We start from the raw sequence: 57,269 nt of genomic DNA, 5'->3' as shown, positions 1-57,269 counted from the left end.
TCGATCAAACGGGACGACCTGATGCGCTTTCTTGCTGCGACAGGACATGAAGTGCGCATTCTTGCTGTTTCAGAGGATGCGAAGGCGTCTTCATAGGTATAGACTGGCAAGTGACGCTTGCCGTGCGATGGCGGCTTGAAATTGGTTGCTGCAGATACAAGCTGAGATATCGAAACCGGCCTGCCGCTGCCCTATATGCAAGCTGGAAGACATAAGGAATATCCGATGACGAGCCAGAACAATCCCTATTCGAACTCAGGTGCGCAAATGACCGGCAATGTGTCTTTTGGCACATCGGCTCCGACTGCCGGTGGCGCGTCTCTGGGCGGCAATGATCTTATCAAGGACACAACGACTGCAGCCTTTCAGGCGGACGTTATTGCAGAATCGCGAAATCAGCCGGTCCTCGTTGATTTCTGGGCGCCATGGTGCGGCCCTTGCAAACAGCTCACGCCAATTATCGAAAACGCAGTTCGTGAAGCAGGCGGTGCAGTCAAGCTCGTTAAGATGAATATTGATGACCATCCGTCGATCGCGGGCCAGCTCGGCATCCAGTCCATCCCGGCTGTCATTGCCTTTGTGAACGGCCAGCCTGCCGATGGCTTTATGGGTGCGCTGCCTGAATCCAAGGTGAAGGAATTCATCGCGAAAATAGGTGGCCCAAGCGATCAGGAAGCGGCAATTGCCGAAGCCGTGACCGCGGGCAAGGAACTGGTTGAAGCTGGTGACTTTGTGCAATCGGCGCAGATTTTCTCGTCAATCCTGCAGGTTGCGCCTGATAATGTCGATGCTGTTGTCGGTCTGGCGACTTGCCTGCTTGAATCAGGTGATGCCGATAAGGCGCGTGAAATTCTGGCAAGCCTGCCTGCTGACAAGCAGGATGCAGCGCCGGTTCGTGCGCTTGAAGCGCGGCTTGCACTTGCTGATCAGGTGAAGCTGATCGGTGATCCGGTAGAGCTGGAGCGTCGTGTTCAGGCTGATCCGAACGATTTTCAGGCGCGTTACGATCTTGCGCAGGTGCGCAATGCGCAGGGACGACGTGTTGAAGCGGCTGATGAGTTGCTGGCTGTCATGAAGGCTGATCGCAGCTGGAACGATGATGGTGCGCGCAAGCAACTTCTTCAATTCTTTGAGGCATGGGGCAACGCAGATCCGGCGACACTGGGTGCGCGCCGCAAGCTTTCATCGCTCCTGTTTTCTTAAGCGGCTTCATAATACGGAACCATTGAAGCCACTTTATCACTTTATTTTTATGCATTTCCACATGGAAAGCTGCTTCGCACTTTGGCTGGAAATGCTCAGAAGGAGAAAGTCATGCAAGTGGGCAATGCCCGATATCGGACAGCTTCGGATATTCCGGAGCTTATTCCGGTGTTTCCGCTCAAGGGAGCCCTTCTTTTGCCGGGTGGCCAGCTGCCACTGAACATTTTTGAGCCACGCTATCTCGAAATGGTCGAAGACGCGCTCGCTGGTAAGCGGATTATCGCGATGATCCAGCCTCGCATTGAAGATGCAGATGACGACGACGACGAGGGCGAGACGTTCGACGAGACTGCTCGACCGCAATTGAGTCAGGTTGGATGCCTTGGACGGATCACTACCTATTCGGAGACTGGCGACGGGCGTGTGCTTATTACATTGCAGGGTATCTGCCGGTTCCGGGTTCTGGAGGAAGTGAACTGCCGCAGACCTTATCGCCAATGCAGGATTGCACCGTTCCTGACCGATCTTGAAGCGGCTCGCGATGTCGGTGAGATTGACCGCGAAGCGCTGTTGCGTGCTTTCAAGGACTATCTCGAAGTGCATAATCTGGAAGCGGACTGGGATAGTATTTCGCGGGCTGCCAACGACACACTGGTCAATGCGCTTTCGATGATGTCTCCCTTCGGTCCTGCTGAAAAGCAGGCGCTTCTGGAAGCTGCAGATTTAAAAACACGGGCCGCGACCCTCATCGCGATTACCGAAATGGTTCTGGCGAAGGCCAAAGACGATTATGGTTCGCGTCTGCAATGACTGCTGGGGAAACAATAATGGCAATAGATGAAAATACCGGCAACCTTGACGTGAAACTGCTTGAGCTGCTTGTTTGTCCGCTAACCAAAGGACCGCTTCAATATGATGCGGACAATAATGAGTTGATCTCGCAAAAGGCGAGACTTGCCTATCCGGTTCGCGGCGGTATTCCGATCATGCTGCCATCGGAAGCACGTCCTCTGGAATAGAGGGTATCCAGCTTCGGGCAGATTTGAAGTTTGAACGGATCTGCCCGATAAAGCCGTTATATAATTTCTGCATCTCCTCTGTTCTTTTTCATAAATTTCGCATCGCGGGTTGTTGCTTGCCGCGCGAGGGGGTTCTATAACCCTCGCGGAACTTGAAAGCACGATATCGGAAATTGATTTCCCTGCCGCTATTGTGTGAGAAAAAACAGAGGCTTGGCATTATGGCATCCAGAAAACTCCTTCTCCTGCCCGGCGATGGCATCGGTCCCGAAGCAATGGCTGAGGTCCGCAAAATTATCGCTTTCCTCAATTCGGGTCTGAATCTCGGTTTTGAAACCGACGAAGGCCTGGTTGGCGGATCGGCATATGATGCGCACGGTCAGGCGATTTCCGATGCGGATATGGAAAAGGCGCTTGCTGCTGATGCTGTGCTTTTCGGTGCGGTTGGCGGTCCTAAGTGGGATAGCGTTCCTTATGAAGTCCGCCCCGAAGCAGGTCTCTTGCGTCTGCGCAAGGATCTGGCACTTTATGCCAACCTGCGTCCGGCAATCTGCTATCCGGCCCTCGCACATTCATCGTCGCTGAAGCCGGAAGTGATCGAAGGCCTCGACATTCTGATCCTGCGCGAGCTTACCGGTGGTGTTTACTTCGGTGAGCCTAAGGAAATCATTGACCTGGGCAACGGCCAGAAGCGCGGTATCGATACGCAGATTTACGACACCTACGAAATCGAACGCATTGCCGATGTGGCTTTTGAACTTGCGCGCACCCGCGGCAACAAAGTTACGTCGATGGAAAAGCGCAATGTGATGAAGTCGGGCGTCCTGTGGAATCAGGTCGTTACCGCTCGTCACAAGGAAAAGCATTCGGATGTTGAACTTGAGCATATGCTGGCTGATGCCGGCGGTATGCAACTCGTTCGCTGGCCGAAGCAGTTCGACGTGATCGTGACCGATAATCTGTTTGGCGATATGCTTTCCGACGTTGCTGCTATGCTGACCGGTTCGCTCGGCATGTTGCCGTCGGCTTCGCTCGGTGCTGCTGACGGTGTGACCGGCAAGCGCAAGGCCCTTTACGAGCCAGTACATGGTTCGGCACCAGACATTGCTGGCCAGGGCGTTGCCAATCCGATTGCCATGATCGCTTCGCTTGCCATGTGCCTGCGCTACTCGTTCAACCTGATCGATGAAGCTGATCGTCTGGAAGCTGCGATTGCCGGTGTTCTCGATGATGGTCTGCGCACTGCCGACATCTGGTCGGAAGGCACCAACAAGGTTGGCACAACCGAAATGGGCGATGCAATTCTTGCAAAGTTCAAGGCGCTTTCGGCTTAATCGCTGATAATACCTTTTAGAAATGGCCGCTGTGCAGAGATCGCGCAGCGGCTTTTTTATTGTTTTCAGTCGAGCTGTATTGTGAAGTTTGCGAACACCGCAGCTATCAGCAAGGCGATGAAGAAATATTGAAATCCCTTCCTTTTGATCCGCATTGCAAACAATATCACGGCAGTTTCGATCGCAAAGAAAATGAAATCGCCGAGCGGAGATTCTTCATTATTGATTGAAATGCTGGGGCCAGCACTGCGCACAAGTTCCATCAGATTGAGCAATATCAATAGTGACAGCAGCCATGTTTTTCGCGACATAAAATAGCGTTCGTAATCGCCATATTCCTTGATATCGTCCGGCGTTAAAGTAACGCACATGAAAAACAGGCCGAAAACATAAAGAAGGTCTGAGACGTAGGTGTAGACATTGTATGTCTTTGTGCCGCTTTCAAAAAGATAGTCCCACCAGAACTGAATGATCCAGAGGAAAACAACAATAACCCATCCGATATGCATATAAGATATTTTATGCTTGTTCGGATGCTGGACGAAGCGCGAAGCAAAGATGAGCAGCCGCGATATGCACAGACTGATACCCATGCCATTGATAATTCTCATATGAGAGAAAGCATCAGCAGCACTGATTGCTGTGTCGACTCCTGAAGGCAATTCTTCACCTGCTTGTTCGGTTTGTTACGGATACACGGCTGTCTTACAGCGGGCCCAGTTCAGAATGAATCGTTGGAACCGCTGTAACTGTTTGTTCTTACGCAATATCCGACGCAAAACCGCTTCGCACTTTTGCTGGAAATGCTATGATATTCAGAATAAATAGCGTGTGTTTGACTAAGAATGAATAGAATTGTTTTGTTATAGTAAAGTTGTTTCACCGCTCTGCAGAAAGTGGATAACTGGAAAATAAACGCCCGATTTCCGGCTGCAATTTATCGCCAGGACGCTAAGAATAGTGGTCATGTTGAACACACTTCCCGATATGAACACCTTGTATGACGCCTTGCTTGCCCGCGACACCGCGTATGAAGGCAAAGCCTATGTTGGCGTGCTTTCGACGGGCATTTTCTGCCGGTTGACCTGTCCCGCACGAAAGCCGTTGAAAGAGAATTGCCGGTTCTTTGCTTCAATACCTGAATGCATTGCCGAGGGTTTCCGCGCTTGCAAAAGATGCCACCCGTTGCAGCCCGCAGCGGAAGCGGATGTTTCTGTCGATCGTCTGCTAAAAGCGTTGGAAGCACAGCCGCAACGGCGCTGGAGCGAGGGTGATGTCGCTGGCATAGGCTTTGATCCATCGACCGTGCGGCGTAGTTTCAGGCGGCATTTCGGCATTACCTTCCTTGAAATGGCTCGGCAGGAACGGTTGCGACAGGGTTTCCAGACGCTTGCGCAGGGTGAGCGTGTCATCGATGCGCAAGTCGATGCGGGTTTTGAATCACCCGATGCGTTCCGCAATGCTTTCGCCCGAATTTTAGGTCTGCCCCCAGCGCAGTTGCAAAAAGGTGGTTTGCTCCGCGCAGATTGGATTAAGACGCCGCTCGGTACAATGATTGCCGTATGTGATCAGTCATCCCTGCATTTGCTGGAATTTGCGGATCGCAAGGCGTTGCCGCAAGAGCTGAAAAAGCTGCACAAGGCCTGTCATGGTGCAATCGGTATCGGACGATATCCGTCGCATGATGTGCTGGAACGGGAGCTTGATGCATTTTTTGCAGGACGATCCGCCAATTTCAGTATTCCGCTGGTGCTGCATGGGAGCGCATTTACACGCGATGTCTGGCGTGAGTTACAGAATATCGGAGCGGGTCAGACGCGAAGCTATAGCGAGATTGCGAGGGCAGTAGAAAAGCCGCTTGCGGTTCGTGCTGTGGCGCGGGCGAACGGTGCCAATCAGATTGCCATCATCATTCCGTGTCATCGGGTGATTGGTGCGGATGGATCACTGACCGGTTATGGCGGAGGCCTTTGGCGAAAGCAGAAGCTTATCGAGATCGAGGCACAATATCGTTGAGTGGGCCCAATAAAAAACGCCGCCCGATGAGGCGGCGTTTTCATTTTATTTGAGCTCAATTAGTCAATCTTATTGAGATCGACATTCTTGGTTTCCTTGACGAACAGGAGGCCGATAACGAGCGTGATTGTTGCAAGCACGATCGGATACCAAAGTCCGTAGTAGATATCGCCCTTAGCAGCACTCATCGCGAAGACGGTTGCTGGCAGCAGGCCACCGAACCAGCCGTTACCAATGTGATATGGCAGCGACATACCGGTGTAACGAATGCGGGTCGGGAACATTTCAACCAGAATAGCGGCGATTGGGCCATAAACCATCGTGACGTAAATCACGAGAATGGTGAGAATGGCGATCGTCATAACCCAGTTGATCTGCGAAGGATCGGCGACCATCTTGAATGCGCCTGCATTCGGGATGGTATAGACAGCCTGTTCAGGCTGTGCGGCAGCATCGGCTTCCGCCTGCGTGATGATCTTGTTCTTGACCAGATCAGCGCTCGACATGGTTGCCTTTTCACCGGCACGTACGGCTTCCGCATTCAGTTCCAGTTCCGGATTGGCTGCGATGAAGGCATCGAGCTTGGAATCTGCAACTTTGGCAGGGCTGCGTACGAGCGGCCAACCAGCCTTTTGCAGGGCGAGGTTGATGTCATGGGTCAACGCAGCCTGCTTTGCAGTTGCTTCTGCACCAGCTGCATTCGCATCAAACGAAGTTACAGTGGATTCGCCGATCTTGACCGTTGCAGGCTGTCCGGCAGGGCCGATCACAACATCATAAGGCACAGCACTGCGCGACAGGAAGCTCGTTGCGATATCGCAGGAGCTGGTGAATTTTGAAGTGCCTGTTGCATTGAACTGGAAGTTACAGTCGCCAGGAGCAGCCGTAACGGTTGCACGGATTGTCTGTTCGGCCTGTGCCAGCGCCGGGTTTGCAGCCTGCGTGAGAGCTTTGAACAGCGGGAAGTAGGTTACTGCTGCAAGCAGCAGGCCTGCCATGATGATTGGCTTACGGCCGATTTTATCGGACAGCCAGCCAAAGATGACGAAGAAGCTGGTGCCGAGCAGAAGGGCTGCAGCCACCATGATGTTTGCGGTCTGGTTTTCAACCTTCAGCACGTTCTGCAAGAAGAACAGAGCGTAGAACTGACCGCAATACCAGACGACAGCCTGACCCATGGTAAGGCCGAACAGCGCGATGAGGGCGATCTTTGCATTTTTCCACTGACCGAATGCTTCAGAAAGCGGTGCCTTGGATGTTTTTCCTTCTTCCTTCATTTTCTTGAAGGCTGGGGATTCACTCATCTGCATCCGAATCCAGACCGAGATACCCAGAAGAATGATCGAAACCAGGAACGGAATACGCCAGCCCCAGGCAGCAAAGGACTCGGTCGTCATCACGTTCTGAATGCTCAGGATAACCATCAGCGAAAGGAACAGGCCCAGCGTTGCGGTTGTCTGAATCCAGGACGTGTAGAAGCCGCGACGACCGTTCGGGGCGTGTTCAGCAACATAGGTAGCAGCGCCACCATATTCGCCGCCAAGCGCCAGACCCTGCAACATGCGCAGAATGATCAGGATCGCAGGTGCAACAATACCGAGCGTTGCCGATCCGGGCAGTATACCGACGAGGAACGTCGATGCGCCCATGATGACGATGGTAACGAGGAACGTATATTTACGACCAACGAGATCGCCGATACGTCCGAAGACGAGTGCGCCAAACGGGCGTACGAGAAAGCCTGCTGCGAAAGCGAGCAGTACGAAAATATTACGGGTTGTTTCAGGATATTCATTGAAGAACGCAGCGCCGATAAAGGCAGCAAGTGTTCCGTAGAGATAAAAATCGTACCATTCAAATACAGTGCCGAGCGAAGAAGCGAAGATCACCTTCTTTTCTTCACGCGTCATTTTAGGTGCGCCGGCCTTGGCGCTCGATTGAACTGACATTAATTCCTCCCAACAGCAATTTTGCTGATGTGCGCGGACGTTCTCCTCCAACTTCCACACACTTTTTCCACGCAAGCATGATGAACTGAATCGTTTAATCCGTTTATTATCTTTTAGTATGAGAACCGCCCGGCTTGTTGCCCCGTGAAAGTTGACAGGCTGTGCGCTGAAGACGAGCGTGGTCGCAATATTATCAGAACTGAAAATCTGGCAGCTCTTTTCTTGAGGAGATCAGACATGAAGCGTTTTGAAGGGGGCTGCCTTTGCGGCAATGTGCGGTTTGTTGCTTCCGGTTCACCCTACCGCGTAGGAATTTGCCATTGTCTTGAATGCCGTAAGCATCACGGCGCTTTGTTTCACGCGTCGGCAATTTTTCCAGAAAGCGCGGTAACAATTGACGGCGAAACAAAGGATTATGCGGGACGATATTTCTGTCCGCTTTGTGGTTCCTCGGTCTTTTCAAGATCGGAAGATGAGGTTGAAATCAATCTGGGGTCTCTTGATGCCCCAGATCAGTTCAAGCCAACCTATGAGCTCTGGACTATCCGGCGTGAATCCTGGTTGCCGCCATTTCCACTCAAAAGACACTATGAACGTGACCGCGATGGCGCGACTCGCAACGAAGGCTAGATCAGGCAATCCGGATAGATGGTAATGCTCGCGCTATTGTTGTCCGTTAGGCGTTGGAATGCCTTTATTTTAGGCGTGACCGCGTATGCTGTGATGATGAAATAGGAATGATTATCCAAATACGACCTCTAACAGCCATTTTTCGTCGAATTTGGTTTTTTTCTCACGCATTGGGTGTTAAGTCGCTCTCGCGATAAATGCCGACAAATTCCCAGAGTTCAATTCATCCGCATGCCCCAAAATATCGCAGTGACGACATTTGCAGATTGATTTATGTCGCTGAGCGAACATCGAGCCCAGAGCCTGAAAGCCCCAAACATGACTGCACGTCTTTCATTCGCGCGCGAGCGTATCAACGTTCTTCTTCTCGAAGGCATTAACCAGTCTGCTGTCGATTATTTCAAATCGTCCGGTTACACCAACGTCGTTCATCTGCCCAAGGCACTCGACAAGGCTGAGCTGATCGAGGCGATTTCATCCGCGCATATCGTTGGAATTCGCTCGCGCACGCAGCTCACCGACGAAGTGTTTGAAGCGGCGCAGCGTCTGATCGCAGTCGGTTGTTTCTCGGTCGGCACCAATCAGGTTGATCTGAAAGCCGCCCGCAAGCGTGGTATTCCGGTATTCAACGCACCTTTCTCCAACACTCGCTCGGTTGCTGAACTGGTGATTGGCGAAATCATCATGCTGATGCGTCGTATTTTCCCACGCTCCAATGCAGCCCATGTCGGCGGCTGGGATAAGAGCGCGACCGGCAGCCGCGAAGTCCGTGGCAAGACGCTGGGTATCGTTGGCTACGGCAATATCGGTTCGCAGGTCGGCAATCTCGCTGAAAGCCTCGGCATGACGGTCCGCTATTTCGACATGACCGACAAGCTGCAATATGGCAACGTGATCCCGACGGACACGCTTGATGAATTGCTCGAAATTTCGGACGTAATCAGCCTCCATGTGCCATCGAACAAGTCGACGGCCAAGATGATCACCGAAGCGAAGCTGCGCAAGATGAAGAAGGGTGCCTTCCTCATCAACAATGCGCGCGGAACTGTGGTCGATCTGGAAGCATTGGCTACAGTGCTTAAAGAAGGTCATCTTGCTGGTGCGGCAATTGACGTCTTCCCGGTTGAACCGGCTTCGAACAAGGACCCGTTTGTTTCGCCATTGCAGGGACTTGAAAACGTTATCCTGACCCCGCATATCGGCGGTTCCACCGAAGAAGCGCAGGAGCGCATCGGTATGGAAGTCAGCCGCAAGCTGGTTGAGTATTCCGATGTCGGTTCGACGCTGGGCGCGGTTAACTTTCCGCAGGTTCAGCTGCCTGCACGTCCAAGCGGCACGCGCTTCATGCATGTGCATGAGAACCGTCCGGGCATTCTCAACAGCCTCGTCAACATCTTCTCATCTCACAACATCAACATCGTCAGTCAGTTCCTGCAGACAGATGGTGAAGTTGGCTATGTGGTGATCGAAGGCGATGCGATGGAAGAACATGCCGAAGATGTGCTTCAGGCAATGCGCGAAATTCCGGGTACGGTTCGCACGCGTCTGCTTTACTAATTAGAGCACCATTTTTGAAAGGCCCGCGCAGCATTCGCCGCGTGGGCCTTTATCATTTCGTGGTCTCTGCGTAATAAGCGGGATCGTTCCTGCATATTTGAGCAGTTTTGTTGCGCTCATCGCTGCAAACACATTGACTCTTTTTTCAAAGGGCTTAAAAGCGCAATCGGAAAAGGAGACAATCCCGTGAACGCTTCTCGCGCATCACATAGCCTGTGTGGACTGAATGGCCTCATCGCCATTGACAGCCCTATGGCGTCCGTTTCCAAAACTACCACGGCCACTTGCATTAAAACGACCACCAAAACGGTCTGACCCCTTGGCCTGCTCGCCCTCTCTCCCCGGGTCCGGCCCAGGGATAAGGCCCGCTGGTCGCGGGTTTTTATGGAAGCGGAGAGGACAGGAGAAGGTAAATGGGTTTCAAGATTGCAGTCGTCGGCGCCACCGGTAATGTCGGGCGCGAAATGCTCAATATCCTCGAAGAACGTGGCTTTCCGGCTGATGAAGTCGTGGCTCTCGCTTCGCGTCGCAGCCAGGGTACGGAAGTATCCTATGGCGACAAGACGCTGAAGGTTAAGCCGCTCGATCAGTATGATTTCTCAGATACCGACATCTGCCTCATGTCCGCTGGCGGCAACATTTCCAAGGAATGGTCGCCAAAGATCGGTGCGCAGGGCTGCGTTGTTATCGATAACTCGTCCGCATGGCGCTATGACGCCAATGTGCCGCTCATTGTTCCTGAAGTGAACCCTGATGCGATTGAAGGTTTTCGCAAGAAGAACATCATTGCTAACCCGAACTGCTCGACTGCGCAGCTCGTCGTGGCTCTGAAGCCTCTGCACGATGCAGCCAAGATCAAGCGCGTTGTTGTTTCGACCTACCAGTCCGTTTCGGGTGCTGGCAAGGAAGGCATGGACGAATTATTCCAGCAGTCGCGTGCAGTTTTTGTTGCTGATCCTGTCACCGCTCAGAAGTTCACCAAGCGCATTGCGTTCAACGTGATTCCGCATATCGATGTTTTCATGGAAGACGGCTACACCAAGGAAGAATGGAAGATGGTGGCCGAAACCAAGAAGATGCTCGATCCAAAGATCAAGCTCACGGCAACCGCTGTTCGTGTACCTGTGTTCATCGGTCACTCGGAAGCAGTCAACATCGAGTTTGAAAATCCGATTTCGGCTGAAGAAGCGCGCGAAATTCTGCGCGAAGCGCCTGGCTGTCAGGTTGTCGATAAGCACGAAGACGGCGGCTATATCACGCCGTATGAATCGGCTGGCGAAGATGCAACCTACATCAGCCGTATCCGTGAAGACATCACGGTTGAAAACGGTCTGGCACTTTGGGTTGTTTCCGACAATCTGCGCAAGGGCGCCGCTCTCAACACGATCCAGATCGCAGAACTGCTTGTTGCTCGTGGCCTGATTACGCCAAAGGCACTTGCTGCTTAATCAAGATTGCAGTTTGAAAAAACAAAAGCGCCGGGAAACCGGCGCTTTTTTAATAGTGCATCCTGAAAAGTGTGGAACTGTTTTCGGGATGTGCGTTCGGGATCTAACCCGAGATACTGTCTTTGAGATTGTTGCGGACATCAAGCAGCTGTGCTCGAAGATCCTGCAAGTCACTGATGGGCTGACCGAGTGCGCAGAAGACCTGCTCAGGAATGCTTTCGGCCTCTAGGCGCAAAGCCCTGCCTCCATCGGTCAGCGTAATGCGGACCTGTCGCTCATCCTGGCTGTCTCTGCGACGTGCGATATGTCCTGCTGCTTCCAGCCTTTTCAAAAGCGGGGTGAGGGTGCCGGAATCGAGATTGAGTTTCGCGCCGATTTCAGAAACCGTGCGGTTATCCTGTTGCCACAAAACAATCATGACCAGAAACTGCGGATAGGTGAGTTCCAGTTTGCTGAGGATCGGCTGATAAGCGCGGGTTAGCGCATTCGCGGTCGAATAGATCGCGAAACATACCATATCCGATAGATTGAGATGGGATTCTTTTGGGTCGTCTTTCATAGCGCAAGCTCCATGGCAGAACTTTACATGAGGTGCAATTGAATTGCGCGTCACATATTTGTGATAATATATTTTGCAAAAATAGATTGTGCGCAATTCAATATTTTGCAATTTTGGTTGCGGAGATAAACGAACACCCATCAATGGAGATTTTCAAATGGCTATTCTTTACACGACCCAGTCAACAGCCACTGGCGGCCGCACAGGCAGCGCCAAGACCGCTGATGGTCGTTTAAGTGTTGTTCTCGACACCCCGAAGGAACTCGGCGGTTCGGGTGGCGAAGGCACCAATCCTGAGCAGCTGTTTGCATCCGGCTATGCTGCTTGTTTCCTCGGCGCATTGAAATTTGTCGCAGCGAAAGAAAAGGTTTCCATTTCCGCTGAAAGCACAGTGACTGCCACCGTTGGTATCGGTCCGCGTGAAGATGGTACAGGGTTTGGTCTGGATGTGGCTCTGGCAGTTGCTCTGCCGGGTGTTGAAAAAGCCAAGGCAGAAGAGCTGGTCAATGCCGCGCACATCGTCTGCCCTTATTCACATGCAACACGCGGTAATATCGATGTCCGCCTGAGCGTGGCATAAAGCGCATCCCGAAAAGTGGGTACCGGTTTTCAGAATAAGATGCGCGGTCAAACGAGTTAAGCAAAACGCGCCCAAACGGGCGCCTTTGTTTCATTTATTGAGGCAGGTCATCCAACGCTTTCAATGCCGCCTCAACCTGTGCACGCGCTTCTTCGCCCAATGGCAGAATGGGCCGCGGCGGTTCGATCTTTGCAAGACCAAGCAGATCGGCGATCAGATACATGACGCGGAAACTGCCATGGACTTTGAAGAGGTTCCAGAGTGGTTCAAATGCAGCGTTGATGCGCTCGGCTTCTTGCTGTTTGCCACTTTGTGCAGCGCGCACCAGTGCTGCAAACTGCTTCGGTAGAAGACCCGCAGCCACGCTGTAGAAAGCATCAGCCCCTGCAAGCAGAGCGTCTTTTGCACCCCAATCGCCGCTATAGCCGATGGCAAAATCATCTGGCGTTGTAGCGCGCAACTTCACGACCTCTGCCGCGTAGTCATTATCGGCAGGCAGTGGCATTTTGATTGCCTTGATGTTTTTGAGATCCGCCAAGCGCGTAATCAGTTCAACGGTGAAAATGAAACGGGTGGTGCCGGGATTGTTGTAGATACACAAAGGCAGATCGGTCGTCTCGGCAACAGCTTTGAAATGCTGAAAGCCTTCTTCCTGTGTGAGCGGCGTATAGGACACGGGTGCGAGCAAAAGCGCATCAGCCCCGGCATCTGCCGCATCGCGGGCAAGCGCTTGCGCTTCATCGGTGCGCAATGCGCCAACGCCCACGATCAGCGGTGTCTTGCCGCCGATGTATTTCACCGCGGTCCTGACCGTATGACGACGTTGTTCTCGTGTGAGAAAGGCGTAGCCGCCAGTGCTTCCCAGCAGGCCAATCGAGTCCGCGCCTGAGTCATGGATGCGGGTGAGAAATGCGTTGAGCGCGTCCTCGATAAGATTGCCTGCTGCATCGATTGGGGTGAGGGGGAAAGCGGAGAGGCCTTTGAAAATCTTCATTGCGATACTCATTTCTCAGACAGGTTCAGCGTGACAGAAGCAGGCGAATGCCAGCGACAGCAAACACGGCTGCAAGAACGCCTTCGATCCAGCGGCGAGCGCGCCGATACATGCGCACCATGGGCGCGGTAGAGAATACAATGGCGTAGCCGCAGAAAATGGTGATGCTCAGCATTATACAGCCGCCGAGGAATGCCGTCAGCTGCGGCCAAGACGAGTTTGTGCCAAGGCCAAGCGTTACCAGTGCGATCCATGACAGGATAGACTTGGGATTGGAGAGATGCAGCAGCAAGCCGCGTCGATAAAGCTCGCCACCTGATAGGAAAGCATCACCGCTCGTTGCGCCGGCAGCGTTTTTCTCATCCGATGTCATGGCAGCGCGTGCCGCTTTGAAGGCCAGATACAGGAGGTAAAGTCCGCCGAAAATCTTGAGAACAATCAGTGCCTCGGCAAAACGTGTGAGGATCGCTGAAACTCCGGTCGCAGCCATCAAACCCCAGAAGATGGAGCCTGTCACGACGCCCGCGGCAAACATCAGTCCTGCTTTTCGGCCTTGGTTCATGGCAACGCTCATGATGCGCATATTGCTGGGGCCGGGACTTCCGGCAGCAATAACATAGGTCGTGTAAACGAGGAGAAGCTGATAGGCCGCCGGAGAAAGGCTCATGATCGTCACTCGGTTTGAACTGAGGCAATCAATAGCATTCTCCGCATGCAATATCTGTATGCGATTGTATCGAAATCTACCGGAAAAATGCCGAAATTGTCACGGTTTTGGTCGGAAATGGCAAAACTGTGCCGTTCATCGCAAATCCGTAATTCTATTCCGCCTGAGCTTCCAGCGCTTCCATATCGTCATCCGACAGGCCAAAATGGTGGCCGATTTCATGGATGAGAACATGAGTGATGATATCGCCAAGCGTTTCTTCGTGTTCCGACCAGTAATCCAGAATTGCACGGCGGAAGAGCGTGATGCGATTGGGGCCTTCGCCGGTTTGCAGGCTGAAGCGTTCACCAATACCGGTGCCCTCGAACAGTCCTAACAGGTCGAAAGGCGTTTCCAATCCCATGTCTTCGACAATCTGTTCTTCAGGAAAGTCAGAGATTTGGATAATGATATCGCCGCACAGCGTCCTGAACTCTTGCGGCAGATGCGCAAGAGCTTCGATCGCGATGGATTCGATTTCGTCTAGCGAGGGCGACAAACGTGCCGCCCAGTCACCGCTTTGATCTTCTCGGGCCATTTCAGCCAATCGTGTCCTATTCACTTGTTCAGGCCACCACGCATCGACCAGAGGCGTTTAATGCAATGACCATTATGCCCAAGGACGCTGTTGGGCGTTCTTTGCTTCAAATGTATCAATGTTCGTTACTTTTTCCATGGTCAGGCCGATGTCATCGAGACCATTGAGCAGGCAGTGACGCTTGAAATCATCGAGGTCGAAGGAAATCGAACCGCCATCCGGGCCATGGATTTCCTTGGCTTCCAGATCAATGGTCAGCGTAGCATTCGCACCGCGCGATGCATCGTCCATCAGCTTGTCGAGTTCTTCCTGGCTAACCTTGATCGGCAGAATGCCGTTCTTGAAGCAGTTATTGTAGAAGATGTCGGCGAACGAGGTCGAGATTACGCAACGAATGCCGAAATCGAGCAGAGCCCAAGGCGCATGTTCACGCGAGGAGCCGCAACCGAAATTATCGCCGGCAACCAGAATCTGGGCGTTGCGATAGCCTGGCTTGTTGAGTACGAAATCCGCATTTTCGGTTCCGTCTTCGTTAAAGCGCATTTCGGCAAAAAGCCCCTTGCTCAGACCCGTGCGCTTGATCGTCTTCAAATAATCCTTCGGGATAATCATGTCCGTATCGATATTGACGATCGGCAGGGGGGCCGCGACGCCCGTGAGCTTGGTGAACTTATCCATGTTCCTGACCTGTCGGTTGGGTATTTTAAATTTGCAGTCTGATTTACATCAGCACCGCACAGAGTCAATGTTCCAGGCCGCAACTGCCCAATAGGTCGCAACCCTGGGGCAGATTAGCAGCGTTTCCGGCCTGTTTTGAGGCAAGCCGGAAACGGTTAGCGTGCTCGGCGCATGAATATGTCTGAAAATCACATTAAAAATTCAGAATCATGCGCTAAGGCGAAGTCAGACGAAATTATTGCACGTTAAGTGCAATGCCGCCGGTCTCGCTGCCGGTCAACCTGCGAGATTTCCCGTCTGCACCGACAACAACCGTAAAGCGTCTGCGCAGCATCGAGAGGTTTGGCGAAACTGCGACATCAATCGCAGGATCGAACTGCAGGGTTATCCGCCATAGATCAGGCTTGATCGTTTCTTCAACACCGATAATGCGGGCTTCAAAGGCGGTTGAATGGAACATGCCTGAAACGCGTTGGCTGACACGATAAGGGGCAGTACTGTCTTCGATGAGAGCTGCTTCAGCTTTCACACCATGGGCTGCAAGGGTGTTCCAATCACGCGTGCCGGACTGGCGGGCAACGAGGTCCAGTGCCTTTCCGTGGCTGATATGAATGCCTTCTTCACCCAGAGCCTGCCGCAAACGGCGAGCCTGATGTTTGAAATCAGTTGTCTTGTGCCCAGCAAGGATAGCTGTGGTCATGGTTTCGCTCCTGAATGTGAGCAGCATTTTCGTAAACGGGTGCTCGCATTGCCGTTTCTGCCGTCACCGGAACAGGAACGTGAATTCAGAATGCTTTACCAAGGCCGTGAGGCTGCGAGCGGCGGGTGCATTCCAACCGAAGGCTGGAAAATAAGCAGCCATAACGCGGATTTCAAGTCTTATGAATGGGAGGTGTTGCAACAGTTCACTTCTAGCAATATCCGCTTTCAAAAGATCAATTATGCTGACAGCACGGAAATATTATATGTGCTTGACCGGATGGTTTAAATAATCAAAGTCTTATCTACGTTTTGATGTCTTATGATTAGCAGCGATGGGTGGAACATGCTTCGAATTTTTCTCTTGGGATTGACGGTTGCAGTAATGAGTTTGCCAGCTTCTGCGGAAAACAAGCCTGGCTTCAATCCGCATGAAGGACTTTTTACAAGCAATGAAGGCATGGAACTTAAGGCTGATGTGACGCACAAAAGTGGCGATCAATATGCCGTATCTCTGTCTACAAACGTCCCAATGGTCGATAATCAGCCCGGCTGCGGTGGTGGCGTGGCCGGTGATGTCACCATTAAAGACAAAAAGGCGGTATTCAAAATCCAAAGCGAAGGTTTTGATCCGAAAGAAGCCGAGTCCGCCCGGAACCCGCGCTATTGCGAGATCAAGATGAATTTCGTTGGTGACTATAAGCTTGAGATCGAAGAGGTCGGTGGATGCACCTATTACCATGGCGCATCATGTGAGTTCACCGGAACGCTCGAACACGAAGCGAGCGGAATTTAAAAAACTTTGTCGGGCGAGCGCTTGTCTGCTGATGCAGATCAGTGCACAAATTGCGCATGAAAACAATTGCTCGCCCACGCCGTTCCGTCTTGTTCGTACCGGCATCCAATAGTCGTGCGCTTGAAAAGTCGCTGACGCTTGCAGCCGATTGCGTGATCTACGATCTGGAAGATTCCGTAGCGCCCGAAACCAAAATTGCGGCGCGAGACGCGCTGTCCGTACATTTTTCCGAGCATCCAAAGGTTGGATTTGAGCGGGTCGTGCGGGTGAATACTGCCGATACGCAATGGGGCAAAGGCGATGTTGCTGCCGCAGCCAATATGGGTGCAGACGCTGTGTTGCTGCCCAAGGTTGAGCGTCCGCAGGATGTGATTGACGCCGCCAATCGGCTAGACCGCCACGATGCGGACCCTGATATGCGTGTCTGGGCGATGATTGAAACGCCGCGCGGCATCCTCAATGCTGATGAAATTGCCGTACTTGGCCATCGTTCGGCGGCAAGGCTTGGCTGCTTTGTGGTGGGCCCAAATGATATTGCGCGCGCCACCGGCGTTCGTCCGCAAGCTGGGCGGCCTTATCTGATCCCATGGCTGATGCAGATCATACTGACTGCGCGCGCTGGCGGCATTGATGTGCTGGACGGCGTTTTCAATGATTTTCGGGATAGTGTGGGCTTTGAAGCGGAATGCCTGCAGGCAGCTCTGATGGGCTTTGATGGCAAGACGCTCATTCACCCCTCACAAATTGAGGTGGCCAATCGCGCCTTCTCCCCGTCGGATGAAGATATGGCCCATGCCCGCGCGGTGATTTCAGTGTTTGCGCAGCCCGAAAATGCTGAGAAGGGCGTCGTGTCGCTCGATGGACAGATGGTTGAGCGTCTGCATCTCGAAATGGCCGAGCGCATTCTCGCAAAATCAAATTCGTCATCATAACCAAGGAAGAATGACTATGAAGCTCTATCGTTTCATCACCGGCCCAGACGATTCCGCGTTCTGTCACCGCGTAACCGCAGCGCTTAACAAGGGTTGGCAGCTTTATGGTTCGCCGACCTATGCGTTCAACGCAGCAACCGGCGTTCTGCATTGTGGTCAGCCTGTGGTGAAGGAAGTCGACGGCGTCGATTACACACCAGACATCAAGCTCGGCGAATATTGATGGCTGTCCGCCGCATCGTATCCAACATAGCGGCCGATGATCTCGCGGCAGCGAAACGTTTCTACGGAGACGTATTGGAACTTGATGTGGTGATGGACCATGGCTGGATTGTCACTTATGCCGCAGATGCGGACGCAAGGGTGCAGATCAGTTTTGCCACCGAAGGAGGTTCTGGCACCCCGGTGCCCGATCTCTCCATAGAAGTCGATGATACCGATGCGGTGCTTGGGCGGATGATTGCCGCTGGCTTTAAAGTTGAATATGGGCCGAGCGACGAGGAATGGGGTGTGCGGCGCTTCTTTGTGCGTGATCCCTACGGACGGCTTGTGAATATTCTCAGTCATAAGCAATGAAAAAAGGCCGGTTTCCCGGCCTTTTCATTTTTTAGTTCAACCCACGCTTTTCAATCATCGCATCCGGCGTTGGCATCTTGCCGCGGAAGGCTTTGTAAAGCTCTTCCGGATCACGGCTGCCACCGGCTGAATAGATATATTGCTTGAGCTTTGCCGCCAGTTCAGGGTTAAACGCATCGCCCGTCTCCTCAAATGCCGAGAATGCATCGGCATCCAGCACTTCCGACCACATGTAGGAATAGTACCCGGCGGAGTAGCCGTCGCCGGAGAAGACATGGGTGAAATGTGGCGTACGGTGACGCATGATAATTGCATCCGGCATCGACAATTTTTTCAGCGTTGCCGCCTCAAAGGCCAGCGGATCGCTGATCTTTTCAGTACCTGTATGGAAAGCCATATCGACAAGCGCGGATGAGGTGAATTCCACCGTATTGAAGCCTGCATTGAAAGAGCGCGCTGCAAGCACCTTATCGAGCAGTGCCTTTGGCATTGCTTCTCCAGTGCGATAGTGCACTGCATATTTTTCAAGCACAGCAGGGACCGTCAGCCAGTGCTCGTAGAGCTGGGATGGCAGTTCGACAAAGTCACGCGAAACAGCAGTGCCGGAAACGGCGGGCCATGTCACATCCGACAAAAGCCCATGCAACGCATGACCAAATTCGTGGAACAGTGTGCGGGCATCGTCAAGCGAAAGAAGCGCGGGCTCACCGGCCTTCGGCTTTGCAAAATTCATCACGTTGTAGATGAAAGGCTTCTGCCCGGCATTGAGCTTGTGGCTCGATTGCAGCGAACTCATCCATGCGCCAGAGCGCTTGGAGGTGCGGGCAAAATAGTCGCCTAAAAACAGGCCGCGTTCGCTGCCGTCAACGTTCAATACCTGGAACACCCTTACATCCGGATGCCAGGCGGTGATGCCCTTCTTTTCCTCGAAACGGATACCGAACAAGCGGGTTGCAACATCAAAGCTTGCTTCGATGATCTTTTCGAGTTGCAGATATGGCTTGAGTTCCGCCTCATCAAAGGCAAAGCGTTCGGCACGGAGCTTTTCGGCGTAAAAACGCCAGTCCCAGGGCGCTACTTTGTGGTTATGGCCGTCGGCCGCGATCAGACGTTCAAGTTCGGTTTCTTCTTCATGCGCCTTGGCACGCGCCTTGTCCCAGACTGGTTCCAGCAGGTCCATGACGGCCTTTGGCGTCTTGGCCATGGTGTCATCGAGCTTGTATGCGGCAAAGTTGGCATAGCCGAGCAGGTGGGCCTTGCGTTCGCGCAGTTCCACCATTTCGCGCACGATCTCACGGTTGTCGGTCTCGCCGCCATTTTCGCCGCGCTTGCCCCAGGCGTTGAAAGCCTGCTCGCGCAGTTCACGATTTTCCGAGAAGGTCAGGAATGGTTCAACAATCGAGCGTGATAGCGTGACTGCCCATGCGTCCGGCTGACCACGCTCGGCTGCGGCACTTTGCATGGCGTTTTTGAGGAAATCAGGAAGCCCCGCGAGATCGGCCTCATTGGTGATGAACAAAGCCCAGCTTGATTCATCCTTCAGAACATTCTGGCCGAAGCGAGCGCCGAGGCCCGCCAGCTTTTCATTGATGCCTGCAAGCTCTTTTTTGCCGACTTCATCAAGCTTGGCGCCGGAGCGAACAAAGCCTTTCCAGGTCTTTTCCAAAACGCGTTTGGTTTCGACATCCAGGTCGAGATGATCGCGATTCTCATACAGTGCATCGATGCGTGCAAACAGCTTCGGGTCCATCATGATGCGCGAATAATGGCGCGACATTTTGGGTGCGATTTCGCGCTCCAGCGTCTGAATGGTCTCGTTGGTGTGAGCACCGGCACGAAGCCAGAAAATGGAGGAAACGCGATCAAGGGACTTGCCCGTCAGCTGTAAAGCTTTCAGCGTGTTTTCAATCGTGGCTTCAGCGGTCTCATGAGTGATTGCTTCCACTTCCGCAACGTCATCAGCCAGAGCTGCATCAAACGTGGCGGCGAAATCGTTATCCTTGAATGCGTTGAAATCCGGCAGGCCAAGCGGTCCGTTCCATTCGATAAGCGCGTGATTGTAAGCTGGCTTTTCGGACATCAGAAAACTCCACATCAATTGAATTCTATATGCACCAGATTTAGGAGTTCATCTCCTTTCGGGCAAGGGCATTTGCTGTTGTTTCGCATTCCCGGATAGCGTGGCTTGACCCTGTCTCCCACAGATAATAGGGATGAAAGACGGTCTTGCTCCCATACAAATGGGAGTGCTTACAGGTTCCTCCAATTTAGGCTTTCTGATTGCGGGTTTTCTTTTTCGTGGTCACGCCGAGAGCGATTGTTGCAGTCTATGAATGTCGCGCCCGACCATCGTAATGCCCAGGATGCGCAACCCGTAATGAGCGAATTGCGGGTCGGCGTTATCGGCGGTCTTCTCGCAGCGCTGGGTCTCATGTCGATGGCGCTTTATACACCGGCTATGACCGAGATCGTTCATGCCTTTGGCACGACCGAAGCGATGGTGAAGCTCACCATATCAGTCTATCTCGCTGGCTTCTGCGTCTCACAGCTTATCTGCGGGCCGTTGTCGGACGGCTTCGGGCGAAGACCCATCACAATCGCCTTCATGGTGATTTATCTCGCTGCCAGCATCCTCGCGTTGTTCGCAACGACCATCGACACGCTTTTGGTTGCGCGGTTCCTGCAAGGCGTTGGTGCGGCTGTCGGCGTCACGATTTCACGCGCAATCGTTCGCGATCTTTTCACCCATGACGCATCCGCGCGGGTGATGAACCTTATCGGCATCGTTATTGCAGTGGGCCCTGCTGTCGCGCCCACACTTGGCGGGGTGACGATGGAGCTGTTTGGCTGGCAGGCGATTTTTGTCGTCATGGTCTGTCTGGGAATTCTGGTGGTCCTGATGGCAATCTTCATCATCAGGGAAACCGTCAGTCGCGATCTCAGTCGTATTCGACCAAAGGAATTGCGGCGTTCCTACTGCACGTTGCTGACAAGTCGCCAGTTTGTCTACGCAAGTCTGGGCGTCGGCGGTACGACCGGTGGGCTTTATACGGCAGCTACCATTTTGCCGTTTGTGCTGATGGGGCGGGTGGGTATGACGGCAACGCAATTCGGGATTGGTCTGCTTTTACAGACGAGTTGCTATTTTGTCGGGAGCCTGTTGTTCAGGCGGCTGATGACGATCTATCGCCCGCGACAGCTGGCCGCTGCCGGTTATGTTGCAATGGTTGCGGCAAGCATACTGATTGCGACGCTGCTCCGGGTGTTCGAGCCGGTCTATCTGCTGGTGATGCTGCCCATGGGGCTCTTTGCATTTGGTGTTGCGCTGGTCATGCCGGTGATGACATCTGCTGGCATGGCACCCTTTCCCAAGATGGCCGGTGCGGCTTCGGCCATGATGGGTTTCTTTCAGATGGGTGGCGGGCTTATTGGTGGCGCAATTGCGGCGCTGATGGGTGATCCGGTGATTGCCCTTGCAACGCTTATCCCGGCGCTCGGTTTCATTGCTGCGGTTGCTTTCCTACTCTGGCTGCGTCTGCCGCAGACGGCCTGAAAATCACAATTTCAAACTCGTATGAAAAAGCTTTCATGATTATCCGCCGGGGCTTGACTTTGATTGCCGCCGGGCGCACATGACCCACGCGGCCGCATTTTCTTTGGCTGCATTTCAACCGGAGTCTTATTCTCTTATGCCAAGCGACAGTCACAGTCGATTGTTTCAGCCGTCAAGGCAGTTCGTGATCTGATCGCTTTCGGTCGGCTTGCACGGTCTGCCTCTGACGGCGGATCGACAGAAAGGCAAGCCCATGACCGACAACAACTTCGCCCCAGAAGTGCTCAATGTTGCCGACCTCCCTGCTGCAGCAATTGCCAGCCGCATCGCCGATATTCGTACGGGCGACGCGGTAGAGATCGTCAATGAACTTGATGCAGATGACGCAGTCGCCGTTATCGCCCAGCTTTCGCACGAAGATGCCATCCGCCTGCTCGACCAGCCGGAACTGGAACGTGCCACAGAAATTCTGGCTATTCTTCCGCCAAACATTGCCAGCCAATTGTTGGATGGCATGTCTGCTGACCGTGCAACCGACGTCTTTCAGGAACTGGAAGATGCCGATCGTGCGCGTTTATTCCCAATTCTGGCACCAGAAACAAAGGCCGCGCTGAAGAAGCTGATGGGCTATCCGCCAAACACGGCTGGTAGTCTGATGACCATTGAGTTCATTGCGGTGCCTTCCGATTGGAATGTCGGGCAAACACTTGACCATATTCGTAAGGTTGAGCGCACGCGCGAAACGGTTTACGCAATCTATGTGGTTGATCCGCAGACCCGCGTTCTTCTGGGTGTGGTCAGCCTGCGTCGTCTCATTATTCGTGAACTTGATGAGCCGATTCTCTCGCTTGCGCGCGACGATGATCCAATTACGATTTCGCCGCATGAAGATCGTGAAGACGTAGCCCGTCTGTTCCGTAAGCACGATCTTCTGGCCGTTCCTGTCGTCGATGACAGCCGCCACATCATCGGCATTGTAACTGTCGATGATGTGCTGGATGCCATGACAGAAGAGGCGAGCGAAGACGCCTATCGTTTCGGTGGTATGGAGGCACTCGACAAGCCTTACATGCGTATCGGTTTTGGCGAGATGCTGAAGAAGCGCGCTGGCTGGCTGGGCATTCTGTTCCTGGGCGAAATGCTGACTGCAAGTGCGATGCAGCATTTCGAGTTGGAGCTTGAAAAAGCACTCGTTCTGACGCTGTTTATTCCACTCATCATGTCTTCCGGCGGCAATTCTGGCTCGCAGGCAACATCTTTGATTATTCGTGCGCTTGCGCTGCAGGAAGTCAAACTGAAAGATTGGTGGCGCGTTGCCGTCCGCGAAGTGCCAACCGGGTTGGCGCTCGGCAGTTTCCTTGGCCTCATCGGCATGGTTCGTATCGCCCTGTGGCAGAAGCTCGGCATTTACGACTATGGCGAGCATTGGATTCTGGTCGGTGCTACCGTCGGCATGGCGCTCGTCTGTATCGTGACTTTTGGCTCGGTAACGGGATCAATGCTGCCGTTTATTCTCAAACGGCTGGGCTTTGATCCGGCCAGTGCATCAGCACCTTTTGTTGCCACATTGGTCGATGTGACGGGGCTTGTGATCTATTTTAGTGTGGCGCTGGTTATTTTGTCGGGAACGCTTTTATAGGCTCTGGCGACAAAAAACTGTTAGAAATACAGTGTAAAAACGCAATTAAATCCGGGCTTTTCGGGTTAATTAAGGGGCAGTTTCGCGCTGCCCCTTTCTAAAACGCAAAAAAACCTGTAAGAGCGCCCCATTGATTTTCCGTGCATCCATCTTGGCGCGGCTCCCAACTCATATAGAAGTGATCTCCATATGGAATTGCGTAATATCGCTATTATCGCACACGTCGATCATGGCAAAACCACATTGGTCGATGAACTGCTGAAGCAGTCGGGCTCGTTCCGCGACAATCAGCGCGTTGCAGAACGCATGATGGATTCGAACGACATCGAAAAGGAACGTGGGATCACCATTCTCGCGAAAGCCACTTCGGTTGTCTGGAAGAACACCCGCATCAACATCGTCGATACGCCAGGCCACGCCGACTTCGGCGGCGAAGTTGAGCGTATTCTTTCGATGGTGGACGGCGCTATCGTTCTCGTCGATGCTGCTGAAGGCCCAATGCCACAGACGAAGTTCGTTGTTGGCAAGGCACTGAAGGTTGGCCTGCGTCCGATCGTTGCGATCAACAAGATCGACCGTCCGGATGGCCGTCATGAAGAAGTCATCAACGAAGTTTTCGACCTCTTCGCCAATCTCGACGCAACTGACGAACAGCTCGACTTCCCGGTTCTTTACGGTTCAGGCCGTAACGGCTGGATGGCGCTGAACCCAGAAGGCCCGCAGGACGAAGGTCTGGCACCACTGTTCGATCTGGTTCTCAAGCACGTTCCAGCGCCAAAGGTTGCCGAAGGCCCGTTCCGCATGATCGGTACGATCCTTGAAGCTGATCCGTTCCTTGGCCGCATCATCACTGGTCGCATCCATTCGGGTTCGATCAAGTCCAACCAGGCCGTCAAGGTTCTTGGTCAGGACGGTTCACTGCTCGAAAATGGGCGTATCTCGAAGATCCTTGCATTCCGCGGCATCGAGCGTCAGCCGATTGAAGAAGCACAGGCAGGCGACATCGTTGCTATCGCCGGTCTCTCCAAGGGCACCGTTGCTGACACATTCTGCGATCCTTCGGTCAGCGAACCTCTCGCAGCTCAGCCAATCGATCCGCCAACCGTGACCATGTCCTTCATCGTCAATGACAGCCCTTATGCTGGCACTGAAGGCGACAAGGTTACGAGCCGCGTTATTCGTGACCGTCTGCTGAAAGAAGCGGAAGGAAACGTTGCGCTCAAGATCGAAGAATCCAACGAAAAGGATTCGTTTTTCGTTTCCGGTCGTGGCGAATTGCAGCTCGCAGTTCTCATTGAAAACATGCGCCGTGAAGGTTTTGAGCTTGGCGTTTCTCGTCCACGCGTCGTCATGAAAGACGGCGAAAACGGCGAGAAGCTTGAGCCTGTTGAAGAAGTCGTCATCGACGTCGATGAAGAATATTCGGGCACTGTTGTTCAAAAGATGTCTGAACGTAAGGCCGAAATGGTCGAGCTGCGTCCTTCGGGCGGTAACCGCGTTCGTATGGTGTTCTACGCACCGACTCGTGGTCTGATCGGCTATCAGTCGGAACTTCTGACCGATACACGCGGTACGGCGATCATGAACCGTCTGTTCCATGATTATCAGCCATACAAGGGCGAAATCTCGGGCCGTAACAACGGCGTTCTGATTTCCAACGATCAGGGTGAAGCTGTTGCTTACGCTCTCTTCAACCTCGAAGATCGCGGTCCGATGATAATCGACGCTGGCGTCAAAGTTTATCAGGGCATGTTGATCGGCATTCACAGCCGCGACAACGATCTTGAAGTTAACGTGCTCAAGGGCAAGAAGCTCACCAACATCCGCGCCGCTGGTAAGGATGAAGCCGTGAAGCTCACGCCTCCGATCCGTATGACGCTGGAGCGCGCTCTGTCCTGGATTCAGGACGATGAGCTGGTTGAAGTGACACCTAAGTCGATCCGTCTGCGCAAGCTCTACCTCGATCCAAACGAGCGCAAGCGTTTTGAAAAGAGCGGCAAGGGCGCTGCCTGATTGCTTCTGACGATCTGATAAGAGAAACGGCGCCATTCGGCGCCGTTTTTGTTTTATCATTCAAGTAAAAGTTGGTATTTTCACAAAGGCTTTTAATTAGTAAAGTGTAATATAATAAGGATTTTCTATTTTTAATTGATTGTTATCAGTTTTTGTTTTTTCCTTCTATGAGTAAGGCAAAGTATTTCCGGTTTATAGGAACTGCGAACAATGTGTTTAGCCTGCAATCCCGGACTGATAGCTGTATTCAAACACGCAACGTCAAGGCGTGATTTCCTCAAGTACATGGGCGGTGCGGCGGTATCTGCTTTTGCGGCAACGGCGGTCGAGCCAGCTGCAGCGATGGGCAACCGCGCGTCTGCCAATGCGCCAGCCGATGTCATTTTCCGCCGTGGAACCGTTCTGACAATGAATGCTGAAACGCAGCGAGCCGAGGCAATGGCTATTCGTGGCAACCGTATCCTGGCCGTCGGCACCGCAGAACATGTCGATAAGTTTCGTGGTAGCACCACGCGTACGATCGACTTGGACGGCAGGACATTGATGCCGGGCTTGATCGATCCGCATATGCATTCGGTCTTCGTTGTGATGGACGACTGGATCGATGGGAGTCCGATCACGACACCGACTTTCGAACAAGTCTGGAGCATGCTGCGCAACGGCATCAGCAAGGCCCGTGAAGGAGAATGGGGTCGGGCAAGGCAATTCGATCCGAGCATCACCAAGGGTTCGCACATCCCGACCGTTGCGGAACTGGATGAACTGGCGCCGAACAATCCGTTTTTCATGATGGAGAGCAACGGCCATATTGCTTATGCCAACAGCAAGGCCTTTGCGCTGGTCGGGATCGCAGATACGACTCCTAACCCGGCGGAAGCGCGCTATGCAAAACACCCGATGGTAAACTGAGCGGACGTTTGGAGGAGCCGCCGGCATTCAACGCATTTCTCGAAAAGATGCCTCTGCCGACAGCAGTAGAAGTTTCAACCAGTATTCGCCGTATGCTGGATAAGGCGGCCTCGGTTGGCTGCACGTCATTGCATGATTGTGGCGTTGGAATGATGGCACCAGCAGAACATCTGGCCTTGCTCGATCAGGTCATGTCGCAGAACCCGCCGATCCGCTATCGCGGCATGCTGGTTTCGACGGCCATGGATCAGTGGGAAAAAAATGAACAGTAAGCCGGGTCGCGGCACGGATCTCTATCGCTATGATGGCATAAAATCCTGGCCGGATGGTTCCAATCAGGCCCGGGGTTATCAGCGCGAAAACTATCTTGGCACGAATGACCGTGGTGCGATGAACTATACGCCGGAGCAGCTCACCGCTGCGATCCGTCGTGCGCATCAGGGCGGCTGGCAGGTTGGTGTTCACGCCAATGGCGATGCGACCATTGATGCCTACGAAACCGTGTTGAAGCAAACCCCGCGCGACGATCATCGCCATCGTATTGAGCATTACAGCATTTTCCATGAGGAGCAGATGCAAAAAGCCAAAACGCTGGGCTGCAGCCCTCATTCCTTATTGGGCATGTGCGCTGGTGGGGCAAGGCATTCCGTGATGAGATTCTCGGACCAGACCGCGCGAAGTTCTACGATCCATGCGCGACGGCACTGGCACAAGGCCTGCGTATTTCTTTCCACTCCGATTGGAACGTCACGCCGATTGAGCCGCTGCGCTATGTCAAAGATGCTGTTGCTCGTGTCATGAATGACGGCGGTGAAGTGTTTTTCCCGGATGAGCGTATTCCGGCCGAGGCGGCACTTCGTGCCGTTACCATCGATGCTGCCTATCACTGCAAGATGGATGATATCGTCGGTAGCCTGGATGAAGGTAAATGCGCGGATTTTGCAATTCTGGAAGAAGATCCGACAAAAGTTGAGCCGACCAAGATCAGCAAGATTAAGGTCAGCGAAACCTGGATGGATGGTCAGAAGCGTTACAGCGCCTGAGCCTGGCGTCTGAAACAAAAAAGGCGGCTGCACATTGCAGCCGCCTTTTTTGTTTAACGCTCGCCGCGGCGATAGGGCTGCATCAGGGCCTGTGGAACGCGTGCGCGGCGTGCCATGACGATCAGCGCTACAATCGACATGATATAGGGGATCATCAGGAAAAGCTGATACGGAACGATCTTGCCGTAAACCGTCTGTAGGCGTAGCTGGAACGCGTCAAACAGCGCGAAGAGCAGAGCACCTAAAAGCGCGCGTGCGGGCTTCCACGAGGCAAATACGACGAGTGCAATACACACCCAGCCGCGTCCCTGCATCATGGTTGGGAAAAACGAGTTGAATGCGGAGAGCGTGAGGAACGCACCGCCAACGGCCATCAATGCGCTGCCGAACATGATCGTGAATATACGAACGCGGATCGGGTTAATGCCTTGCGCTTCGGCGGCATGTGGATTTTCGCCCGTCATGCGAATGGCAAGACCAAGGGGTGTGCGGAAGAGCACATATCCGAGCAGAAGCGCCAGTGGAATAGCAAGCCATGTGAGTGCGGTCTGGCTGCCAAGCACTTGTCCGATAAACGGAATATCTGCGAGCCATGACGGATTGACCGGCTGGAATGGCGCGATCGTAGGCGGGGTCGAAGACAATGGCACCAGTAGACGGAACAGGAAATAGCTGAGGCTCGAAGCAAACAGCGTGATGCCCAGGCCCACCACATGCTGCGACAGGCCGAGCGGCACGGTGAGGGCTGCGTGCAGCAGACCGAACACCGCACCCGATGCTGCGGCTGCAAGTACGCCTACCCAGAGGTCAGCCCCGTTAAAGACCGTCAGCCAGCCGATCATCGCGCCAAAGGTCATGATACCTTCGATGCCCAGATTAAGAACGCCCGCGCGTTCGCAATAAAGCGCGCCGAGCGTGCCGAAAATCAGTGGTGTTGCGATGCGCAGGACCGAGACCCAAAGGCCGGCGGAAAGCAGGATATCCATCAACTCGTTCATCGGGCGATCCTGTATTGGGTGAAGAAGAGTGCAACCAGCATGGCGAGCAGCGAAAGTGCGACGGTCACATCGGCGATGAAGCTTGGAATGCCAATGGCGCGGCTCATGCCATCCGCTCCTACGAACATCGCGGCAGCAAACAGTGCTGAGAAAATTGCACCGATAGGGTTCAGATTGGCCAGCATGGCAACGATGATGCCGGAATAACCAAAGCCCGGCGACAGGTCGGTCGTGACATAGCCTTTAACACCCATGACCTGTATTGCACCGGCAAGACCAGCCAGCCCACCGGAAATGCAAGCAACTTTGACCAGCGTTTTACCGAGCGGCACACCGGCAAACCGAGCGGCCTGTGGATTAAGTCCGGCAGCTTTGGTTTCAAGGCCAAAGACAGTGCGCTTCTGTGCATAGGCGATGACGAGAGCAAGAGCGATGGCAATCAGAATGCCGATATGGAGCCGCATACCTGACATGATTTTTGGCAGTACGGCTGCATCCGGTACAGGTTCTGACTGCGGCCAGCCGAAAGCCAGAGGGTCTTTCATTGGCCCTTCAATCATCATCGACACAAAGAGCACGGCGACGAAGTTTAGAAGCAGAGTTGTCACGACTTCATCGACGCCAAACCGCAGGCGCAGACCGAGCGGGATCAGCAAAAATATCATGCCTGCGATTGCGCCAACAATCAGCAGCAGCGGAATAAGTAAGGGCGCGGGGAGCGCTAATTGCGTACCGCAAGCAACAACTGCAAGGGCACCCATATAGAACTGACCTTCAGCGCCGATATTCCAGAGCTTGGAACGGAAGGCGACAGCGGCAGCAAGACCCGTCAGCATCAGAGGGGCCGCGCGCGTCAGTGTTTCGGTGATCGAAAGCTTTGTGCCAAATGCACCGATTGCGATCTGGCGGAAAGATTCAAGCACCGGCGCACCGGCAGCTGCAATCAGCAGGCCAGCGAGCACAAAGGCAGCGAGCACAGCGATAACCGGAGCGGTTGCCACCAAAACCATGGGCCGTGTTTCGCGTCGTTCAATACGCATCAGTTCAGCCCCTTCGAGGTATGTGTCTGCCATTCCCCAGCCATCATCAGGCCAAGTCTTCGCGCATTGGCCTCGGCTGCATCAATCGGTGGTGACAGCTTGCCCTTGACGATGGCCTGCACGCGGTCGGCAAGGCCGATGATTTCGTCAAGGTCTTCCGAGATAAGCAACACGGCAGCCCCCTTGTCACGCGCTTCCAGAATGCGGGCATGAATGGCAGCTACGGCACCTTCATCGAGACCGCGTGTCGGCTGGGCTGCAATCAGAATGCGCGGAGCCGTTTCAAGATTACGGCCCAGGATAAGCTTCTGCATGTTGCCGCCCGAGAGCAGGCGAATGCGGCTATCCGGCGTGCCGCCACGCACGTCGAAGTCCTTGATGATGCGATCCGTAAATTCACGCGCTGCCGTTCTATTGACCAGAATACCATTGGAAAACTGCGGATCACGCACGCGTTCAAGTACAGCATTTTCCCAAAGCGTCAGGTCGCCGATTGCACCTTCTGCATTGCGATCTTCCGGGATGCGGCCAACACCGTCTGCCACAAACTGACGGGGATCAAATTTCGTCACCGCTTGTCCGAATAGAGCGAGTGAACCGTTGGCAGGCCGGCTAAGCCCCGAAACAAGACGACCCAGCGCTGCCTGACCATTGCCTGAAACACCGATGATGCCCAGTGTCTCGCCTGCACGTAGATGAAAATCGAGATCTGTCAGGCGTGTGGCGCCATCCTCTATCACGGTCACGTTCTTTGCCTCGAGCAAAGTCTCACCGGGAGTAGCGGCTGCGCGCGAAGGGCGCGAAACACGGCGGCCGACCATAAGTTCAGCCAGTTCTTCCTTGGATGTTTCGGACGCTTTGCGCTCAGCGACAAGCTTGCCGCCGCGCAAGACCACAACGCGGTCAGCGGCAGACATAACTTCATGCAGCTTATGCGAAATGAAAATGAGCGACAGGCCCTGACGTGCCATTTCTTTCAATGTCGCGAACAGGCTTTCGGCTTCCTGGGTGGTCAGAACGGCAGTCGGCTCGTCGAGGATCAGAATGTCCGCGTCGTTATATAGCGCTTTGAGAATTTCCACGCGCTGTTGCTCGCCGACCGAAAGATCACCAAGCCGTGCATCGGGATCGACCTGCAGGCCAAAGCGCTTGGCAATTTCGGCGATCTTGGCATGAGCAGCACCATTTGCTGACTTCAGCTTCCAGAGGCTTTCGGTGCCGGTGATGATGTTTTCCAGAACCGTGAGATTGGGAGCCAGCGTAAAATGCTGATGCACCATGCCAACGCCCGCATCGATTGCGGCGCGTGGCTTACCTTGCGGGATTTCGGCGCTCTTGACGAAGACGCGGCCTTTATCGGGAACATAATGGCCGAAGAGGATATTCATCAGCGTGGTTTTACCAGCGCCGTTTTCGCCCAGGAAAGCGAGGATTTCGCCGCGCTCAAGCTTTAACGAAATATCGTCATTGGCGGTCAGCGCGCCGAACCGCTTGGTGATGTTTTGCAGTTCAAGAACTGTGGTGGTCATGTGTTTAACCCCGCAACGGGAAATTTGTGCTGCCAGCGATGGTCCTCTTCCATCAGCTCGCCAAGGTTCAAGAGAAGATTGTCCGCTCCCATCGGTGCAATCAACTGAATTGCAAGCGGCATACCGTTTGCATCCTCGCCAAAAGGCATGGAAAGCGCCGGGAAGCCGGAAATATTGGCCAATGCCGCATAAGGGGCAAATGCATTCATCCTATGCCAATGTGCGTCCACATCGTCATGATCCATCGCGTATGAGCCGATGGGCTGCGGACCACGCGCCAGCATCGGCGTAATCAGCACATCGATATCATGGAAAATCTGCCAGAGCTGATAGGCGGTCTTAACGCCACCATTCATAGCGTCGTAGAGTTCTACTGCGCTCATCCTGCGCCCGCGTGATGCCACGGCCTGTGTTAGTCTTTCGAGCTTTGCTTCATCAATGGAAAACGCATCAATTGCAGATGCCAGATTGGCCGAAATAATCCGGTCAAAAGCGGTTGCGCTGGCATCGACATATAATGAAAGCGCGTCTGCATCGATCATGCGGATTGTGTGCCCCTGCGTTTCCAGAAAACGAGCCGCATCAGCAACAACCTGCTGGCGGTCTTCTGTCACGGGATATTTGGCCAAATCGCCCGAAACAACGCCGATGCGCAACTTCGAAAGGTTCGTGTCTGATGCGAAGGTGACATCGGGAAGGAAGCTTTCGGTGTTTCCAGCGACCAGTGGGAAAAGGGCTTTTGCATCGCGGATTGAACGACAAAGCGCAAATTCGCTTGCGATACCTGCGAGGTAATTACCGAAATGCGGACCAGCTGGCATAGCACCGCGGCTTGGCTTGAGGCCGATCAGCCCGCAGGTTGCCGCTGGAACGCGGATCGAGCCTCCAGCATCGGTTGCATGGGCTATTGACACGATGCCTGCTGCCACGGCAGCGGCAGCACCGCCGGATGAGCCGGCAGGTGAGAGTTTTTCATCGAAAGGGTAGCGAGCGAGGGGGCCATCTACCGGCTCGCTTGCAAGCGCCATACCGAATTCGGGAACGGTTGTCGTCCCGAAGAAATTAAGCCCGGCTTTGCGTAATCTTGCAGCGAGTTCTGAATCAAGCGCGCGTGGGGCATCTGCGCAGGCGCGTGAGCCAAGCCGGATCGGCAGGCCAGCGCAGGGGCCGCCAAGATCTTTGAAAAGCGACGGCACTCCGGCAAATAGAGCGTTGTGATCAAAAGCGATGGCATTTTTGCGCCCCAACTCTTCGTCGAGATATGCAATGGCGCCCAGAGGGCGCCATTTTTCTGCGGATTCAATCGCGGCATCCATAGCCTCTCGTGCGGTCAAAACGCCTTTCGCAATCGCTTCCGCGAGCGCTGTTGCATCCTGTTGCTTGATATCGAGTGCCACGTCTGCTGTCCTGGAAATCGATTACTTAGGTTCAGCCGGATTTGGCTCGATCTTGAAAGTGCCGGCCTTGATCTCGGCGCGACGTGCTTCCATCTTGGCTTCGACTTCTGCTGGTGCTGAGCCTTTGACGTACACGATGTCGTTGCCGCCTTCCTTCATCAGGCTAAAGGGCGTGTAATCCTTGCCGGTTGGCGTTCCCGCCTTAACGTCAGCAATGGCTGCGTCGAGGATCGGGCGGAAATACCACATCGCATTGGCGAAGACGGTGTCCGGGTAGCGTGGCGTGTAATCGATCAGCGAGCCGATTGCCTTGATACCGCGTTCCTTGGCCGCATCTGCCGTACCGATACGCTCGCCAAACAGGATATCTGCACCGGCGTCGATCTGGGCAAGACCAGCTTCACGGGCCTTTGGAGGATCAAAGAATGTGCCGATGAACGAAGCATTGAATTTTGCATCCGGGCGGGTTTCTTTAACGCCATCCTGGAAAGCATTGATGAGCATGTTGACTTCCGGAATTGGCACAGCGCCAACCGAGCCAAAAGTGCCCGACTTGCTCATGCCGCCTGCAAGCATACCTGCAAGATATGCGGCTTCAAAATTCCAGGTGCCGAACACGCCGAAATTGTCGCCCTGTGGCTTGCCGGAAGAGCCCATGATGAACGTCGTCTGCGGATAGTCGCCTGCAACCTGGCGTGCTTCACGTTCAACAGCATAGGATTCGCCGACGATCAGCTTGATGCCTTGTTCGGCATATTCGCGCATGGCGCGTGGATAATCGCTGGCAGAAACGCCTTCTGAGAAGACATATTCGATGACGCCTTCGTCATGTGCCTGCTTGAGTGCTTCATGAAGGCGCGAATTCCATGCGTTCTCAACTGGTGACGCGTGAATGCCTGCGACTTTCAGTTTCTCATCTGCTGCAAAAACGCGGCTTGAAATTGCTGTTACGCCGAATGCCGCAGACATTGCGAGAACGCTGCGGCGTGTGAGTTTGGACGGTGTGGTCATGGGAACCCCTCTTGGGTGATGTGTAGACGTGCAATTATGCGCGACTGATTGCTCTGCCTCTTTTCTCGAGGCTTATGAACACGTCACGTATTTCAGACGAATCTGCCGTTAATTCAAGCGCTTTTATCAGGCGATTGAAAAAGAGGCACTGGTTTTTCGTCGTATCTTTGTGGGTATATCATCCTTGTGGTGCATAGTCGGAACCGTCGACTGATGAAGGGCGACCTTCAAGGTTGAGTGCGCTGACACGCTGCGGAGTTTCAGCGATGATCTTGCCGCGTTTCACAACTGTCAGACGGTTTGCCTTGAGACGCAGAGCTTCCAGCGGGTCGCGTGCCTGCAACACCACGAAATCTGCGTTGCAACCTTTTTCAAGGCCATAGCCTTCAAGGCCAAGTGCCTTTGCCGAATTAACAGTGAGAGAGTTGAAGACCTGCTTCTTCCCTTCAATCGACGTCATCTGTGCGACATGAACGGCCATGTGGCCTACTTCGAGCATGTCACCTGAACCCATCGAATACCACGGGTCCATCACGCAGTCATGGCCAAAGGCCACGTTGACGCCAGCTGCCATCAGTTCAGGCACGCGGGTCATGCCGCGACGCTTCGGATAGGTGTCGGCACGGCCCTGCAACGTGATGTTGATCAGCGGGTTTGGAATTGCGTTCATTTGAGCTTCCGCAATGAGCGGAATAAGCTTGGAAACGTAGTAATTATCCATGGAGTGCATGGAAGTGAGATGCGAGCCAGATACACGGCCCTGCAGACCAAAACGCACCGTCTGTGCAGCCAATGTCTCAACGTGGCGCGACATTGGATCGTCGGTCTCGTCGCAGTGGATATCAACCGGCAGTCCACGCTCCGCGGCAATGCGGCAGAGTTCTTCAAGCGAGGCCGCACCATCCGACATGGTGCGTTCGAAATGCGGAATGCCGCCTACGACATCAAGGCCCATATCGAGCGAACGGTTGACCAGATCGACAGCGCCGGGCGAACGATAGTAGCCATCCTGCGGAAACGCCACGAGCTGGAGGTCGATATAAGGTTTCACCTTTTCGCGGACTTCGATCATCGCCTCAGCCGTGAGCAGGCGTGGATCGCTGACATCGACATGGCTGCGAATGGCAAGCAGACCCTGGCTTACGGCCAGATCGCAATAACGCAAGGCGCGCTCGACCATGGCTTCAACCGTCAGCATTGGCTTTAATTCGCCCCAAAGCGCGATGCCTTCCAGTAGCGTGCCCGAGCGGTTTAAGCGTGGCAGGCCGAGCGACAGGGTCGCGTCCATATGGAAATGAGGGTCTACGAAAGGCGGTGTGACGAGACGATCAGAAGCGTCGATTTCCTTGGCGGCCTGATGTTCACCCTTGGATGGCACAATATCGGCAATCTTGCCGTCCTTGACCAGAATGTCCTGCTTTTCACGTCCGTCGGGAAGATTGGCGTTTCTCACAATCAAATCGAACATCGGCGGACCTTTCATATTTTGGCAGTGTGAGCGGCGGGCGGGACGCAGGCTCATTTTTCATTGCCTTATACCCAACGTTGAGCGGGCGCAATGCTAACGGAGCCATAAGGGGTCGTCATCCGCAACGTAAAATGCTAGGCCCCCAGAATATTGCTTACAGGGTAGCCATGTTCACCATCAGCCGCATTGAAACCGTCACGCAGGAGATAAAAAAGAGCCGCTTTTTGGGTGTGGCCGCTCCTGTGGCCAATGAACAGGCAGCAAAAGATTTTCTGGCTGAGCACTCCGATCCCGCGGCCAATCACAATTGCTGGGCATGGCGCATCGGACAGAACTATCGCTTCAGCGACGATGGCGAACCGAGCGGCACGGCAGGCAAGCCCATTCTGCAGGCAATAGACGGGCAGCAGCTCGATAATATCGTGGTTGTGGTCACGCGCTGGTTCGGAGGCATTTTGCTCGGCAGTGGCGGATTGATGCGTGCATATGGCGGCACGGCTGCCATGTGTCTGCGTCAGGCAGAAAAGACCGAAGTGATCCCGTTAATCGGCTTTTCGCTTGCCTGCGATTTTTCCGACCATGCGCTTTTGAAAGCGCGACTTACAGCTGTCGAGCATGTGACGATTGTGCATGAAAATTTTACGGCAACCGGTGTCAAAATCACCGGCACTATGCCGCTCGCAGTTCAAAGTGAGCTGGCGCAGCTTGCCACCGATCTTACGCGCGGCAAGACAATCATCAAATTTGACGATTGATCAGGGCGCATCCCGAAAAGTGTGAAACGGTTTTCGGGCAAAGATGCGCGTAAAGTAAAAATTGGAGCGCGATGCGCTCTAAGAGAGTTGTGACTTCCGAAGTGCTTCTGCCGAATAATGCTTGCGCTTGTCTTCATACATCAACAGGTCTGCCCGCTTCGCAACTGTTTCCAGTTTTTCGCCTTGCATACTGGTAGCGGCGCCCATCGAAAGCTCAATTTTGAGCTGCGAATAATACTGATTGTTGATGTCGACCAACCGGCGAATGTCTTCCATGACGGCGTCTGCACCACGCTCATCCACATAAGGCAGCACAACTGCGAATTCGTCGCCACCAATGCGGGCAGCATGGCCGGGCAGATTCACCGCTTCATTAAGCACTTCGCCGATGCGCCGCAGCAAGCCGTCGCCGCTGGCGTGACCGAGCTGGTCATTGGCTGCTTTCAAACCGTTGAGATCGATAATGATGATGGAAACGGGCGTATGGCCCTTGCGCTCAAGTCGGTTCAATTCATCAACATAGAATGCGCGGTTATGCAGCTTGGTCAGCACATCATGCTTGCCGAGATATTCGAGATAGGCTTCGGCCTTTTTGCGCGCCGTAATATCGGCGAGCGCGACCTGAACCAGCGACCAATCGTCTTCGTGGCCGGGTAGCACCGAGAACTGCAGCAAGAGGTGGCGCTCGGTGCCATCAAGCGCATAATTGACCACTTCTCGGCGCTGAAAATATACGCCATTCCAGAGATCGATCAGCTGCTCGCGGAAATTTGTCTCCATATCGTCTTTGAAGACGTTAGGCAGATTTTTGAGCAGGGTTTGTTTGTCGGGTGCGAGAAACAGATCCAGTGTTTCCCTATTAATATCCAGAACCCGGATTTCACTCATGCATTGACGCACAAACTCCGGATGGACATCGGTGAAAACGCGGAAATCGACAATACCGCGTTCGCGAATGTCGTTCATCAGCTGTTTGATACGGCTGAAATCCTCAACCCAGAGCGAGACGGGTGAATGTTCGAACAGGCCTTCAGCGTGTTGCTTGTGTTTATATTGCTCGCGTCGTGCTTCTTCGCGTGCCGTTACATCTTCAATCGAAAGCAGAACCCGGTCCCAGCTATCCTCATGGCCCGGCAGAACCACGCCTTTCAGCTGAATGTCGAGACGTTTACCGCTGAGTGAATAATTCACTGTATCGCTGGTGAAGGCATTGTCGCCATTCCAGAGCTGAACCATTTCTTCGATATGCGGATCGAGCATATCGTCACGGAAAACACGCTCCAGATTTTCGATCAGGTGATTGACATCGCGTGCTTCGTAAAGCGACAGGGTTTTTCGATTGACCTTTAGAACACGGATGAGACTTGTGCAGATGCGCAAGCGGGTCGTGTCTTCGTAAAGAAACGCTCTGAAATCTGTAACGCCGAGTTTGCGCCATTGCTCGAACTGCGCTCGCAATCCGCTATAGTCCTCAAGCCACAGGGAAATTGGCGCCAACTCAAAGACACTGGCACCGTCATTCAAGGCAGATTCAATATTCATAGTCGGCTCTAAACCTGAGGCGTCCGTGCAATGAGCGCAGATCATAACGGAAAATAATCGATGCCTTATATTACGCGATGACAAGTTAGACCAGCAATTATGTAGGATGACGTGTTTATTAACCAAAACTCGTAGCGATTGCTTAAAGGGCAGTTTGGTAGAGACAAGCCCATGAATAACAATTATCGATTGTAGCGAAGACTAATCATTGTTCATTTGTGCTCTCGTTTTATTCGTTGCCAAGGGGGCTTGGCTGACGAGAGTTGCCGGGGCGGGTTTGAGGATAATGACTAAAAATGGATGAGCGGCTAAAAAGCCAGGAAGTGCCTTTGGCCGTAGACCTCGACGGAACACTGGTCGCGACAAATCTTCTATGGGAAAGCGCTTTCATTCTTTTGAAGCGGAACCCTTTGTTTCTGTTTTTGTTTCCAATCTGGTTGGTGTCTGGCAAAGCCAACTTGAAGCAGCAGATTGCGAGCCGCATTTCCATGGATGCGGGGTTACTGCCTTATCGTCGGGATTTTCTGGATTATCTACGTCAGGAGCATATGCGTGGCCGCAGGCTCGTTCTGGCGACAGCTGCAGCAGAACCTCTTGCCCAAGCGGTGGCGGCGGAACTCGGCATTTTCGAAGCAGTGCTTGCGACGAGCGGGAAGACCAACCTGTCATCGCATCGTAAGGCAAAGGCGCTGAACGAGAACTATGGTCCGAAAGGCTTTGACTACGCCGGCAACGACCGCGCGGATCTCGCGGTCTTTGCGGCAGCGCGTGAGGCGGTTGTCGTGGCTCCCGACCGCGCAGCCTCGCGCTTTCAGAAAGCCAATGGCAGCCGGCTGTTTGAAAATAATTCCAAGGGTATCAAACCCTATCTGAAAATGTTGCGTGTTCATCAGTGGCTAAAAAACCTGCTGGTGTTTGTGCCTGCAATCCTTGCCCATACAATCTTTTACCCAGATGTATTGTTGTCGTCGGTTCTGGCTTTCACCGCATTTTCCGCTGCGGCCTCTGCGATTTATATTCTCAATGATATCATTGATCTGCCGCTCGACCGCCAGCACGCTCGTAAGAAATTGCGCCCCTTTGCTAGCGGGACGCTTAGCATTTCCTTCGGGCTTAAGGTTTCGGCTTTGCTTCTGCTGATAGCAGCTGCGACATGCTTCTTCTTGCCGCCTGAGTTTGCACTGGTCATAGGCCTTTATCTGATCGCAACCACTGCTTACTCGTTAGCGCTCAAGCGGATGTTGCTGGTCGACGTAATCTGCCTTGCTGCGCTTTATACGCTGCGACTATTGGGGGGAACAACGGCGACAGATATTCCGCAGTCATTCTGGCTGATGGCTTTCGCCATGTTCTTCTTTCTGTCACTTGCGCTTGTCAAACGCTATGTCGAGCTACAAAACGCAACGGCGACGGAAAAAGACCGCATCGCAGGCCGCGGTTATCGCCCTGAGGATATTGATATTGTCGGGCAAAGTGGCGTGGCCTCCGGCTTTACGGCTGTCGTGGTTTTGGCGCTTTATATCAACAGTGCTGCAGTCCAGCAGCTGTACACTTATCCATGGCTTATCTGGCCGCTTGTCCCGATCGTGCTCTATATCATCATCCGCGTGTGGATTTTGGCGCATCGCAAGGAAATGGACGACGATCCTGTTGTATTTCTCGCCAATGATTGGCGCAGTCAGGTGGTGATCGCCATTGGCGCAGTCCTGCTGTTTGTAGCCGGGATGCGGTAATGGAACAGTCTTTCGACAGCTTTGGACGCATCGATCGCGGCAAGCGCAAGGCGATTGCGTTCGACGATGTGTTCTCCAAGCTGGAAGGCCCGGAAAGCTTACTCGCTTTTGGCAATGGACGGTCTTATGGCGACAGCTGCCATAATGATGCGGGTTTGCTTGTGCCGATGCGGACGCACAATCGGATTGTCAGTTTTGACCCGCATACCGGAATTCTTGAAGCGGAATCCGGCGCGCTGTTGAGCGAAATTATCCAGGCAGTTGCCAAATACGGCTATTTTCTGCCGGTAACGCCCGGTACGCGTTTTGTGACGCTTGGCGGCGCAATCGCCAATGACGTACACGGCAAAAACCACCACTTGCGCGGAACATTTGGAAGCCACGTTGAGAGCCTGGAGCTACTTCGTTCTGATGGTGTGCATTACATTTGCTCAAGCGCTGAAAACGCCGAGCTCTTCGCGGCAACGATTGGTGGTATGGGTCTGACAGGGCTTATCCTCAATGCTCGTATCCGTCTGATGCCGGTTGGCTCGCTGGATGTAGAAGAACGCATCACGCCGTTTAAAAGCCTGTCTGAGTATTTCGCGATTGCGGAAGAAGCCGACCGCCACAATGAATATGCAGTGGCCTGGGTGGATCAATTGGCAACTGGTCGCTCGGAAGGGCGCGGGGTCTTGATGACCGGTCATCATGCGATCAATGGCAACCGTAGCGTGAACAGTGGTGAGGCGCGGCTCGGTGTGCCGTTCGATCTGCCATTTTCGATGCTCAATAAGCTGAGCCTGACGGCCTTCAACACTCTCTATTTTTATGCGAAACGCCGCAAGCAGGAGCCGCATCTGACAGGCTTTGCGGGCTTCTTCTATCCGCTGGATGGTTTGCGCAATTGGAACCGCTTTTACGGCCCAGCCGGGCTATATCAGCATCAGAGCGTGATACCTTTTGAGGCGGCTGAGAAGACCATCCCGGCAATGCTGGCAGCAAGTCGTGATGCCGGACAGTCCTCTTTCCTGACAGTTCTCAAGCGCTTCGGCGATCTGCATTCTCCGGGGCTGCTGTCATTTCCAAAGCCCGGTTATACGCTTACGATGGATTTTCCCAATCGCGGGCGCAAGACGCTTGATCTACTGGACCAGCTTGACAAAATGACCGTTGAGGCAGGCGGGCGCGTTAATCCATACAAGGATCAGCGCATGAGTGCTGAAACATTCAAGGCAGGCTTTCCAGAGTGGCAGCAGCTTGAAGACATGCGCGACGCGCGATTCTGCTCCGATTTCTGGCGGCGTACCGCATTAAAAAATTAAACCACGGGACAGACGATGAAATATATCCCATTCATTCTCTTCACGGTCATGACCAATGCGGCAGCACAGCTGCTGCTCAAATATGGCATGATGACGTTCAGTAATGCCAGCTATACAGCGGATACGCTGATTTACCGGATCTTTCAGATTGTCTTTAACCCGTGGGTTTTCGCTGGTTTGACCATGTTCGTTATTTCCATGGCATCACATATGTATGTGCTCTCAAAAGTCGATTTGTCTTTTGCCTATCCTTTTTTGAGCCTTGCCTATGTCGCCGTGGCGGTTTTTGCGTGGCTTTTGTTCAAGGAAGAACTGGGCGCCTATAAGATTGCAGGCATCGCCTTCATTTGCATTGGAACAGTGCTGATCGCGCAGAGCGGCAAGGCGCCGAATGCCGAACAGAACGCGGCGGTTCAAGACCGTTCAGCATCATAAATTTAAGGTTGGGGCAGGATTATGAGACATATTATTTTCGGTGGCGATGGCTTTGTGGGGCGTTATCTGGCTCCCATGCTTCTCGCTGACGGGCATGAAGTGATCGTCGCAGACATCGTGAAAAGCGACCTCGCGCATTATGCGCAAGCGACTTTCGTGCATACGGATGTGACTGAGCCGGAAGCAATCCGCAAGCTTGGGCTTCGCGCCGACGATATGGTCTATAATCTCTCGGCCAAAATGCTTTCTCCGCTTCAAGTGCGGGCCAAGCGTCACGATTTCTTCTTTCCGGTCAACTATTACGGTACGGAAAACATTATCAAGGCGATGGACGAGGCTGGTGCAAAGCGCCTCGTGCATTTCACCACCGACATGGTTTATGGCCACACTTATGTCTGGCCGCAAAAGGAAGATCACCCATGCAATCCGCTGGGCGAATATGGCCTTTCGAAGCTGAAGACCGAGGAATTGGCCGCTGAATGGCGCAAGAAAGGGATGAACATTTCGCTGTTCCGTCCGCGCCTGATTATCGGACCAGGACGCCTTGGCATTCTGGAAAAGCTGTTCAAGCTGATCGATAACAACCTGCCGGTGCCGATGATCGGCTCTGGCAAAAATCCTTATCAGTTCATTTCCGTGTTCGACTGTGCGTCTGCTTGCTATGCCGCTTTCAAGGCAGGCGTGCCGAACGAGGTTTATAATCTCGGCTCGCTCAATCCGCCGCCGGTGCGCAAATTGCTCGGCGATCTGGTCAAGCACGCAGGCTCGAAATCCATTCTGGTGCCGACACCAGCCTGGGCGGTCAAGCGCACGCTGGATTTCCTCGACTGGCTCAACAAGCCCTTGATGGACCCGGAACAATATCTGATTGCCGATGAAATGTGCGTTCTCGATGTGTCGAAAGGCGAGCGGGAACTCGGCTGGGTGCCGCAATATCGCGATGAAGACATGCTGATCGCAGCCTATAGCGAATATCACAAAAAGCTTGCATCGAAGGCAGTGTGAGGACAGGCCATGACCAATCAAGTAATAACGAGTACCACGCCCAAGCCGAAGCTTCTGACGGTTGAAGACGCCAAGGCGCTTGACCTGCCACGCATGACAGAGCTTTTCACTGGACACCTTAACCCGGGACAGCTGCATTTCATGAAGCTGCTCGGCTTTCACAAGGTGAAAATCGAGCGTGCCGAAGGCATGTATTATTACGATCAGAATGGTCGCAAGATTCTCGATTTCTTCGGTGGCTTCGGGTCTCTGGCGCTGGGGCACAATCACCCGCGTATTCTGGAAGCCCGTCGCAAGTTTCAGGAGGAAATGCGGCACGAAATCGCTATCGCTTTCATGTCGCAATATGCGGCGGCCCTTGCCTATGACATTGCAGCCTGCTCGCCGGGCGATCTTGATATGGTGTTCCTAGGCTCGTCCGGTTCGGAAGCCATGGAAGCTGCGATCAAGGTTGCAGAACGTGCCGCGGGACCGAAGAAGCCGAAGATCGTCTATGCCGAAAATTCTTTCCACGGCAAAACCAAGGGGGTGCTGTCGATCACCGATGGCGGACTTTATCGTGGTGAGTTCAAGCTGGTCGACAATACGGTGCGCGTACCGTTCGGCGATATTGAGTCAATCGAAAACGCGTTCCGCTCAGACCCTGAAATTGGCGTCATCGTGCTTGAAACCGTTCAGGGCGGCGGCGGCATTATTCAGGCCGATACCGCATTCTGGCAGAAGCTGCGCCAGCTCTGTGACCAGTATGGTGTGATCTGGGTTGCCGATGAAGTGCAGTGCGGCTTTGGCCGTACCGGAAAGTTCTATGCCTTTGAACATTACGGCGTCATTCCGGATGTTACTGCCCTTGCCAAGTCGCTGGGCGGCGGCAAGACGGCTATGGCCGCGATGATTGCCAAGCGCGACGTCTATATGAAAGCCTACGGTACGCCGAAGACGGCGATGATCCATGCAATGGCGACTTTCGGCGGCATTGGTGAAGCCTGCATCACCTCGATTGAAACGATCAACGTGCTTTACGACGAGCATCTCATCGATAACTCGGCGGAAACCGGCGATTATCTGCTGGAGCGTCTTAATGAGCTGCACGCACGTTATCCTAAACTCATCAAGGAAGTGCGCGGCAAGGGCATGATGGTTGGGCTGGAGTTCCATGACTTCTCCAACGCGATGCCAATGGTACTTCGCCCTGTGCTGGCTATGCTTGATGACAAGCTGAAAGGCTCGTTGCCGGGCTTTATCGGCAGTCATCTGCTGCGTGATCACGGCGTACTGGTGGCTTTCACCGAGTATAATCGCAACGTGATCCGCCTTGAGCCGCCCCTGATTTGTGGAGGCGCGCATGTCGATGAGTTCATCACAGCGCTTGATGAAATTCTTGGACGCGGCATTGTTGGCATCGTCAAGGACTTCGTAAAAGCGCAGATCAAGTAAAGAGAAAAGCCGGGTAAGTCCCGGCTTTTTTATTGTTTAAGGATGCCGGGGCGTAGCAGTAAATCCCAGCAAGGGTCGAGCGCAACCACATCGCGATCTTTGAGTGCATCGGCATAGATTTCCTGTAAGGCAAGGCGGGATGTCGTCATCGGGCATTTAGGCCGCAATATGCCATCCGTTGCTTCAACTGCGGCCCTTGTCTCCGGTGTCATTGCCCCGACGGTGCGGAAAGGGTCGGCACCGATCTGGATTTTCCGGGTGGCTTCTCGGTTGAGGAGCCACGGAAACGGATCGGTGAAGTCGAGTGTCATCAGCGTTTTTAACTGGATGCTGTTTTCTGCCTCGAATTTTTTGAGCGCCTTGACCGCTTCATCAACCGAGATAAGCCAGTAAATCTGATAGTCGAGCTCGGAATAAAGCCGCCAGCTTGGCAGTTGCCCTTGCTGTGCCAGTGTCTCATAAGGTGCTGAATAATCTGCATAATGCTGCGGCAAGAGTTTCGCCCGCTCAATCATATCGGCTCTGGTTGAAACCTGAGCCATGTTTTTCAGCTCGGTAACGGGCGGCTGAACATAGGTTGGGGCGACAGCAATTGCGCGCAACACCTTATGCCCAACCTTGCTGACCGTGGGGACCGCGATGAAAGCTGTAAGGATCAGCACAGTCAACTTGATTTTATTGTCGCTCAACGGCTTGATGCGTTGCCAGATCATCAGCAGAACCGGCCACAGAAAAATGAATTCCTGACTGCCCGTATTTTGTGTTTCGACAAAAATCCCGCCAGTAACGGTGATTGCGAGCCAAACTGAGCCGCGATCAAACAAGCGGGTTGGCGTAATGTTGTGGCGTGTTTCGAGCCAGAACAGCACAAGAACCAGAACGCCTGCTGGCAGAATAACATCGAGCTTGCCGGATATGACGGTTAGAAAACGTGGCAGCAACGCTGCTTCGTTTAGCACGAGCAATTGGCCGATATCTGCGAGATAGGCGGATATCATATGGCCATTGAGTTCCAGTCCTGCGAGCACCACGAGGGCTGCAACAATGGCGATCAGAGCATTGCTTACTGAGATCCGCCCGGCGAGAAGGGCTGTAAATCCGAAAAGCCCTCCAACGAGAAAACCAGTGATCTTTGTCAGAAACAGGCAAAGCATCGCTGCGGCACAAAACAGCGCAAGCTTTCTGCTGTTGGGCATGAAAATAAGCCCGGCGACCAGCACATAAAGCAGCAGACACACTTGTCGATTATAAATGCCGAAGCCGTCGAGACCCGGAAAAGATGTTTCAAACTGAGCGTTTGCCGGAGAGATGGCGAAAATCAGAAATGGAATCAGCAATGCGAAAGCGGTGGATCGGCTTTGACGATCGACATCGGCAAGCACGACAGCCATCAATGGTGCTGCGACTATCAGTGTCGACCATTGCGCGAGCAGCATTGGCTGAGCGTAAGAGAACACGTTCAGTCCCCAGGCGAACAGATAGTACCCGAGTGGCCCTGCAGGGGTGAAGAAATCAACCGACGGTATTTGCCCGGTGTCTATCCGCCGCGCTGCATCGAGATAGATATAGGTGTCCCAATACATTGGGCCGATTGGCACAACGAGCGGCAGGACCAAAAGGACGATAAGCAAGGCAAGAATGAGCACCATCCAGAAGATCGGGCCGCTTATAAAACGGGATCTTCCAGATTGGTCATCCGGCATTGAAGAGACCGAAGCTTTCAAATTCTGCCCCCGCTTCCTTGAAAATGGTCCAACTTTATACTCTTTCTAACCGCCAGACGTTTAAAAACTCCAAAACACGTCTTGCGCTTGCGATATACAACAATATGGTGCCGCGAAGAATTGACCCGGAGTTGAATGTTGCAGAGCGTCGATGTTTTGGTGATAGGCGCTGGCGCTGCTGGCATGATGTGCGCGATTGAAGCCGCGAAGCGCGGGCGTTCAGTGCTGGTGCTGGATCACGCGAAAAAGCCGGGTGATAAAATCCGTATTTCGGGTGGCGGTCGCTGCAACTTCACCAATATCCACGCAAGCCCAAAGAATTTTCTATCGCAGAACAAACACTTCTGTATTTCCGCACTGAGCCGCTATACCCAGCGCGACTTCATCAAACTCGTTGAGCGCTATCGGATTGCCTATCACGAAAAGACGCTTGGGCAGCTTTTCTGCGATGGTTCGGCAACACAGATTATTGATATGTTGCTTGATGAGATGCATCGCTACGGCGCGCGTTTGCAGCTGGAAACAGCAGTTGAGAATGTCGAGAAGACCGAGCGCGGTTTTGTTATTCGCCATTCGGGCGGCACAGTTTCAGCGAAATCGCTGGTCATTGCTAGCGGTGGCAAGTCGATCCCAAAGATGGGGGCGACCGGCTTTGGCTATGAGATTGCCACGCGCTTTGGTCTTCGTATGGTCGAGACACGTCCCGGTCTGGTGCCTCTGACATTTGAGCCGCATCTCCTCGAACGGCTAAAGCCGCTTGCGGGTGTTGCTGTTGATGCAGTTGTTTCATGCAAAAAGACAAATTTTGCAGAGGCAATGCTGTTCACACATCGCGGCATCAGTGGCCCGTCTATTCTGCAGATTTCCTCTTACTGGCGGGAAGGGGATGAAATCGTCATTTCCATGCTGCCGCAGACCGATCTGTTTGAAGCGCTGCGCGAACAGCGGTCCAAAAATGGTAAGCAGGCTCTACAAACCGCACTTTCCTATTTCATACCCAAGAAGTTGGCCCAGCTTATTGCCGCCGATTTTCCAGCGAGCAATCTCGCTGACCTGTCAGATGCCGTGTTGCGCCGCGCCGCTGCTGCGGTCAATGACTGGCGTGTGAAACCGGCTGGATCAGAAGGCTATCGCACGGCTGAGGTCACCTTGGGCGGCGTCGATACGCGCGATCTTGATTCCAAAACGATGGAAGCAAAGAACGTTCCCGGCCTCTATTTCATAGGCGAAGTGGTCGATGTCACCGGCTGGCTTGGCGGATACAACTTCCAATGGGCATGGTCGTCCGGCTGGAGTGCTGGGCAGGTCGCTTAATTCTTGATCAGACTTGCATCGAGCTTTGGCGGATATTCGAGTTCGATTTCGTTCTCACCATAGATGAAACTGCTGAGGGCCGGATCTGTTATGATCGGGATGACGCGGTATTTGCCATCGGGCAGATCTGCCGGGAAAAACAGCGGATAGGAATCCTGACCGTCTTCACTATGGTAAATCACATATTATCCGTCTCGTTGCTCAATCGGATTATCGTCGATCATATGGCTTTCTCCGGGTTTAAGCGTCGGACCTGAAATGTCATAGAGTTTGTGCGCGACGCGTGTGCCATTGTCGCCATTGAACACAAGAAACAGTTCTGCGTTGGTGAGTTCCATATCCGTATCGCCGGTGTTTTTCACGGTCAGCGTGAATAGGTTGCGATAGTAGTCAGGGTATTCCGCAGTGTCTTTATAGTCGGAAAGGGCAAGAGAGGCCATTTGTGGCTTGGTGCCGTCGGTATCGTATCGGGCAACAAGATCATAGGCTTGCGTGAGCGAGATCCAGCCTTGAGACATGCCGGCGCTGCCCTCACGAGCAAATTTCATGAAATCGCCACTGAATGCCAAAATGCGGACGGTTTCGCCTTCCAGAAGATAAGCAGGCGTGCGGGTCTGTGGATCGGGTTTGCTATATATTTCCAGCTTGGTGACCGGAACAGTCCAGCTATTCTCGGTGTCATCCTGGGCTGCGATTGTTTCCAGCGTGACGTTGCCTTCCCGATCATAGGTTATCATGCGGGCCGGTTTGTCGATGTAAGGCCAGTGCCAGGCTTCTTCTTTCGCGCGCGATTGTTCCAGCAAATGAGGCGAACCATCCGGATCAATCTGAACGATATCGACACGCCTATCGTCGTCGCCCTCAAAATAGCAGCTGCTTTTGATGGCATTCTGGCTTTCAATCAGCTCGACATTCCACAATCCACTGCAGTTCAAACGATCGTTGAAGTCTTCCGGGAGATCAAGCGATGCGTAGGATTTTCTGTCAGCGTCATAGAGAAAGATGCCGAAGCCAGTATCCGGACTGTCGCTGGTTGTTGCGCCAATTGCGACATCGGGAAAGCCGTCAAAATTATAGTCAGCGACAGTGAAGCTGGGGTCGCCTACAAAATTTTTAGCCCATTCGACATCGATCATCACAAGCTCTGAACCATCAGGTTGCACGATCACATAGCCTCTATCTGTCTTTGCGACATGCGCTTCGACATCCGTATCGGGTGCGAGTTGCAGCACTGTGCTTTGCGCAAGCGAACTGCCGGTGAAGCCAACCGAGAGGCAAACAAAGGCAAGTCCAAACAGTGAAGAGCGGGAAAGCTGTGTCATCTTGAACGCGTTTTTTATGAAGGAATAAGCCTGCTTACCTTATTCGACCAGAAAGTGGGAGTGTCCGCATTCATTATCTTCAAGCCGTTTCAATCGCTTGAGTGTGTCGTCCCGTCGCGCTCGGCGGAACGCGCTTGTTACCTGGGTGCGATTCGCGTATCGCCTAGAGTAACGGATGAGGATGGAGGTTCGTCCGAATGCCGCAAAGAAATTCCCCCCTGGCGCCGTTCCAATACGGAACTTTTCGCGCGCTCTGGTCTGCGACACTATTTTCAAATCTTGGCGGTCTCGTGCAAACAGTTGGCGCGGGCTGGATGATGGCCACCATTGCGCGCTCCGATGATATGGTCGCGCTGGTTCAGGCCTCTACAACGCTGCCTGTGATGATTTTCTCGGTTGCGGCTGGCGCGCTTGCCGATAATTTCGACCGCCGCCGCATCATGTTGACCGCGCAGGTTTTGCTTCTTCTGGTTTCTGTCGTGCTTGCGGTGTCCGCCTATCTTGGCATCCTTACACCATGGATGCTGCTTGGGTTTACCTTTCTCATCGGCTGCGGTGGCGCTTTGCACAATCCGTCATGGCAAGCTTCGATGGGCGATATTGTCCCGCGAGCCGACCTGCCTGCCGCTGTTGCGCTCAATTCCATGAGCTTCAATTTGATGCGCAGCATCGGACCGGCCATTGGCGGTGCGATCGTTGCAGTCGCCGGTGCTGCTTTTGCCTTTATCTTCAATGCATTCAGCTATTGCGCGCTCATCCTCGCGCTCTGGCGCTGGCAGCCACAGATAGCAAAATCCACCTTGCCGCGTGAAGCACTCGGCCCGGCGATGGTAGCAGGGCTGCGTTACGTCTCCATGTCGCCTAATCTTTTGAAGGTCATGTTTCGCGGCTTTCTATTCGGTTTGTCTGCGATTGTTATTCTTGCGCTTTTGCCGCTTGTGGCGCGTGATCTCGTTCAGGGGACCGCACTTACCTATGGCATCATGCTCGGCTTTTTCGGCATTGGTGCCATTGGTGGCGCGCTTTCAAGTGCTCGTCTGCGCGAATTGCTCGGTAATGAATGGCTGGTCCGCAGCGCCTTTGCTGCCTTCGCGGTCAGCTGTCTTTTGCTTTCGGTCAGCCGCAGCATATGGATGAGCTGTGTTTTCTTACTTCCGGCTGGTCTGTCCTGGGTTTTAGCTCTTTCGCTTTTCAATGTGACGGTTCAGCTATCGACCCCTCGCTGGGTGGTTGGTCGCGCACTGGCTCTTTATCAGACTGCTACGTTTGGTGGCATGGCAGCGGGCAGCTGGCTTTGGGGTGCGGTGGCTGACGAGTTTGGTGTGCCCGGTGCCTTGATGGCTGCAGCGGGAGTTTTGCTGTTCGGAGCGCTCGTCGGGTTTTTATTACCACAGCCGGAATTTGAATCGCTCAATCTCGATCCGCTTAATCGCTTCAGCGAACCCAAGCTGCGGCTTGATCTTCGATCACGCAGCGGCCCGATCATGATCATGGTCGACTATAAGATCGCTCAGGAAGACGTGCCGGCTTTTCTGGCTGCAATGGCATTGAGACGACGCATTCGCATTCGCGACGGCGCGCGACAATGGGCTTTGCTGCGCGATCTCGAAAACCCTGAAACCTGGACGGAGAGTTATCACGTTCCGACATGGGTGGAATATGTGCGCCACAATCAGCGCCGCACGCAGTCAGATGCCGAAGTGTCAGAAAGACTTCTGGCGCTGCATAAAGGGGCAACGCCCCCGTTAGTGCACCGTATGATTGAGCGGCAGACTGTATCCATCCACGATGACATGCCGCTCAAAGCGCATCTCGATTTACACTAGGACGCGCATCTTTATCCGAAAACCGTTTCACACTTTTCGGGATGCACTCTAAGCCGCCGAAAATTCAGTTTTGGCAATCTGGTTTCTACCGCTCTTCTTGCTCGTATAGAGCTGATGATCAGCATGTTGCAGCCAAAGCGCGCCACCCATATCGGGATGAGTGCGAGCTGAGGCGACCCCCATGCTGACTGTAACCTTTGTGCTGACAGCTGAGCCCGGATGCGGAATGTTGAGTGACTGGATCTGAAACTGAATTTCGTGGGCTGTTGCCAAGGCCATTTCAGGATCAGCATCTGGGAGCACACAAGCAAACTCTTCCCCACCGTAACGTGCAGTCATCCCCGAAACCTTGTGCACTGCACGGGTAAGAGCCGCCGCAACCATAGCTATACAGCGGTCGCCTTCGGGATGGCCGTAAGTATCGTTGAAGAGTTTGAAGAAGTCGATGTCCAGCATAATCACCGAAAGCCAGGCACCTGCAGGTGCGAGCCGCGAGATTTCAGCGGTCAGGATTACTTCAAGCTGACGGCGGTTGCTAAGCCCGGTCAGAGCATCGGTGACAGCCATCTGTGCGAGTTGGTCGCGCAAACGCTTCAGCTCAATATGGTTGGAAACGCGCGCACGCAGAACCACAGGATTGATCGGCTTTGTCACATAATCGATAGCACCCAGAGAAAGACCGCGAACTTCTGCTTCCTGATCATCGAGACCGGTTGTGAAGATAACCGGCACGTCCGCTAGCAGACGATCATTCTTCAGGCGCACGCAGACCTCATAACCATCGACGCCCGGCATCATGACATCCAGCAAGATGATGTCCGGCAGCACCGTGCGTGCTACCTCGAGCGCCTGCTCACCTGACGTGGCGAAGCAGATTTCGTAGTGATCTTCCAGCACCGCATTCATGATCTCGATGTTCGATACTTCATCATCAACGATCAGTACGGTTGCACGATTAGGCATTAATTCTACTCCAGGAGTCTTTAGCGCACGGCAAACCGAAGTTTGCTTCTGGTTCTAAATCTGCTGCTGGTTGAGCCAGCGGCATCACTCATCCGTCTATAGATGAAGTTTCTTCAGTGAAGGCTAAATTGAGATTGCGTAACGCCGTCTCATAATCGAGCTTGTCCAATGCAGTTTTCGCATCGCGCAATGCCTCGCCTCTTGGTCCTTCGTCTGCGACGGTGCCGAGCAGCTGCAACAAGGCGTCGAAACTGCTGCGAGCACGCATACTACGACGTGTCAGGTGGTCCCGTAGTGCCGCGACTGCGGCCGCAACATCGGCCGCCTGCGCGTTCACGTCTGAATGCTGAACGAGCGCGGCCTTCTGCTCCTTCAGGCTGGCTGCAGCCTTCAAAGCGGGCTTCATGGCCGAGTTGAGCGCCGAAAGCGTTGGCTCCAGTCCCACCAGCTGTTCATTGGCAATCGCCAATTCGACTTCTGCTGAAATGCGCGATACTTCAGGAAGCTCCAGCGATGCTGCAACGCCTTTCAGCGTATGGGCAAGACGCCGAGCGCCTGTCAGATCGCCCTTGGCAATCTGGTCCATGATCGTCTCGATAACATTTGCAAAGTCGTCATGGAAACCGATGATGAGACGACGGAGAAGAGCCTGCTTTCCATTCACACGCACGAGCGCGCGCTTGAGATCGAAAGGTGGGAGACGTTCCGGCAAGTCGGTTGAAATGCCTTCAGCTTTCTTTTCCGCTGGTTGTTCCGATGTCGTGCTAGCCTGGCGGGGCTTCATCCAGCGCTCTAAAGTGCCGATCAGAACACTTGGATCAATTGGCTTTGCAACGTGATCATTCATGCCGGCTTCGGCACATCTACGACGCTCTTCCTCATAAGCGTGAGCGGTCAGCGCAATAATCGGTAACGCTTCTGCCGTCCAGTCGCGACGAATATGGCGGGTTGCTTCAAGACCGTCCATCTCCGGCATCTGTACGTCCATGAGTATCGCGGAATAGAGGGCACCAGATCGCGCAACACTTTCACAGGCAATGCGTCCATTTTCAGCAATATCAACATCGAGACCCGCATCACTGAGGAGCTGATAAGCAATCTCTCGATTGATCGCATTGTCTTCCACGAGCAGCACATGAGCGCCGCGCAGTGGTTCTGCAATAAGTTCAGAATCCCTTGTTGCTTCGCCCTCATCTCTGGATAATGGGAAGAGCGCATTCAATGTTTGCAGAATCTGTTGCGATTCAATCGGTTTCGGCAGATAGGCTGCGATACCAGCGCGTGTAGCCTTCGCCTTGAATTCATCGCTGCCATAGGCTGTGATAAGTACAATTTCCGGTAGCTTTGTAAGCTTCGCATTGGCGTACAAGCTGCTGACGGTTTCCATGCCGTCCATGCCCGGCATTTTCCAGTCCAGTAGCAGTACATCATAAGGATTTCCGCGCTGGAAAGCGGTTTCCAAAGCACCGATAACTTCATTACCCGACGCTACAAGGTCTGCTGTCATCGACCAGTCAGCGAAAATGCTCTGCAGAATTTCGCGGGAGGCAGGATTATCGTCGGCCACAAGAACACGCAGTTTCTGAATATGTGCCTGCGGGCGTTCGATGATCGAATGCGCGCGGTCCACATTGCCGAGCGTCGTTGTCACGGTGAAGACACTGCCTTTGCCCGGCGTGCTCAATACTGTGATGTCGCCGCCCATCTGTTCGGCAATCTGTTTACTAATAACCAGTCCAAGGCCTGTTCCGCCAAAGCGCCGAGTAGTCGAACTGTCGGCCTGCGAGAAGGAGCTGAAGAGCTTGGATTGCTGATCCGCTGTCATGCCAATACCGGTATCGGCAACGGCTATCTGCAACCGGTAATCGCCATTCTCCGTCGGTTTACCGCCGATACGGAGTGTAACCGACCCATTTTCGCTAAACTTGATGGCATTACTCATGAGGTTGAGCAAGACTTGGCCCAGACGCATTTCATCGCCGACAAGCCGCTCTGGCACGCCTTGATCAATATACAGATTCATCGTGACGTTTTTGGCGCGGGCGTCAGCGCTGGTGATTTGCAGCTTGCGATCAAAGAGCGCGCGTAACTCGAAAGGGCGGTTTTCCAGCGTCAGCTTGCCAGCATCATTTTTGGAGAAATCAAGAATGTCATTGATCAGGCGAAGCAGCGAACCGCTGGCCCCGTTGATTTTGGTTAGGTAATCGCGCTGGCGCTCGGTCATGTCAGTGCGAAGCATCAGATGACAGAAACCCAGAATCGCATTGAGCGGCGTGCGGATTTCGTGGCTCATATTCGCCAGAAACATGCCCTTGGCCTTATAGGCCTGCTCGACCTGCGCCGAGCGTGTTTCGATCTCGGCATTCTTGGCCATGATTTCGTCGCGCATTTTGCTGATGCTGTTGACGCAGGCGACGAGCATGTCTGAGAACCACACCAGAACAGCGGCTTCAAGAGCTACGATTACAGCGTGGATCATCACGCGACGAATATCGCTTCCTGTCGGGAAAACGAGTGAAGGCAGTACATAGTCAAGCGTCAGATGGTGAAGTGCTACTGCAACGGCTGCGATGATGGTTGCTCTGCTGTCGCACCAGCCGATGGTCAGAGCCAGCATTGCAAAGAAATACATATGCATGTCCATCTGCCAGATATGGCCGCGTAGCAGATAGAGAAGGATGGCAGGTTCCGCGACGAGGGCGACGGCAGACAGGAAGCGAGTGGCCGGTGCGATGTCTGCACGCCACCACATCAGGTTGTAACTCACTGCGAGGAATGCGCCCGCCAGCGCTCCCCCAATCACCGAGGCGCCAGTCCCATAGGCGATGGCCGCGAAAAGTGGCACATGCAGCCAGAACAGAACAACCAGAAAGCGCGCAAAGCGTCTGCGAATATCGTCAAGTTCAATGATCATGTATTAGGCCCCGGTGACCGCAAGGTCGAAACAGCTGGAAAGTTGAGCGGGTTCAAAGACGAGCCACGCACCCGCATCATAAAGTGCAGCAACCGCATCAGGGCGATCGGCGTGGACAACCACAACGTTCATTCGTTCGTTGAAGGAAAGGATCTGCGCATCGGCTTCACTGAGCAGTGTGACGACTTGAGACGGGTCTGCCCACGGGCGCATGAGGACAGCAAATTGTCCATTTTCTCCACGCGGAGAAAGCATTGCGTAGACCAGCACTGCAAGGCCGATAAGAAAAAGAGCGAGGGCTGGCAGCATGTCGAGCATGCGCCACTGTGACTGCGCTAAATGGGAGTTCATGTGTCTGTATCCGCAATTCAACACGCCTTGGACGTACTGCTTCATAGTATATAAAAAAGCGCGTGTCTTGCTGTATGTGCTAATTTAAGATTGTATTATTTTTTGATAGCTGAGGCTCTGTCAATCACCCGCATTTGTGACTTCGCAGGCGTGAATGTTGATAGTGAGCATCGATTCGGCCTCTTATTAAATGCAACTTATCAGCTAGTGGTCTGATTCAAACATTTGTATTCCTTGGTTCGTAGCTGGAGCAAATGTTGGAATCACAAGGACCACTAGAAGTATATGTTCAATTGTGAAGCTGGACTGCATCTTAGAGCATGATTGGCTGCTTAAGTTGCTAATGATTTTTGAGTTGGGCAGAATTTTGCTTTACGTACCTCAGGACGGACGCTAAGGTTGTGATGTGACGCTTTGGGAGGAGTTCACATGCAATCTAATATTCTAGCGCTGAAAAGTCGCAATGCGTCTGGCTACGACAACGTTGTCTTTGGTCTGTTCGCATGAGTTTGGCTGTGAAAGAGACTGCTATTCCGCTTCTTGAAGCGGTGTCATTGTCGAAGTCTTTCGGCCCGGTTCAGGTTCTCAAAAACATCAATCTCAGCATTTATGGCGGCGAAGTTCACGCGATTATCGGCGAAAATGGGGCTGGCAAATCGACATTGATGAAGCTGCTTGCTGGCAACGAGCGTCCCACGAGTGGCGAAATTCGCATCGATGGCAAGCTGATTGCATTTTCTAATCCGGTGGAAGCCGAAGCACAGGGTATTGTCCTTGTGCATCAGGAAATTCTGCTGGCGCCCGATCTGACCGTTGCACAAAATATTTATCTGGGACGAGAACTTTCTAATGGGCTTGTCGTTGATGATAAATCGATGCGCGAAGGGGCGCGCAAAGCCATTCGTGATCTCGGTGCGGACATTAACCCTGATACAATCGTGGGGAGCCTGTCTATAGCACAGCGCCAGCTTGTGCAGATCGCTCGTGTGCTACTCGTACCGCATCGCGTGGTGATTTTTGACGAGCCAACTGCATCGCTGACACCTGTTGAAACCGAGGCGCTGCTGAAGGTTATCTGCGATATTCGAGCCAAGGGTGTTGCCGTTCTTTATATCTCCCACCGTCTTCCGGAAGTGAAAGAGATTTCGGATCGCGTCACGGTTCTCCGCGATGGAACGCTGGTGGCAGCTCATATGGCGTCAGAGCTTCAGCCGAACGATATGGCTCGTCTTATGGTTGGTCGTGATGTTGCGAAGCTTTATCCAGATCGTGTAGCGCAGCGCGGCCAGGAGCATGTACTGGAAGTCGAAGATTTTAGCGTTCCTGGCTATGTAAAGACTGCAAGCTTTACGTTGAACAGGGGAGAAATTCTGGGCTTTGCAGGTCTGGTCGGGGCAGGTCGCACAGAGCTGATGGAAGGCATTGTCGGGCTTCGTCCAGGTAAGGGACAAGTGCGTCATCGGGGGCAGTCCGTAAACTTTCGCAACGCGCATGAAAGCCTTTCCGCTGGGATCGCCTATTTGAGCGAAGACCGTAAGGGCAAGGGATTGTTGCTTGCCAAGGATCTTGGCATCAATCTGACGCTTGCATCGATCAGTAAGTTTGTGCGTGGATTGCAGATAGACCGGCGAAAAGAGCGTGCAGCGCTTGATGATGCAATCAAAGAATTCGATATTCGCACGGGCCGTAAAGATATTCTCGCCGGACAGTTGTCCGGTGGAAACCAGCAGAAACTTCTGCTGGCAAAGATGATGATGCTCAATCCGTCTATCGTGATCATTGATGAGCCAACGCGCGGCATCGATGTGGGTACAAAAGAGCAGATTTATCAATTCATCGCCAATCTGGCGGACGAAGGCAAATCGATTATCGTTGTTTCATCCGAAATGCCTGAACTGATCGGCATATGCGACCGTATCGTCGTCATGCGTGAGGGCAGGGTCGCGGGCGAAGTATCCGGCGAGCGGATGACCGAACACGACATCGTTGTTTTGGCAACAGGCGTCAGCACAGAAGAAGCGGCATAAAATAAAAGGGGAGTAAATGACTGACGTTGTAACTGACAAAAGCAGGGTGCCGAAGACGTCTCGCGACTGGGATTTGCGGGCTGTAGCACCTTTTGTTGCGCTGCTTCTGCTGCTTGTTCTGGGTACGATTGCCAATCCGAATTTCATCAGCATCGACAATTTGCTGAATGTTGCGACGCGCAGTGCCTTCATCGCAATCATCGCATTGGGTGCGACCTATGTAATCTCGTCAGGAGGATTGGATCTCTCGGTTGGCGCTATGGCTGCCTTCGTGGGCAGTATCATGATCATGTTCATGAACAGCGGTGTTATCGCCGATCCAGTTATGATGTTGATCGCGGCGGTGCTTCTGGCAGTGGTTGTGGGGGCACTTTGCGGGCTCACCAACGGGTTGATTACGACCCTCGGGGGGATTGAGCCGTTTATTGCGACACTTGGAACGATGGGCATTTATCGCGGTTTGACGACATGGCTATCTCAGGGTGGCGCAATTACGCTGCGTAACCCCGAAATTCAGGCACTTTATCGCCCTGCCTATTTTGGCTCGGTTTTTGGTGTTCCCATTCCCGTCATTGCAATTTTTGTGACAGCAGCAATTGCAGCCTTCGTACTTTATCGCACGCGCTATGGGCGCCATGTTATCGCGGTGGGCTCCAGCGAAGATGTGGCTCGCTATTCGGGTATCTCGGTCAAGCGCGTTCGTACTATTGCCTATGTGGTGCAGGGGTTGTGCGTCGCTGTTGCCGTCCTGCTCTACGTTCCGCGTTTGGGTTCAACTTCTGCGACCACGGGCATGTTGTGGGAACTTCAGGCGATCACAGCGGTCGTTGTCGGTGGTACGGCACTGCGGGGAGGCGTGGGCCGTGTCTGGGGCACAATCTGCGGTGCATTCATTCTCGAAATCGTCGGCAATATCATGCTGCTTTCCAATTTCATCAGCGAATACCTGATCGGGGCGATTCAGGGTGCGATCATCATCATTGCTATGCTGGTGCAACGGTCGCTCTCGCGACGATGAAAACTGGGGCGCAACGCACAGCGTTATCGCGCCCCGACGACAAGTTTGACGGGATTGAAGGGGCGGTCCGGTCACTCAGGGATAAAGCCCCTTGAACATTTGGGAGGAAATAATGCGAGGAAAATTTCTAGGTGTTGCTTTTGCTGCCTTGGCGGCTGGAGCTTTAGCCTTTACCGGCGTAGCAAGTGCGCAGGATAAGAAGGTGACGATCGGCGTATCGATACCTGCTGCTGACCATGGTTGGACAGCTGGTGTTGTTTATCATGCCGAACGCGTCGCCAAGCTTCTGATGCAGGAGCATCCCGGCCTCAACGTGATCGTCAAGACATCACCAGATGCAGCCAGCCAGGCAAATGCGTTGCAGGATCTGGCTGTTCAGGGGCTCGATGGTCTTGTCGTGTTGCCAACCGATCCAGATCCGCTGGTCAATGCGATCAAGGAAATCAAGGATAAGGGCACTTTCGTAGCGCTCGTTGATCGCGCACCAAGCAGCAATGACAATTCGATCCGTGATCTTTATGTGGCGGGCAACAATCCGGCCTTGGGTCAGGTCGCGGGAGAATACATCAAGAAGACCACACCTGATGCACAGGTCGTCGTTATTCGCGGCCTTCCGATCCCGATTGATCAGCAACGTCAGGACGGTTTTGACAAGGGTATCGAAGGCTCCAACGTCAAGATTCTTGATCGCCAGTATGGCAACTGGAACCGTGACGACGCCTTCCGCGTCATGCAGGACTTCCTGACAAAGTACCCTAAGATCGATGTTGTCTGGTGTCAGGATGACG

At 53.4% G+C, this 57,269-nt stretch carries 53 protein-coding genes and 1 pseudogene (2 of these 54 cut by a window edge); 32 read left to right on the top strand and 22 right to left on the bottom strand.

The genetic code is table 11. From position 1 onward, the window contains the following. From ABWV94_RS08310 to leuB, 5 genes are all read left to right on the top strand, one after another. Nucleotides 1-96, top strand: partial view of a prolyl-tRNA synthetase associated domain-containing protein gene (locus ABWV94_RS08310; protein WP_353413111.1) — the 3' end only. The gene continues 420 nt to the left of window position 1, outside the view; 96 of the gene's 516 nt are visible here — the last part of the coding sequence; its start codon lies off the left edge, out of view; it ends in the stop codon at nt 94-96. 129 nt (nt 97-225) lie between these two features. Then, a complete protein-coding gene (trxA, locus tag ABWV94_RS08305; protein WP_353413109.1) occupies nt 226-1,203 on the top strand; it encodes a thioredoxin in 978 nt (325 codons plus the stop codon). A gap of 111 nt (nt 1,204-1,314) precedes the next feature. After that, on the top strand, nt 1,315-2,013 hold the full coding sequence (locus ABWV94_RS08300; RefSeq protein WP_353413107.1) for an LON peptidase substrate-binding domain-containing protein: 699 nt from the start codon (nt 1,315-1,317) through the stop codon (nt 2,011-2,013). Nucleotides 2,014-2,030: 17 nt separating this feature from the next. After that, nucleotides 2,031-2,222: a Trm112 family protein gene (locus tag ABWV94_RS08295; RefSeq protein WP_353413105.1), complete on the top strand. Its 192-nt coding sequence runs from the start codon at nt 2,031-2,033 to the stop codon at nt 2,220-2,222. A 221-nt stretch (nt 2,223-2,443) separates the two neighbouring features. Beyond that, nucleotides 2,444-3,556, top strand: a complete 1,113-nt coding sequence (leuB, locus tag ABWV94_RS08290; RefSeq protein ID WP_007877752.1) for a 3-isopropylmalate dehydrogenase — start codon at nt 2,444-2,446, stop codon at nt 3,554-3,556. Nucleotides 3,557-3,621: 65 nt separating this feature from the next. Here the strand turns inward: leuB and ABWV94_RS08285 are convergent, their stop codons facing one another. After that, entirely contained in the window at nt 3,622-4,218 is a 597-nt protein-coding gene (locus ABWV94_RS08285) for a hypothetical protein (RefSeq protein ID WP_353413103.1), read from the bottom strand. Between the two features lie 304 nt (nt 4,219-4,522). On the opposite strand from ABWV94_RS08285, the gene ABWV94_RS08280 reads away from it, so the two are divergent. Further along, a complete protein-coding gene (locus ABWV94_RS08280; protein ID WP_353413101.1) occupies nt 4,523-5,572 on the top strand; it encodes a bifunctional transcriptional activator/DNA repair enzyme AdaA in 1,050 nt (349 codons plus the stop codon). Nucleotides 5,573-5,631: 59 nt separating this feature from the next. Here ABWV94_RS08280 and ABWV94_RS08275 read toward each other — a convergent pair whose 3' ends face one another. Beyond that, the gene (locus ABWV94_RS08275; protein ID WP_007877756.1) at nt 5,632-7,521 is read right to left on the bottom strand and encodes an MFS transporter; all 1,890 of its coding nucleotides are present in this window, start codon (nt 7,519-7,521) and stop codon (nt 5,632-5,634) included. Between the two features lie 237 nt (nt 7,522-7,758). On the opposite strand from ABWV94_RS08275, the gene ABWV94_RS08270 reads away from it, so the two are divergent. From ABWV94_RS08270 to ABWV94_RS08260, 3 genes are all read left to right on the top strand, one after another. Beyond that, on the top strand, nt 7,759-8,151 hold the full coding sequence (locus ABWV94_RS08270; RefSeq protein ID WP_353413099.1) for a GFA family protein: 393 nt from the start codon (nt 7,759-7,761) through the stop codon (nt 8,149-8,151). Between the two features lie 318 nt (nt 8,152-8,469). Further along, on the top strand, nt 8,470-9,708 hold the full coding sequence (gene serA / locus ABWV94_RS08265) for a phosphoglycerate dehydrogenase (RefSeq protein WP_007877765.1): 1,239 nt from the start codon (nt 8,470-8,472) through the stop codon (nt 9,706-9,708). A 413-nt stretch (nt 9,709-10,121) separates the two neighbouring features. Further along, nucleotides 10,122-11,156, top strand: a complete 1,035-nt coding sequence (locus ABWV94_RS08260; protein ID WP_007877766.1) for an aspartate-semialdehyde dehydrogenase — start codon at nt 10,122-10,124, stop codon at nt 11,154-11,156. A 103-nt stretch (nt 11,157-11,259) separates the two neighbouring features. Here the strand turns inward: ABWV94_RS08260 and ohrR are convergent, their stop codons facing one another. Further along, nucleotides 11,260-11,715: a transcriptional regulator OhrR gene (ohrR, locus tag ABWV94_RS08255; protein ID WP_079213418.1), complete on the bottom strand. Its 456-nt coding sequence runs from the start codon at nt 11,713-11,715 to the stop codon at nt 11,260-11,262. 157 nt (nt 11,716-11,872) lie between these two features. Between ohrR and ABWV94_RS08250 the strand changes: the two genes are divergently transcribed. Next, nucleotides 11,873-12,295, top strand: a complete 423-nt coding sequence (locus tag ABWV94_RS08250) for an organic hydroperoxide resistance protein (protein WP_007877768.1) — start codon at nt 11,873-11,875, stop codon at nt 12,293-12,295. Nucleotides 12,296-12,389: 94 nt separating this feature from the next. On the opposite strand, the gene ABWV94_RS08245 is transcribed toward ABWV94_RS08250, so the two are convergent. From ABWV94_RS08245 to ABWV94_RS08225, 5 genes are all read right to left on the bottom strand, one after another. Beyond that, a complete protein-coding gene (locus ABWV94_RS08245; protein WP_502905156.1) occupies nt 12,390-13,289 on the bottom strand; it encodes a dihydrodipicolinate synthase family protein in 900 nt (299 codons plus the stop codon). Between the two features lie 25 nt (nt 13,290-13,314). Beyond that, a complete protein-coding gene (locus ABWV94_RS08240) occupies nt 13,315-13,956 on the bottom strand; it encodes a LysE family translocator (protein WP_353413095.1) in 642 nt (213 codons plus the stop codon). Nucleotides 13,957-14,110: 154 nt separating this feature from the next. Further along, nucleotides 14,111-14,533 (bottom strand): metallopeptidase family protein, encoded by a 423-nt coding sequence (locus tag ABWV94_RS08235; RefSeq protein WP_007877771.1) that lies wholly within the window; start codon nt 14,531-14,533, stop codon nt 14,111-14,113. Between the two features lie 72 nt (nt 14,534-14,605). After that, nucleotides 14,606-15,211 carry a 3-isopropylmalate dehydratase small subunit gene (leuD, locus tag ABWV94_RS08230; protein WP_007877773.1) on the bottom strand — a complete coding sequence of 202 codons (606 nt, stop codon included), beginning with the start codon at nt 15,209-15,211 and terminating at the stop codon, nt 14,606-14,608. 235 nt (nt 15,212-15,446) lie between these two features. Next, entirely contained in the window at nt 15,447-15,911 is a 465-nt protein-coding gene (locus ABWV94_RS08225; protein WP_353413093.1) for a glyoxalase superfamily protein, read from the bottom strand. 48 nt (nt 15,912-15,959) lie between these two features. On the opposite strand from ABWV94_RS08225, the gene ABWV94_RS08220 reads away from it, so the two are divergent. Genes ABWV94_RS08220 through ABWV94_RS08200 form a run of 5 tightly spaced genes read left to right on the top strand, consistent with a single transcriptional unit; the run spans nt 15,960 to nt 18,214 of the window. Next, nucleotides 15,960-16,199 carry a hypothetical protein gene (locus ABWV94_RS08220; protein ID WP_353413091.1) on the top strand — a complete coding sequence of 80 codons (240 nt, stop codon included), beginning with the start codon at nt 15,960-15,962 and terminating at the stop codon, nt 16,197-16,199. Between the two features lie 33 nt (nt 16,200-16,232). Beyond that, nucleotides 16,233-16,706: a hypothetical protein gene (locus ABWV94_RS08215; protein ID WP_353413089.1), complete on the top strand. Its 474-nt coding sequence runs from the start codon at nt 16,233-16,235 to the stop codon at nt 16,704-16,706. Between the two features lie 41 nt (nt 16,707-16,747). After that, nucleotides 16,748-17,638, top strand: a complete 891-nt coding sequence (locus ABWV94_RS08210; protein WP_353413087.1) for an HpcH/HpaI aldolase/citrate lyase family protein — start codon at nt 16,748-16,750, stop codon at nt 17,636-17,638. 16 nt (nt 17,639-17,654) lie between these two features. After that, nucleotides 17,655-17,861 (top strand): DUF1737 domain-containing protein, encoded by a 207-nt coding sequence (locus ABWV94_RS08205; RefSeq protein ID WP_007877777.1) that lies wholly within the window; start codon nt 17,655-17,657, stop codon nt 17,859-17,861. After that, the gene (locus tag ABWV94_RS08200; protein ID WP_112814356.1) at nt 17,861-18,214 is read left to right on the top strand and encodes a VOC family protein; all 354 of its coding nucleotides are present in this window, start codon (nt 17,861-17,863) and stop codon (nt 18,212-18,214) included. Before ABWV94_RS08205 ends, ABWV94_RS08200 begins: the two co-directional genes overlap by 1 nt. 31 nt (nt 18,215-18,245) lie before the next feature. Here ABWV94_RS08200 and ABWV94_RS08195 read toward each other — a convergent pair whose 3' ends face one another. Beyond that, entirely contained in the window at nt 18,246-20,294 is a 2,049-nt protein-coding gene (locus tag ABWV94_RS08195; protein ID WP_353413085.1) for a M3 family metallopeptidase, read from the bottom strand. 249 nt (nt 20,295-20,543) lie between these two features. On the opposite strand from ABWV94_RS08195, the gene ABWV94_RS08190 reads away from it, so the two are divergent. From ABWV94_RS08190 to ABWV94_RS08165, 6 genes and pseudogenes are all read left to right on the top strand, one after another. Continuing rightward, complete coding sequence (locus tag ABWV94_RS08190; RefSeq protein ID WP_079213423.1) at nt 20,544-21,767, top strand: multidrug effflux MFS transporter; 1,224 nt, start codon at nt 20,544-20,546, stop codon at nt 21,765-21,767. A gap of 253 nt (nt 21,768-22,020) precedes the next feature. Continuing rightward, nucleotides 22,021-23,406 carry a magnesium transporter gene (gene mgtE / locus ABWV94_RS08185; RefSeq protein WP_079213424.1) on the top strand — a complete coding sequence of 462 codons (1,386 nt, stop codon included), beginning with the start codon at nt 22,021-22,023 and terminating at the stop codon, nt 23,404-23,406. 189 nt (nt 23,407-23,595) lie between these two features. Continuing rightward, entirely contained in the window at nt 23,596-25,419 is a 1,824-nt protein-coding gene (gene typA / locus ABWV94_RS08180) for a translational GTPase TypA (RefSeq protein ID WP_007877786.1), read from the top strand. A 210-nt stretch (nt 25,420-25,629) separates the two neighbouring features. Next, nucleotides 25,630-26,328, top strand: coding sequence for an amidohydrolase family protein (locus ABWV94_RS08175; RefSeq protein WP_353413082.1), 699 nt, complete (start codon nt 25,630-25,632; stop codon nt 26,326-26,328). Nucleotides 26,329-26,336: 8 nt separating this feature from the next. Next, the gene (locus ABWV94_RS08170; RefSeq protein ID WP_353413080.1) at nt 26,337-26,600 is read left to right on the top strand and encodes a hypothetical protein; all 264 of its coding nucleotides are present in this window, start codon (nt 26,337-26,339) and stop codon (nt 26,598-26,600) included. After that, nucleotides 26,590-27,371, top strand: a pseudogene (locus tag ABWV94_RS08165) (amidohydrolase). Before ABWV94_RS08170 ends, ABWV94_RS08165 begins: the two are co-directional and overlap by 11 nt. A gap of 53 nt (nt 27,372-27,424) precedes the next feature. On the opposite strand, the gene ABWV94_RS08160 reads toward ABWV94_RS08165, so the two are convergent. The 6 genes from ABWV94_RS08160 to ABWV94_RS08135 form a co-directional block, all read right to left on the bottom strand. After that, nucleotides 27,425-28,369 (bottom strand): ABC transporter permease, encoded by a 945-nt coding sequence (locus ABWV94_RS08160; protein WP_113496935.1) that lies wholly within the window; start codon nt 28,367-28,369, stop codon nt 27,425-27,427. Next, a complete protein-coding gene (locus ABWV94_RS08155; RefSeq protein WP_113497004.1) occupies nt 28,366-29,409 on the bottom strand; it encodes an ABC transporter permease in 1,044 nt (347 codons plus the stop codon). Before ABWV94_RS08155 ends, ABWV94_RS08160 begins: the two co-directional genes overlap by 4 nt. Continuing rightward, a complete protein-coding gene (locus ABWV94_RS08150) occupies nt 29,409-30,938 on the bottom strand; it encodes an ABC transporter ATP-binding protein (RefSeq protein WP_353413078.1) in 1,530 nt (509 codons plus the stop codon). Before ABWV94_RS08150 ends, ABWV94_RS08155 begins: the two co-directional genes overlap by 1 nt. Further along, nucleotides 30,935-32,335, bottom strand: coding sequence for an amidase (locus ABWV94_RS08145; RefSeq protein WP_353413076.1), 1,401 nt, complete (start codon nt 32,333-32,335; stop codon nt 30,935-30,937). Before ABWV94_RS08145 ends, ABWV94_RS08150 begins: the two co-directional genes overlap by 4 nt. Before the next feature lie 21 nt (nt 32,336-32,356). Beyond that, nucleotides 32,357-33,346 carry a BMP family protein gene (locus ABWV94_RS08140; protein WP_353413074.1) on the bottom strand — a complete coding sequence of 330 codons (990 nt, stop codon included), beginning with the start codon at nt 33,344-33,346 and terminating at the stop codon, nt 32,357-32,359. A gap of 178 nt (nt 33,347-33,524) precedes the next feature. After that, a complete protein-coding gene (locus tag ABWV94_RS08135) occupies nt 33,525-34,814 on the bottom strand; it encodes an amidohydrolase family protein (protein ID WP_007877793.1) in 1,290 nt (429 codons plus the stop codon). Nucleotides 34,815-34,981: 167 nt separating this feature from the next. On the opposite strand from ABWV94_RS08135, the gene ABWV94_RS08130 reads away from it, so the two are divergent. Next, entirely contained in the window at nt 34,982-35,569 is a 588-nt protein-coding gene (locus tag ABWV94_RS08130; protein WP_079213430.1) for an IMPACT family protein, read from the top strand. Between the two features lie 78 nt (nt 35,570-35,647). Here the strand turns inward: ABWV94_RS08130 and ABWV94_RS08125 are convergent, their stop codons facing one another. Further along, nucleotides 35,648-37,111 (bottom strand): sensor domain-containing diguanylate cyclase, encoded by a 1,464-nt coding sequence (locus ABWV94_RS08125; protein WP_064321222.1) that lies wholly within the window; start codon nt 37,109-37,111, stop codon nt 35,648-35,650. Nucleotides 37,112-37,407: 296 nt separating this feature from the next. Between ABWV94_RS08125 and ABWV94_RS08120 the strand changes: the two genes are divergently transcribed. Genes ABWV94_RS08120 through ABWV94_RS08100 form a run of 5 tightly spaced genes read left to right on the top strand, consistent with a single transcriptional unit; the run spans nt 37,408 to nt 43,022 of the window. Next, entirely contained in the window at nt 37,408-38,844 is a 1,437-nt protein-coding gene (locus ABWV94_RS08120) for a UbiA family prenyltransferase (RefSeq protein WP_353413071.1), read from the top strand. Next, entirely contained in the window at nt 38,844-40,148 is a 1,305-nt protein-coding gene (locus ABWV94_RS08115) for an FAD-binding oxidoreductase (protein ID WP_353413069.1), read from the top strand. The genes ABWV94_RS08120 and ABWV94_RS08115 overlap by 1 nt, the downstream gene beginning before the upstream one ends. Nucleotides 40,149-40,163: 15 nt before the next feature. Beyond that, complete coding sequence (locus ABWV94_RS08110) at nt 40,164-40,583, top strand: EamA family transporter (RefSeq protein ID WP_113496921.1); 420 nt, start codon at nt 40,164-40,166, stop codon at nt 40,581-40,583. 21 nt (nt 40,584-40,604) lie between these two features. Then, the gene (locus ABWV94_RS08105) at nt 40,605-41,588 is read left to right on the top strand and encodes an NAD-dependent epimerase/dehydratase family protein (RefSeq protein WP_353413067.1); all 984 of its coding nucleotides are present in this window, start codon (nt 40,605-40,607) and stop codon (nt 41,586-41,588) included. Nucleotides 41,589-41,597: 9 nt separating this feature from the next. Next, entirely contained in the window at nt 41,598-43,022 is a 1,425-nt protein-coding gene (locus ABWV94_RS08100; RefSeq protein ID WP_353413065.1) for an aspartate aminotransferase family protein, read from the top strand. A 29-nt stretch (nt 43,023-43,051) separates the two neighbouring features. Here ABWV94_RS08100 and ABWV94_RS08095 read toward each other — a convergent pair whose 3' ends face one another. Continuing rightward, a complete protein-coding gene (locus ABWV94_RS08095; RefSeq protein WP_353413063.1) occupies nt 43,052-44,725 on the bottom strand; it encodes a hypothetical protein in 1,674 nt (557 codons plus the stop codon). A 159-nt stretch (nt 44,726-44,884) separates the two neighbouring features. Between ABWV94_RS08095 and ABWV94_RS08090 the strand changes: the two genes are divergently transcribed. Continuing rightward, nucleotides 44,885-46,060: a BaiN/RdsA family NAD(P)/FAD-dependent oxidoreductase gene (locus ABWV94_RS08090; protein ID WP_353413524.1), complete on the top strand. Its 1,176-nt coding sequence runs from the start codon at nt 44,885-44,887 to the stop codon at nt 46,058-46,060. Here ABWV94_RS08090 and ABWV94_RS08085 read toward each other — a convergent pair. Together ABWV94_RS08085 and ABWV94_RS08080 are read right to left on the bottom strand one after the other, a co-directional pair. Then, on the bottom strand, nt 46,057-46,242 hold the full coding sequence (locus ABWV94_RS08085; protein WP_353413061.1) for a hypothetical protein: 186 nt from the start codon (nt 46,240-46,242) through the stop codon (nt 46,057-46,059). The two genes, ABWV94_RS08090 and ABWV94_RS08085, sit on opposite strands and share 4 nt — an antisense overlap. Nucleotides 46,243-46,245: 3 nt before the next feature. Next, a complete protein-coding gene (locus ABWV94_RS08080) occupies nt 46,246-47,382 on the bottom strand; it encodes an FG-GAP repeat protein (RefSeq protein WP_353413059.1) in 1,137 nt (378 codons plus the stop codon). A 197-nt stretch (nt 47,383-47,579) separates the two neighbouring features. Between ABWV94_RS08080 and ABWV94_RS08075 the strand changes: the two genes are divergently transcribed. Further along, complete coding sequence (locus ABWV94_RS08075) at nt 47,580-49,208, top strand: MFS transporter (RefSeq protein WP_007877810.1); 1,629 nt, start codon at nt 47,580-47,582, stop codon at nt 49,206-49,208. Between the two features lie 48 nt (nt 49,209-49,256). On the opposite strand, the gene ABWV94_RS08070 is transcribed toward ABWV94_RS08075, so the two are convergent. From ABWV94_RS08070 to ABWV94_RS08060, 3 genes are all read right to left on the bottom strand, one after another. Next, nucleotides 49,257-50,171, bottom strand: coding sequence for a diguanylate cyclase (locus ABWV94_RS08070; protein WP_353413057.1), 915 nt, complete (start codon nt 50,169-50,171; stop codon nt 49,257-49,259). 88 nt (nt 50,172-50,259) lie between these two features. Next, entirely contained in the window at nt 50,260-53,085 is a 2,826-nt protein-coding gene (locus tag ABWV94_RS08065) for a response regulator (RefSeq protein WP_353413055.1), read from the bottom strand. 3 nt (nt 53,086-53,088) lie between these two features. Then, nucleotides 53,089-53,436: a hypothetical protein gene (locus ABWV94_RS08060; protein ID WP_152027409.1), complete on the bottom strand. Its 348-nt coding sequence runs from the start codon at nt 53,434-53,436 to the stop codon at nt 53,089-53,091. Nucleotides 53,437-53,939: 503 nt separating this feature from the next. Here ABWV94_RS08060 and ABWV94_RS08055 point away from each other — a divergent pair. From ABWV94_RS08055 to ABWV94_RS08045, 3 genes are all read left to right on the top strand, one after another. Then, nucleotides 53,940-55,463 (top strand): sugar ABC transporter ATP-binding protein, encoded by a 1,524-nt coding sequence (locus tag ABWV94_RS08055; protein WP_353413052.1) that lies wholly within the window; start codon nt 53,940-53,942, stop codon nt 55,461-55,463. Between the two features lie 16 nt (nt 55,464-55,479). Further along, the gene (locus ABWV94_RS08050) at nt 55,480-56,481 is read left to right on the top strand and encodes an ABC transporter permease (protein ID WP_007877818.1); all 1,002 of its coding nucleotides are present in this window, start codon (nt 55,480-55,482) and stop codon (nt 56,479-56,481) included. 112 nt (nt 56,482-56,593) lie between these two features. Next, nucleotides 56,594-57,269 carry the 5' portion of a substrate-binding domain-containing protein gene (locus ABWV94_RS08045; RefSeq protein ID WP_007877819.1) on the top strand. The gene runs 287 nt beyond the window's last position, so 676 of the gene's 963 nt are visible here — the first part of the coding sequence; it begins with the start codon at nt 56,594-56,596; the stop codon falls past the right edge of the window.

Source organism: Brucella sp. NBRC 12953 (genome assembly GCF_040369775.1).
Classification (GTDB): Bacteria; Pseudomonadota; Alphaproteobacteria; order Rhizobiales; family Rhizobiaceae; genus Brucella; species Brucella pseudogrignonensis.
The sequence above is the reverse complement of the archived record's forward strand: the minus strand, read 5'-3'. Positions and strand labels throughout refer to the sequence as shown.

Bases quoted from the DNA above. Each gene is read 5' to 3' on its own strand.
- ABWV94_RS08115 (WP_353413069.1), top strand. From the start codon at position 38,844: ATGGAACAGTCTTTCGACAGCTTTGGACGCATCGATCGCGGCAAGCGC.
- ABWV94_RS08295 (WP_353413105.1), top strand. From the start codon at position 2,031: ATGGCAATAGATGAAAATACCGGCAACCTTGACGTGAAACTGCTTGAG.
- ABWV94_RS08205 (WP_007877777.1), top strand. From the start codon at position 17,655: ATGAAGCTCTATCGTTTCATCACCGGCCCAGACGATTCCGCGTTCTGT.
- ABWV94_RS08140 (WP_353413074.1), bottom strand. From the start codon at position 33,346: ATGACCACACCGTCCAAACTCACACGCCGCAGCGTTCTCGCAATGTCT.
- ABWV94_RS08095 (WP_353413063.1), bottom strand. From the start codon at position 44,725: ATGCCGGATGACCAATCTGGAAGATCCCGTTTTATAAGCGGCCCGATC.
- ABWV94_RS08065 (WP_353413055.1), bottom strand. From the start codon at position 53,085: ATGATCATTGAACTTGACGATATTCGCAGACGCTTTGCGCGCTTTCTG.
- ABWV94_RS08060 (WP_152027409.1), bottom strand. From the start codon at position 53,436: ATGAACTCCCATTTAGCGCAGTCACAGTGGCGCATGCTCGACATGCTG.
- ABWV94_RS08105 (WP_353413067.1), top strand. From the start codon at position 40,605: ATGAGACATATTATTTTCGGTGGCGATGGCTTTGTGGGGCGTTATCTG.
- ABWV94_RS08225 (WP_353413093.1), bottom strand. From the start codon at position 15,911: ATGACCACAGCTATCCTTGCTGGGCACAAGACAACTGATTTCAAACAT.
- ABWV94_RS08245 (WP_502905156.1), bottom strand. From the start codon at position 13,289: ATGAAGATTTTCAAAGGCCTCTCCGCTTTCCCCCTCACCCCAATCGAT.
- ABWV94_RS08260 (WP_007877766.1), top strand. From the start codon at position 10,122: ATGGGTTTCAAGATTGCAGTCGTCGGCGCCACCGGTAATGTCGGGCGC.
- ABWV94_RS08080 (WP_353413059.1), bottom strand. From the start codon at position 47,382: ATGACACAGCTTTCCCGCTCTTCACTGTTTGGACTTGCCTTTGTTTGC.
- ABWV94_RS08235 (WP_007877771.1), bottom strand. From the start codon at position 14,533: ATGGCCCGAGAAGATCAAAGCGGTGACTGGGCGGCACGTTTGTCGCCC.
- mgtE (WP_079213424.1), top strand. From the start codon at position 22,021: ATGACCGACAACAACTTCGCCCCAGAAGTGCTCAATGTTGCCGACCTC.
- ABWV94_RS08300 (WP_353413107.1), top strand. From the start codon at position 1,315: ATGCAAGTGGGCAATGCCCGATATCGGACAGCTTCGGATATTCCGGAG.
- ABWV94_RS08270 (WP_353413099.1), top strand. From the start codon at position 7,759: ATGAAGCGTTTTGAAGGGGGCTGCCTTTGCGGCAATGTGCGGTTTGTT.
- leuD (WP_007877773.1), bottom strand. From the start codon at position 15,211: ATGGATAAGTTCACCAAGCTCACGGGCGTCGCGGCCCCCCTGCCGATC.
- ABWV94_RS08250 (WP_007877768.1), top strand. From the start codon at position 11,873: ATGGCTATTCTTTACACGACCCAGTCAACAGCCACTGGCGGCCGCACA.
- ABWV94_RS08280 (WP_353413101.1), top strand. From the start codon at position 4,523: ATGTTGAACACACTTCCCGATATGAACACCTTGTATGACGCCTTGCTT.
- ABWV94_RS08100 (WP_353413065.1), top strand. From the start codon at position 41,598: ATGACCAATCAAGTAATAACGAGTACCACGCCCAAGCCGAAGCTTCTG.
- ABWV94_RS08150 (WP_353413078.1), bottom strand. From the start codon at position 30,938: ATGACCACCACAGTTCTTGAACTGCAAAACATCACCAAGCGGTTCGGC.
- ABWV94_RS08190 (WP_079213423.1), top strand. From the start codon at position 20,544: ATGAATGTCGCGCCCGACCATCGTAATGCCCAGGATGCGCAACCCGTA.
- trxA (WP_353413109.1), top strand. From the start codon at position 226: ATGACGAGCCAGAACAATCCCTATTCGAACTCAGGTGCGCAAATGACC.
- ABWV94_RS08110 (WP_113496921.1), top strand. From the start codon at position 40,164: ATGAAATATATCCCATTCATTCTCTTCACGGTCATGACCAATGCGGCA.
- ABWV94_RS08195 (WP_353413085.1), bottom strand. From the start codon at position 20,294: ATGTCCGAAAAGCCAGCTTACAATCACGCGCTTATCGAATGGAACGGA.
- ABWV94_RS08160 (WP_113496935.1), bottom strand. From the start codon at position 28,369: ATGAACGAGTTGATGGATATCCTGCTTTCCGCCGGCCTTTGGGTCTCG.
- ohrR (WP_079213418.1), bottom strand. From the start codon at position 11,715: ATGAAAGACGACCCAAAAGAATCCCATCTCAATCTATCGGATATGGTA.
- serA (WP_007877765.1), top strand. From the start codon at position 8,470: ATGACTGCACGTCTTTCATTCGCGCGCGAGCGTATCAACGTTCTTCTT.
- leuB (WP_007877752.1), top strand. From the start codon at position 2,444: ATGGCATCCAGAAAACTCCTTCTCCTGCCCGGCGATGGCATCGGTCCC.
- ABWV94_RS08125 (WP_064321222.1), bottom strand. From the start codon at position 37,111: ATGAATATTGAATCTGCCTTGAATGACGGTGCCAGTGTCTTTGAGTTG.
- ABWV94_RS08050 (WP_007877818.1), top strand. From the start codon at position 55,480: ATGACTGACGTTGTAACTGACAAAAGCAGGGTGCCGAAGACGTCTCGC.
- ABWV94_RS08175 (WP_353413082.1), top strand. From the start codon at position 25,630: ATGTGTTTAGCCTGCAATCCCGGACTGATAGCTGTATTCAAACACGCA.
- ABWV94_RS08155 (WP_113497004.1), bottom strand. From the start codon at position 29,409: ATGCGTATTGAACGACGCGAAACACGGCCCATGGTTTTGGTGGCAACC.
- ABWV94_RS08055 (WP_353413052.1), top strand. From the start codon at position 53,940: ATGAGTTTGGCTGTGAAAGAGACTGCTATTCCGCTTCTTGAAGCGGTG.
- ABWV94_RS08075 (WP_007877810.1), top strand. From the start codon at position 47,580: ATGCCGCAAAGAAATTCCCCCCTGGCGCCGTTCCAATACGGAACTTTT.
- ABWV94_RS08070 (WP_353413057.1), bottom strand. From the start codon at position 50,171: ATGCCTAATCGTGCAACCGTACTGATCGTTGATGATGAAGTATCGAAC.
- ABWV94_RS08275 (WP_007877756.1), bottom strand. From the start codon at position 7,521: ATGTCAGTTCAATCGAGCGCCAAGGCCGGCGCACCTAAAATGACGCGT.
- ABWV94_RS08240 (WP_353413095.1), bottom strand. From the start codon at position 13,956: ATGAGCCTTTCTCCGGCGGCCTATCAGCTTCTCCTCGTTTACACGACC.
- ABWV94_RS08120 (WP_353413071.1), top strand. From the start codon at position 37,408: ATGGATGAGCGGCTAAAAAGCCAGGAAGTGCCTTTGGCCGTAGACCTC.
- ABWV94_RS08215 (WP_353413089.1), top strand. From the start codon at position 16,233: ATGATTAGCAGCGATGGGTGGAACATGCTTCGAATTTTTCTCTTGGGA.
- ABWV94_RS08130 (WP_079213430.1), top strand. From the start codon at position 34,982: ATGTTCACCATCAGCCGCATTGAAACCGTCACGCAGGAGATAAAAAAG.
- typA (WP_007877786.1), top strand. From the start codon at position 23,596: ATGGAATTGCGTAATATCGCTATTATCGCACACGTCGATCATGGCAAA.
- ABWV94_RS08135 (WP_007877793.1), bottom strand. From the start codon at position 34,814: ATGTTCGATTTGATTGTGAGAAACGCCAATCTTCCCGACGGACGTGAA.
- ABWV94_RS08200 (WP_112814356.1), top strand. From the start codon at position 17,861: ATGGCTGTCCGCCGCATCGTATCCAACATAGCGGCCGATGATCTCGCG.